The sequence below is a fragment of the Caballeronia sp. HLA56 genome, from assembly GCF_054655155.1.
In genome coordinates this window covers 1,309,168-1,366,258 of record NZ_BAAHOB010000001.1, presented here as the reverse complement: position 1 = coordinate 1,366,258, position 57,091 = coordinate 1,309,168, and the positions used below count along the sequence as shown (strand labels likewise).

The window sequence follows — 57,091 nt, the reverse complement described above, 5'->3', positions numbered from 1 at the left end:
CTCGTCGAGTTCGCGGGGCGTTATCCGGCGTTGCGTATCGTCGTGGATCACGGCGCGAAGCCGCCCATCCGCGATGGCGAAGCGGGCTGGCAACCGTGGGCTGATGGCATCGCGCAACTCGCTGCCTTGCCGCAGCGCCTCTATTGCAAGCTCTCGGGGCTCGCGACAGAAGCGTCGCCTAGCTGGACCGCCGACACGCTCGCGCCTTACGTCGCGCATCTCATCGACCAATTCGGACACGAGCGCCTCATGTGGGGCAGCGATTGGCCGGTACTGAACTTAAACGGTTGCTACACTGATTGGCACGCCGCCGCGAGGCGCTTGGTCTCGCATCTCGAAAAAGCCGAGGAAGACGCGATTTTCGGCGGAAACGCCCGTGCGTTCTATCGCCTCTGAAGCCGCTGATATACCCGGCATGTCTTAAAATCAACTTCCACTGGAGCAGTAGATGGTACAAAGACTGGCAGGCAAGACGGCGCTGATCACCGCGGCGGGACAAGGAATCGGGCTCGCGACGGCCGAGCTTTTCGCGGCGGAAGGCGCGCGCGTGATCGCAACCGACATTCGTATCGAAGGGCTCGAAGGCAAGCCGGTCGAAGCCCACAAGCTCGACGTGCTCGACCCCCAAGCCATCGAGGCGCTCGCGAAGGAAGTCGGCGCCATCGACGTGCTCTTCAACTGCGCGGGCTATGTGCATCCCGGTTCGATTCTCGAAGCGAGCGAAGCGGACTGGGACCTCGCCTTCAATCTGAACGCGAAGGCCATGTATCGGACGATCCGCGCGTTCCTGCCGAAGATGCTGGAAAAGGGCGGCGGCTCGATCGTCAATATGTCGTCGGCGGCGTCGAGCGTGAAGGGCGTGCCGAATCGCTTCGTGTATGGTGCGTCGAAGGCGGCGGTCATCGGGCTCACGAAATCCGTCGCGGCGGATTTCGTCACGCGCGGCATCCGCTGCAACGCGATTTGTCCGGGCACGGTGGAGTCGCCGTCGCTGAAGGACCGCATCGCCGAGCAAGCCAAGGCGCAGGGCGCGACGATCGACCAGATTCAGGCGGCTTTCGTTTCGCGTCAACCAATGGGCCGCGTCGGCCGCACGGAAGAAATCGCGGCGCTCGCGCTGTATCTCGCCTCGGACGAGTCGTCGTTCACGACGGGTCAGGCTCACGTCATCGATGGCGGCTGGTCCAACTAAGACCGGCCGCTGCGTTTTCAACCTTTGAATTTCGAAACACGAGGATCTATTCAGATGAAGCTGCTTCGTTACGGCCCCAAGGGTCAGGAAAAACCGGGTTTGCTGGATGCCGAAGGCAAGATTCGCGATCTGTCGAAGGTCGTGGACGACATCTCCGGCGCTACGCTGACCGATGCGGGCCTGGCCAAGCTGCGCGCGACCGACCCGGCGTCGCTGCCGGTGGTGGATGGCAATCCGCGTATCGGGCCGTGTGTCGGACGTGTGGGCAAGTTCGTGTGTATTGGCCTCAACTACGCGGATCACGCCGCCGAATCGAATCTGCCCGTGCCGACCGAGCCGGTCATTTTCGGCAAGTGGACGAGTGCCATTTGCGGCCCGAACGACGACGTGGAAATTCCGCGCAATTCGAAGAAGACCGACTGGGAAGTCGAACTCGGCGTGGTGATCGGCAAGGAAGCCAAGTATGTCGATGAAGCCAACGCGCTCGACTACGTGGCGGGTTACTGCGTGATCAACGACGTCTCCGAGCGCGAATGGCAGCTCGAACACGGCACGCAATGGGACAAGGGCAAGGGCTTCGACACGTTCGGCCCGCTCGGCCCGTGGCTCGTGACGAAGGACGAAGTCGCCGATCCGCAGAAGCTCGATCTCTGGCTCGAAGTGGACGGTCACCGTTACCAGAACGGCAACACGAAGACCATGGTCTTCACCGTCGCGCAACTGGTCGCGTATCTGTCGAAGACGATGAGCCTGCAGCCCGGCGATGTCATCTCGACCGGCACGCCGCCGGGCGTCGGCATGGGCGTGAAGCCCAGCGCGGTGTACCTGAAGTCCGGGCAGACCATTCGCCTTGGTATCGAAGGTCTCGGCGAGCAGCAGCAGAAGACGGTCGACGCGTAATAGCTTCGCACCGTGAAAGCAAAAAACCTCGCTGCGGCGAGGTTTTTCGTCTTCAGGACGGAAGGTTGAGGTTCAGGCGTTATAGAGCGCTTCGGCCGCGCTTTCGCTGATGCGCGTGATCGTGCCTTGCGCCACCGCGACGAGCGTTTCGGCATTGCCGTCGGTGACGAAGACATCGCACTGGCAGGTTGCCTGCGTCATGCCGGCATGCACCACGCGCGCCCGCGCCATCAGCGTGCCGGAAACCGCCGGGCGCAGATAGTTGATTTTGTATTCGCCGGTGACGACCTTCGGACCGAGCCTCAGCGCGCCCGCGAAAGTCAGCGCGTTGTCCACGAGATAACTCACCACCCCGCCGTGCACGAAACCGTGTTGTTGCCTCAGCTCATCGCGGATCTGCAGACACAGCGTGAGACTCGCTGCATCGACCTGCATCAGTTTCGTTCCGAGCAAGGCGCTAAACGGTTGCGCATTCAGCGCACCGCGCGCGATATCGACTAATTCGGCCATTCGGACACTCCTTGGGGTGGGTTCGGCGCCGTCCTGCAAAGACAATAGGTAGGGTTTCTTCGCACTGCAAGGACGTTCGACAAAAATCGTGCGAACGCAGCATGCGCGCGCCCGCCGTTTCGGCAAGCGCGCCGATCATCCCGCTCGCGCATAGCGGCATCGACGCAAAACAATTCAAGCTGGCGCGCTTCATTGCCGTAAACCCGGACTTCCGCCGTAGTCATACGGCTCATTCGTTAGTTCGGGTTCTTGAGAAATGTTTGCAAAGATCAAGGTTTCATCCGGTTTGCTCGCCGTGCTGGTGGTGTTTTGCCTATTCCAACTGGTCACCGAAGGGCTTGGCTTCTGGTCGCTTTCGCGCACGCATGACGATGTGGGCAACCTGTCCGATATCGCGCTCAAGCAAGTCAACGCGGTCAACAAGACCACGCAGCATCTGATGGATGCGCGCATCAACCTGTCTCGCGCCGGCACGCGCATGGTGCGCGGCGGCACGGAGCCGGTCGAGATCGTGCAGCACGCGCGCGAGCAGATCGCGCAGGCGGACAAGTCGTTCGCGGCCTTCCTCGACGCGCCGAAGACCGGCGATGAGAACAAGGCGCGCATGGCCGCGCTTCAGGCCAAATACGCGGAGTATTCGAAGGCGCTCGGCGAACTCGTCCAGTATCTGGATGCGGGCAACATTCAGGCGTTCCTCGATCAGCCGACACAGGGCTTTCAGGATCGCTATCTCGCCGAACAGCAGAACTTCGTCAACTTCGGCAATGCGGCGAGCAGTGCGTATCTCGAATCGATCGATACGCGCTACGCCTGGTTCCGCGCGGTCGGCATCGCCATTTTCGTGGCGCTGGTCGCGGGTGTCGCGGCGGTGCATTTTGCGCTGCGCCGTGGCGTGATCGCGCCGCTGGAAGAAGCGGGACGCCATTTCGAGCGCATTGCGCAAGGCCGCCTCGACGAACGTATCGCGGAACGCGGCAGCAATGAAATCGGCAGGCTCTTCGCGGGACTCGCGACGATGCAGGCAAGCGTCGCCACGACGGTAAAGACCGTGCGCGAGACGTCCGATTCGATCAACTTGGGCGCCGATGAAATCGCGAGCGGCAACGCCGATCTGTCCGCGCGCACGGAGAATCAGGCGGCATCGCTCGAGGAAACGGCGTCGAGCATGGAAGAATTGACGGCGACGGTGCGTCAGAACGCCGAGCACGCGCGAGAGGCCAACACGCTGGCGGGCGTGGCGCTCGAAGCGACTTCGCGCGGTTCGGGCGTGGTGGATGACGTCGTGGAGAAGATGCGCGGCATCGCTAAAAGCTCGGACAAGATCGCGGAAATCATCTCGGTCATCGACGGCATCGCGTTTCAGACCAACATCCTCGCGCTGAACGCGGCCGTCGAAGCGGCGCGCGCCGGTGAGCAAGGGCGCGGGTTTGCAGTCGTCGCGGGCGAAGTGCGCGGCCTCGCGCAACGCTCGGCGCAATCGGCGAAGGAAATCAAGGAACTGATCGGCGAATCGGTCGCGCAGGTCAGCGACGGCTCGACGCTGGTCGAACGCGCGGGCACGGCGATGCGCGAGGTATCGACCTCGATTTCACGCGTCACGCAGATGATGGCGGAGATCAGCGCGTCGTCGCTGGAGCAGAGCGTGGGAATCGAGCAGGTGAACCAGGCCGTGACGCAAATGGACGAGATGACTCAGCAGAACGCCGCGCTCGTGGAGCAGGCCGCGGCTGCCGCGCAGTCGCTCCATGAACAGACGCGGCAGTTGAAGGATGCGGTTTCGGTGTTTCAGGTGGCTTGACGAGTGGATGACTTCGGCGTCTGTCGGGCGCCTAAATTTTCACGGCCCTGACGCTTTCGCTCGTCGAATGCGCAGGGCGGCTATCGATTGCAGCCGTAAGCAATGCCGTGATGCGATGGCGATCCAACCGCTCAATCCGGCAACGCCGCGTATGCCGTCGCCAAATGATACGGCGTGGTCGAAGGCATCTCCGACCTTGTGATCGCACCGTCAGCGGAGCGGCACTCGATCCACCCGCGCGCATGTAGGAACCGCGCGCCGAAGCGTTCGATCTGTTCGTCGACGGCTTCGCCGCGCGTTGCCAGCGCGCGTAGATATTCGGTTTGCGCCCAGATGCGCTCCGTGCCGTCGATCACGCGTCCCGCTTCGTCCAGCGCGGCGCTCACGCCGCCAGTCGACTTGTCGACGCCATGTTCCCGCGCGAAGTCGAACGCCCGTTCGAGCCGCGCGTTCAGTCCCGCCGCCTCGAATGCGGGATGGCCGCTGCCAATTGCCAGGAAATACCACTCGAATTGATGTCCCGGCTCTAGGCGATTGCCCGGCGCGCCAATCGGCAATTCGGCGATACTGCCGGTCGCCTCGTGCACGAACGTGCGCGCGACCGATTGCGCCAGCACAGCGAGCCGCTCGTCGAAAGCGATGTTGCCCGTGGCATCGCGCGCGGCGAGCCACGCTTCGCTCAAATGCATGAGCGGATTTTGCAGCGGACCTTCGAGCATCGCGCCGAAGTCTTCGCTGTACGCGGCGTTCAGCAAGCCGCCATCGCTACCCGCGAACTTCGTTTCGATAAGCCGCGCGGTTTCATCGAGCAAGGCGAATGCGTCCGCCGATCCGCTCTTTTGCGCGAAATGCGCGCACGCATAAACCACGAACGCGTGCGTATAAAGGTCCTTCTGGCGCTCGTGGGGCGCGCCGTTTGCATCGACGCTATAGAACCATCCGCCGTTTTGCTTGTCCTGAAAATAGTGTCGCAACGAATCGAACAGCACCGACGCGTGCGCGAGATCGCCCGCATCCGTGAAAGCGAACAACTGACGGGCGCATGCCATCGCGCGATAACGCTTAGGTGGCAACGGCGCGTGATCGTCGGGCGTAACGGCTTCGAATGGCAGGTGAAGCGCTGTGTTGAAGCCGGGACCGCGCCAAATGGGCAGCACGATGCTCGTGTAGTGTTCGCGCAATGAAGTGCCGTTTGAGTGCTGTTGCTGCATAAGACAAGTTCCAGCCTGATGGTTCGGAAGAGATGAGCCCTTTGAAAACGGCTCGGCACAGCCGGATAAGCATAGCAAAAGCGCTCCGGCAGGAGACCGGCCACGACGACAGGAGGTCAAAGATGTTGGGCAACGTAGAACTCGTTTCACGACTCATCATGGCTGCGGCGCTCGGCAGCGTGATCGGTTTCGAGCGCGAACGGCTTTCATGGGCGGCGGGCTTGCGCACGCACATGCTGGTGTGCGTTGGCTCCGCGCTCATCATGATCGTGTCTGCCTACGGTTTCGAAGAGGCGCTCAAGGCGGACCACGTCGTGCTCGATCCATCGCGGATCGCGGCGCAGGTCGTGTCCGGCATCGGCTTTCTCGGCGCGGGATCCATTCTGCTGCGCGGCGAGATCGTGCGCGGGCTGACCACCGCCGCGAGCTTGTGGTCGGTCGCGGCGATCGGGCTGGCGGTAGGCGGCGGGCTGTACACGGCATCGATCGCGGCGACGGCCATCATCCTCGTCATTCTGGCGGGACTCAAACCGCTGGAGCGGCGCTTCATCAGCGTCAAGCAGCAGCGGCAATTGACGATGCTGGTCGATCGCGGCTCGCTGTCCTTTCACGGCCTGCACGAAGCGCTCGGGCCAGGCAGCGTGCGCGTGAAGCAGTTCGTCGTGCAGCAAAGCGACGAATCGCCGGAACTCGATGAAGTGCAGGTCGTGCTTTCGCGGCTTTCGACGCAGGAATATCGGTCGATTTGCGAGCGGCTCAAGCATCTGAGCGTGGTGCGGGAATTCCACGAAGAGGATGGAAGCTGACGGCATCGCCCGCGCGACGCAAGACATGCACGAACACGATGTGGGATAAGCCGCCGCGCCGTGCGACAATGCCGCCTCTCGAAAATCATTGCCGAACCGCATGTGCGCGTTTCGCGCCGGTTGTCCCGGTCACCGCCTTTCGACCTATGCCAGATCCTGCTGTTAAGCGTCACCGCCATACCTTCGATACACCCGCCGACGCCGTCGCTCCTCTCACGCGACCGCGCCGTGGCCGCGCCGCCGAGGCGTCATCGGCCGACAGCGCCGACACCGAAAAGAAACTCGCGCGCGCCGTGCGTTCGGCGCAGCGTCTTGCCCAGTTGAGCGCGACGCAGCGCTGCGCGGGCGAGACGCTCGATCTCTTCGCCGAAGACGCCGAGCGCGCCAACCTTCAGGCGCTGAACACCGACATTCGCCAGGGCACGTTCGAAGGCTTCGAACTGCCGGACGTGTTTTTGGCGGCGGTGCAATCGAATGGCGCATCGGCCGTGAACAAGCGGACGGCGCCGCGTTCGGAAGCCGCGCCGCATCCGGCATCGGTTCAGGACGAGCTTCTCGTCGTGGCCGAAGGCGATGAAACCGACGCTGCGCCGCCAACTCACGCGCCAGGCGAACTTGCTGCATCGATCGACTCGCATTCCGCGGATATCGTCGCAGGTTCATTGAGCGCCGCGCTCGTTGATGCACGCATTGCGCACGAGGACGCGTCCTTCGACCCGGTGCTGGATCGCGCACGCGTGACGGCGTTCACCGACACCATCGACGCGTTACGCGCCGTGATCTCGGAGCAGCGCGGATCGACTGCCGCGCACGCCCGCCGCATGAAGACGCTGCTGACGATCATCGTGTGCGTCACGCTGCTGACGGTGGCGACCGGCGTCGTGCAAACGGTCGTGCTGATGCGCATGGGTCGCGACACCACGTTGCAGCAGGAGCGCATGGAGCAACTCATGCTCCATCAGCAGGCGACACTTGTTTCTCTCTTCGACACGGATTCCGAAACCGCCGCCATTAACGGCGCTGCGAATCGAGAGACGGCGCGTGCGCTCCACGCGCAACGTCACACGCGCTGATTTCCGCCAAAAACTGTTACTTTGACGCGACATTCTGTCTCAAGACGGATTGTCGCGTAATTTTTTCCGCCACTCTTTGCGTGCTTGCTGGAAGGCCGTCTCCGAGCTGTCCCTATTTTTCTGCAAAACGGTGATCCGATTAAATGTAGAAAAACTACCAGATTGTTCGGCTGTAAATGTTGCATTGCACTAGGAATGGCTAAGTGCAAACCCTATAATCGGTCCTAAGGGAAAACCCTCTTATCACCAACCGGAGTTTGACATGAGCTACCTCTTCGCCTTGCTGCAAAAATTCGCTTCGCTGTTCGAATCGCCGCACCTGCCGATGGACAGCGACTACTCGTATCAAGCGCGTTTCCGTGAATCTGAGCGTCAACGCAAGTCACGCGGTACCGCTTTCGGCGTTCGTCTGTAATGCGTAACTAATGGCGGTGCGGGACAACCACAAATAGCAATGCGAGACGGCCTGACGCCGTAGACCCCGCCCGCCGATTAGTCTTAAGTTTGTAGTTTTTCTAGCGGATTCCCGCTGACTTTCCGCCTTTAAGATCGCCCGACCGAGCAATTCGGCCGTACGATCATCCTTCTTCCCCGCATCTGCATCGCAAACGCGCGAACACTTGTTCTTGCGCGACACGCGCAATTCGCCGAATCTTGTCCATTCGACGCCAAAAAATCCTTGCGTCACAAGGGCTTACCCGCGCCCGTCCAGAATCCTCCTTATTCCATTGTCGTATTTCGACATGCAGTTGTCGCAAATAGTCGGCTAGCGATACTTTTTTCTGGCAACTATGTATGCACAGCGCGGACGCACGTCCGCCACGCTATGGAGATTTCGATGAATTCCCCAAAGGTAGTAGTCGAAGGGCTATGCAAGGTGTTCGGCAACAGCCCCAAGCAGGCGATCGACATGCTCGCCGGCGGCGCGACGAAAGAAGAAGTCTTTGCGCGCACCGGGCAGATCGTCGGCGTACATAACGTTTCCTTCGACGTCAAGGAAGGCGAGATCTTCGTGCTCATGGGCCTTTCCGGTTCCGGCAAATCGACGTTGATCCGTTTGATCAACCGTCTCGTCGATCCCACCGCCGGCAAGGTGCTGATCGATGGCCGCGACGTGGCGGCCGTGCCGCGCTCGGAACTCACGGCGCTGCGCCGCAAGGACATGAGCATGGTGTTTCAGTCCTTCGCGTTGATGCCGCAGCGCACCGTGCTTTCGAACGCCGCGTTCGGTCTGGAAGTCGCGGGCGTCGGCAAGAAGGAACGCGAGAAGCGCGCGATGACCGTGCTCGAACAAGTCGGCCTTGCATCGTTCGCGCAGAAGTTGCCAGCGCAACTATCGGGCGGGATGCAGCAGCGCGTGGGGCTCGCGCGGGCGCTGGCGGTGAATCCCTCGCTGATGATCATGGACGAAGCGTTCTCCGCGCTCGATCCGCTCAAACGCAAGGAAATGCAGAACGTCCTGCTCGACTTGCAACGTGAGCAGCAGCGCACGATTCTCTTCGTCTCGCACGATCTCGAAGAAGCCATGCGTATCGGCACGCGCATCGCGATCATGGAAGGCGGCCGCGTGGTGCAGATCGGCACGCCGCAGGAAATCATCCAGAACCCCGCCGACGACTACGTGCAAGCGTTCTTCGACGGCATCGATACCAGCCGCTATCTGACCGCCGGCGACCTCATGCAGACCGATGTCGTGCCGCTCATGAAGCATTCGCCGCAGATCGACGCATCGAGCGTGGCGGAGACGCTCAACGGCAGCGCGGACTATGCGTTCGTGCTCGACGGCGAGCGGCGCATTCGCGGTTTCGTCGGGCGCGATTCGAACGGCAATCCGGTGCCGCAGATCAATCACATCGAGTGTATCGAGCGCAACATGACGCTCGATGACGTCGTGCATCGCGTGGTCGCGAGTCCCGCGCCGCTGCCGGTGGTCGACGCCGAGGGTTTCTATTGCGGTTCGGTCAACAAGTCGAACGTCCTGAAGGTCTTAACCCGCCATCGAGGTTCCCATGTCTGAAATCATTCCGCTCGGTAGCTGGGTCGATCACGGCGTCCATTACCTGCTCGACCACGACGCCAAGACGTTCGATTCAATCGGCAAGGTCATCGAGAGCTTCGCCGCTTTCATCGAACACAGCCTGCAGGCCGTCCCGATGTGGGCGCTCATGGCCATCTTCGTCGGCATCGGCTTGTGGCGCGTGGGCTGGCGCTTTGCCGCCTTCACGTTGCTCTCGCTCTTGCTGATCTACGCGACCGGCTTCTGGGATCAGATGGTCATCACGCTTGGTCTCACACTCTCGTCGACCTTCATCAGCCTGTTGCTCGGAATTCCGCTCGGTATCTGGACGGCGAAGAGCAAGGTCGTGGAGATGGCCGTTCGTCCCGTGCTCGACTTGATGCAGACGATGCCCGCCTTCGTGTATCTGATTCCCGCCGCGATGCTGTTCGGCCTCGGCCGCGTGCCCGGCATTCTTTCGACCGTGATCTTCGCGATGCCGCCCGCCGTGCGTCTTACGTCGCTCGGTATCAAGCACGTGAACCGCGAGATCGTGGAAGCGGGTCAGGCGTTCGGCTGCACGCCGTGGCAACTGCTCTACAAGGTGCAGATTCCCAACGCGCTGCCTTCGATCATGACCGGCGTGAACCAGACGATCATGATGGCGCTGTCGATGGTCATCATCGCGTCGATGGTGGGTGCGGGCGGTCTCGGCAACGACGTGCTCGCGAGCATTCAGCGTCTGGATATCGGCCTCGGCTTCGAGAGCGGCTTGTCCGTCGTGTTGCTGGCGATCATTCTGGACCGTATCACCGAGAGCTTCGGCCGTTCGCCCGGCATGGCGCGCGCCCCGCTTCTTTCGGGCATTCGCAGCGTCATGAAGGTGCGCCGCGCACCGGCCGCGCAACAAGGCTGATGCGCTCATGAAACGCGACGCGCTCGTTCCGGCTGCCTCGGAATCGCCGTTGTCCAACCTCGCGCACTTCGGCTTCCTCACGCTGCCGAATTTCTCGATGATCGCGTTCACGAGCGCGGTCGAAGTGCTGCGCATGGCCAACTACGTCGGCCGCGCGCAGCACTACACGTGGTCGGTCATCACACCGGATGGCGAGCCTGCTCGAGCAAGCAATGGCATCACCGTGAAGCCAACCACGACGCTCGACGAAGCCGGCATGCCCGATGTGCTCATCGTCTGCGCGGGCTGGCACGTGACGGATCACGTGGACGATACGATCATCGAGCTATTGCAGCGCGTGCACGAAGCGGGCGTTCCGCTCGGCGGCATTTGCACCGGGCCTTATGCGTTGCTCGCGGCCAAGCTGCTCGACGGCTATCGCTGCACCGTGCACTGGGAAGACATGTCGCCGCTCAACAAGCGCTTCCCGCATGTGCGTTTTGCCGATGAGCTCTTCGTGATCGACCGCGACCGCATGACTTGCACGGGTGGCACGGCGCCGCTCGATCTCATGCTCAATCTCGTGAGCTTGCGGCTTGGCCAGGCGCATGCGGCGCAAGTGTCGGAGCAGTTCATCGTCGAACGCATTCGCTCTTCGACGGACTATCAGCACATTCCCGTCGATGCGCGCGTCGGCTTTTCGCGTGCCGAACTCGTCGAAGTGGTGCGCCTGATGGAAGCGAATATCGAAGAGCCGCTTTCGCTCGAAGAACTCGCGCGGCTCGTGCATCTGTCGCAACGACACTTGCAACGCATGTTCAAGATGTTCCTCAATGTATCGCCGACGCATTACTACTTGACGCTTCGCTTGCGGCGCGCACGCGAGTTGTTGCGCAACACGGATGCATCGATTGCGCGCGTCACCAGCATCTGCGGATTCCATTCGCCTTGTCATTTCAGCAAGGCGTATCGCGCGCAATTCGGGCACGCGCCGAGTGTGGAGCGGCGTCTGTCTGCTTGACCTAATCGACATCGTTCTGGCTTCGCGCGTTCTTCATGGACCGCGCGTGAGCCTCTCATCGTCAATTGAAAACAGCAACGGGAGATAAGGCATGAATCGTTCGTGGATCGCATCGTTTGCTTTCGCGGTAACTTGCGCTGCGAATGCGGCAGAACCCGCTGCATGTAAGAACGTGCGTTTCGCCGATGTCGGATGGACCGACATTGCCGCGACCACCGGGCTTGCATCGACGGTCCTGCAGGGACTTGGTTATAGCCCGACGAAAACGATCGCATCGGTGCCGATCACCTTCGCTGGCGTGAAGAGCAAGCAGATCGACGTGTTCCTCGGCTACTGGTCGCCGACCATGGATCCGATGATCGATTCGTTCAAGAAAGCGAATCAGGTGAAGGTGCTGCCGACGCCGAATCTCATCGGTGCAAAGTACACGCTGGCGGTGCCGGAATACGCGTACAACGGCGGCATCAAGACGTTCAGCGATATCGCGAAGAACTACGACAAGCTCGACGGCAAGATCTATGGTATCGAGCCGGGCAACGACGGTAACGCGCTCATCAAGAAGATGATCGACAGCAATCAGTACGGGCTCGGAAAGTTCAAGCTGGTTGAATCGAGCGAGGCGGGGATGCTTGTCGAAGTGAATCGCGCCATTCGCGACAAGAAGCCGATAGTGTTTCTGGGCTGGGAACCGCATCCCATGAACGTCCAGATGAAGATCGATTATCTGTCGGGCGGCGACGATGTCTTTGGCCCCAACTACGGCGAAGCGCGCGTGCTGACCGTGACGCCGACCGATTACGACACACGTTGCCCGAATGTCGCGAAGCTCGTATCGAATCTGCGGTTCACGACGGACATTGAGAATCACGTCATGCTGCCGATCGTGAACAAAACCGACGCCAACAAGGCCGCGCGCGAGTGGTTGAAGCAGAATCCCGCGGTGCTCGATAAATGGCTCGCAGGTGTCAAAACGTTCGATGGCAAGGACGGGTTGCCGGCGGTGAAGGCTTATGTCGCCGGCAACTGAAGGTCAGGTGCGATAGTCCGTCTTGCCGCCCTCGATCATGCGCAAGGCGGCTTGCCATTGCAGCGCGATGATCCCTTCCGACTCGTCCCTGCGATACTGCGCGGCAGTCGTTTCGCAAACCTTCTGCGAAGGCAGATTCAGCTCGCCGCCGCCCGCGAGCGCACGCAGTTGAATCTCGCAGGCGCGTTCGAGGAAATACATCTCTTGAAACGCCGAGGGAATCGACGAGCCGCAAGTGAGCAGCCCGTGATTGCGCAAGATCATCGCGTTATGCAGGCCGAGATCGTTGACGAGCCGGTCACGTTCCGCGAGATCGAGCGCAATGCCTTCATAGTCATGGTAAGCAATGTGCCCGTAATACTTGAGCGCATGCTGGCTGATCGGCAGAAGCCCCTGTTTTTGCGCCGATACCGCCGCGCCCGCCGCCGTATGCGTATGCACGACGCACACGACATCGTGACGCGCCATATGAATGGCCGAGTGAATGGTGAAGCCCGCCGGATTGACGAGAAACCGCTCCGGATAATCCTGCGCCGCCGGATCCACCGCGCGTCCTTCGCTATCGATCAAAACGAGGTCCGACGCGCGCATCTCGTCGAAGAGCACGCCGTATTTGTTGATGAGGAAGTGATGCTCCGGCCCCGGCACGCGCGCACTGATGTGCGTGAAGATCATGTCAGTCCAGCGAAAATGCGCAATCACGCGGTAGAGCGCCGCCAGATCGCAACGCAGCGCCCATTCTTCCTTCGAATAACCGTGGTTCTCCATGCCGTTCCTCCTTGGGTTGTAAGCCGCGGATAACGTGGATAGATCGTGTTAGATCGCCTGTGCGCGGCCCGGGAAAGTCTCGTCGTAGTCCAGCGTCTGATTCTCTTCTTCGGCGTTGCCAGAGCCGCCTTGTTCACGATACATCATCGGCGGAAGACCGTATTGCTTGCGGAATTCGCGGCCGAGATGCGAGGCATCGGAAAAGCCGCAACTCGATGCAATATCCGCTACCGTCTTGTCCGAACTCGTGAGCAGCCACGCCGCCGTGCGCAAACGCACTTGCTTTGCGTAGGCTTGCGGCGCCTTGCCGGTTTCCGCCTTGAACAGACGTTCGAGTTGACGCGTGGAAAGGTCCAGCTTGTGCGCGAGTTCGTCGAGCGTGAGCGAGCGTCCCACGTGCTGTTCCATCAGCAGAATGGCGCGCTTGACCTTGGGATGCGTCGCCGGCGCAAGTCCCGGCGGATGCGGCTGAGGCGCGTTGCCCTTCTGCATGTCGTCGACGAGGAGAATGCGCAATGCCTTTTGCACCGTCGCGGTCTCGAAGTGACGCAGCAGGATGGCCGCCGCGACATCGATGGATGCGCGTCCGCCCGAACACGTAATGCGCCGCCTGTCGATCACGAAGAGCCGGTCCGCCACGAGCGCCTGCTCATCCACGTGCGGAAAGCGTTCGACGAAGTCCCAGTAGTGAAACCAGCTCACGCAGATTCGATGCCCTTCCAGCACGCCCGCACGCATCAGCGAGAACACGCCCGTGCACATGCCGACGATGGTTGCATCGAGTGCGGCGGCGCGGCGGATGAACTGCAAGGTGGCATCGCTTGCGGAGGGCCCCGAGTGCAAGAGACCGCCGACCACGACGACGTAATCGAAGTGCTCGGCCTGATCGAAAGTCTCCCACGGCGTGATCTGGATGCCGCAGCTTGCGCGCACGGGTGCGAGCGTCTCGCCGATCACGCTCCACGAACAGCGCACGGGGCGGCTGAAATCGCCTTCATCGGCGGAAAGGCGCAAGAGATCGACGAAACCGGAGAACGCGGTCAGCGTGAAGTTCGGCAACAGCACGATGCCGAAGCGAATACGCGATTTGGATTGACCGTCGATGGAAAGCGGCGGAAGCGATTCTGCGGGGTTCATGCGCGTGAAGTGCGGCGGCCTGGAAGTATGCCGCGAGCATATCACTCGTGCGTGGAGCACGGGCGCATGGTCAGAAATGAGAAGGGCCGCAATACGGCGGCCCTGAAGGAAGACTAGTTGCCCAGCACGGCGATGGCCCAGGCGAACGCCGAGCCGACGAGCGCGCCGGTGGTTCGGCCGAGCAGGCTTGCGACGGTGTAGTCGGCCCAGCGCTGTTCGACTTCGGCCTTCAATACGCCGAAGTAACGCAAGGCGGGATCGACGCAACACGCGATCATCAACGCGGCCCAGGTGGGCGCTTCGCGCGTGAGAACGTGTTCGGGAGAAATGATGTCGATGGCCTGAAGCAAGCCGACCACCGCGGCGCCGACAATGAAAGCAAGAGTCCAGGATTTGAAGAACTGATCGGGAAGAGCAGAGCTTTGCATGGATACAGAAGACGAAGGAACAACAGAGAAACGAGCGACGCGTCAAGCCTTGAAGGGTGGCCGCTCACGGACTTAGGGAATATACCGAGACGTCCTCTTTCGGCCCGTAGGATCAGTCTCAAAAATCCCGCGATCTGCAACGAAGCTGCGCAAAAACGCGCCAACCTCGAAATGCTCTGCTACCGCGCGCGTTCGCGTGGCGGACTCATGCGGCGACTTTCGATCAAACGTCATGAACCTTGGTAAATCCGTCATTGGGGCGAGCGTTCCCGCGCGCTGACGCCGCCATCCCATTTCGATGCCGCTTTTGTTCTATCGGACGGATTTGCGGTTTGGTGCAATGAGCACAGTCGCGAAAGGTGGGCAAGCGGCCCATGATCCAACCAGGAATGCACATGAACGTCAGCGTTTTCGATCTGTTCAAGATCGGCATCGGTCCTTCCAGCTCGCATACCGTCGGGCCGATGATCGCGGCGTGCCGCTTCGCCTCGCACATCGAGGACGCGAATCTGCTTGGCTTCGTCACGCGGGTGCGCGCTGAACTGTTCGGCTCGCTCGGCGCCACCGGCAAGGGCCACGGCACCGACAAGGCCGTGCTGCTCGGCCTGGAAGGCAATCTGCCCGATCTGATCGATCCCGACCTGATCGCGCCGCGCCTCAAAGAAATTCGCGAGACGAAGCGCCTGATGTTGCTCGGCAAGCATGCGGTCGCGTTCGAAGAGCGCGAACACATCGGCTTTTATCGCAAGCTGATGCCGGGCGCGCCGGGATCGAGCATCGTGCATCCGAACGGCATGCGCTTTCAGGCGTTCGACGAGAACGGCCAGCTGCTCGTCGAGAAAGAATACTTCTCGGTCGGCGGCGGTTTCGTCGTGAATCGCGAAGGCGATCGCGTCAACGGACTGCGCGCGGGCGGCAGCGTGCCGTATCCGTTTCGCACCGGCGACGATCTCATGCGCGTGTGCAAGGAGACAGGTCTGTCTATCGCCGACGTCACGTTGCAAAACGAGTGCGCGAATCGCAGCGAACAGGAAGTGCGCGAGGGCATGCTCGCCGTGTGGCGCGTGATGGCAGCATGCGTCGAGCGCGGCTGCAAGGAGCGCGGCGAGTTGCCGGGACCGATGCACGTCAAGCGTCGCGCGGCGGATCTTTCGTCGCAACTGCGCTTTCGTTCCGAAGAGTCGTTGCGCGATCCGCTTTCGATGCTCGACTGGGTCAACCTCTATGCAATGGCCGTCAACGAAGAGAACGCGGGGGGCGGCCGCGTCGTCACCGCGCCGACCAATGGCGCAGCGGGCGTGATCCCCGCCGTGCTGCACTACTACGTGAAGTTCATGCACGGCTCGAACGACGATGGCATCGTGCGCTTCCTTCTTACGGCAGCCGCCATCGGCATCATCTACAAGGAAACGGCTTCGATCTCGGGTGCCGAAGTGGGCTGCCAGGGCGAAGTGGGCGTGGCCTGCTCGATGGCCGCCGCCGCGCTGGCATCGGTCATGGGCGGCACGCCCGCGCAAGTCGAGAACGCCGCCGAAATCGGCATGGAACATAACCTTGGCATGACCTGCGACCCGGTGGGCGGCCTCGTGCAGATTCCCTGCATCGAGCGCAACGCCATGGGCGCGATCAAGGCCATCAACGCCGCGCGCATGGCGATGAAGGGCGACGGCCAGCATTACGTCTCGCTCGATTCGGTCATCAAGACCATGCGCGAAACCGGCGCCGATATGAAAACGAAATACAAGGAGACGTCGCGCGGCGGACTGGCCGTCAACGTCATCGAATGCTGAATTCAGTACGTCACGAAGGAAAGGAAACACCATGACCCGCTATTCGATCTTCAGCCTCTTGCGCAACGGCATGTCGTATCACGAGAACTGGGAGCGCCAGTGGCGAAGCCCCGAGCCCAAGCGCGAATACGACGTGGTGATCGTCGGCGGCGGCGGGCATGGTCTTGCGACGGCGTATTACCTGGCGAAGGAACACGGCATCACGAATGTCGCGATCCTGGAGAAGGGATGGATAGGCGGCGGCAATACCGCACGCAACACGACGATCGTGCGCTCGAACTATCTGTGGGACGAATCTGCGGCTTTATACGAAAAGGCAATGAAGCTGTGGGAAGGCCTTTCGCAAGACCTCAACTACAACGTCATGTTCAGCCAGCGCGGCGTGATGAATCTCGCGCATACGCTGCAGGACGTGCGCGATACCGAACGCCGCGTGAACGCCAACCGTCTCAATGGCGTCGATGCCGAGTTCCTCACGCCCGCGCAGATCAAGGAAATCGAACCGACTATCAATCTCAATAGCCGCTATCCGGTGTTGGGTGCGTCGATTCAACGGCGCGGCGGCGTCGCGCGTCACGATGCCGTGGCGTGGGGGTTCGCGCGGGGCGCGGATCAGGCGGGCGTGGACATCATCCAGAACTGTCAGGTCACGGGAATTCGGCGCGACGGCAGCCAAGTCACGGGCGTCGATACCACCAAGGGTTTCATCAAGGCGAAGAAGGTCGCGGTGGTCGCGGCGGGCAATACGACATCGCTTGCGGATATGGCCGGCGTGCGTCTGCCGCTCGAAAGCCATCCGCTGCAGGCGCTCGTGTCCGAGCCCATCAAGCCGGTAGTCAACACGGTCGTCATGTCGAACGCGGTGCACGCTTACATCAGCCAGTCCGACAAGGGCGATCTCGTGATCGGCGCGGGCGTCGATCAATACACGGGCTTCGGGCAGCGCGGCAGTTTTCAGATTATCGAAGGCACGCTAGAGGCTATCGTCGAAATGTTCCCGGTGTTCTCGCGCGTGCGCATGAATCGCCAGTGGGGCGGCATTGTCGATGTCTCGCCGGATGCTTGCCCGATCATCAGCAAGACGGATGTGAAGGGCCTCTATTTCAATTGCGGCTGGGGCACGGGCGGCTTCAAGGCGACGCCGGGCTCGGGCTGGGCGTACGCGCACACCATCGCGAAAGACGAGCCGCATGCGCTGAATGCGCCGTTCTCGCTGGAGCGCTTCTATACGGGTCATCTGATCGACGAACACGGCGCGGCTGCCGTGGCGCACTAATCGCACTTTAGGGAGTTAGGAACATGTTGCTGATCGAATGCCCCTGGTGCGGCCCGCGCGCCGAAAGCGAATTTTCCTGCGGCGGCGAAGCGGATATCGCGCGCCCGCTCGAAACGGACAAGCTCACCGACAAGGAATGGGGCGATTACCTCTTCATGCGCAAGAACTCGCGCGGCAAGCATCGCGAACAATGGATGCATGCGCAAGGCTGCCGTCGCTGGTTCAAGGCGCAGCGCGATACGGTTTCATACGAGATTCAGGGCTACGAGACGTTCGACCGTCCGCTTGCCGTGATGGACACGAATAACGGAGGCACGTCGAAATGAGCCAGAAAGACCGACTCGGCGCGGGTGGACGCATCAACCGCGCGATTGCGTTGACGTTCACCTTCAACGGCAAGACGTACCAGGGTTTTCAAGGCGATACGCTCGCCTCCGCGCTGCTCGCCAACGGCCAGCATTTCGTTGCGCGTAGCTGGAAGTATCACCGGCCCCGCGGCATCGTCACGGCAGGTGTGGAAGAGCCGAATGCCGTCGTGCAGTTGGAAACCGGCGCGTACACGGTGCCCAATGCGCGTGCCACCGAAATCGAGCTGTATCAGGGACTCGTCGCGACGAGTGTGAATGCGAAGCCGAGCATCGAGAACGATCGCATGGCCGTGAATCAGAAGATCGCGCGCTTCATTCCAGCGGGCTTCTACTACAAGACCTTCATGTGGCCGCGCAAATTCTGGCCGAAGTACGAAGAAGTGATTCGCGATGCAGCGGGTCTCGGCAAGGCGCCCGAGCAACGCGACGCGGATCGTTACGACAAGTGCTTCGCGCATTGCGACGTGCTCGTGGTCGGCGGCGGTCCTTCGGGACTCGCGGCGGCGCATGCGGCGGGTTTGTCGGGCGCGCGCGTGATTCTCGTCGACGATCAAAGCGAACTCGGCGGCTCGTTGCTCTCGTGCCGCGCGGAGATCGATGGCAAGCCCGCGCTGCAATGGGTGCAGAAGATCGAAGCCGAACTGCGCAAAATGCCCGACGTGAAGGTACTTTCGCGCAGCACGGCGTTCGGCTATCAGGATCACAACCTCGTGACCATCACGCAGCGTCTGACCGAGCATCTGCCGGTGTCGTTGCGCAAGGGCACGCGGGAACTGCTGTGGAAGGTGCGCGCCAAGCGCGTGATTCTCGCGACGGGCGCGCACGAGCGGCCTATCGTGTTCGGCAACAACGATTTGCCGGGCGTGATGATGGCTTCCGCCATATCGACGTATCTGCATCGCTATGCGGTGTTGCCGGGACGTCGCGCGGTCGTGTTCACCAACAACGATGACGCGTATCAGTGCGCGCTCGATCTGAAGGCGGCCGGCGCGGACGTCACGGTCGTCGATCCGCGCCCGGCGGAAACGAAAGGCGCGTTGCCTGCTGCCGCGCGTCGCTATGGCGTGCGCGTCATCAACGATGCGGTCATCACGGCGGCGCACGGCAAGCTGCGCGTGTCGTCAGTGGAAGTCGCGGCTTATGCGAAGGGGCAAGTCGGCGCGAAGCAGTCCGACCTGCAATGCGACCTCGTGGCGATGTCGGGCGGCTGGAGTCCCGTGTTGCATCTCTTCGCGCAATCGGGCGGCAAGGCGCACTGGCACGAGGATAAAGCCTGCTTCGTCCCCGGCAAGGCCATGCAACTGGAAAGCAGCGTGGGCGCGTGCGCGGGCGAGTTCTCGCTGGCGCGCGGCATCCGCTTCGCACTCGATGCGGGCGCCGACGCAGCGCGCGCGGCAGGGCTTATCGTCGCGCGGCCGAATCCGGTGCAAGTGGCCGAGATCACGGAAGCGCCGTTGTTGCCGTTGTGGCTCGTCGGTGGACGCGAACTCGCGACGCGCGGCCCCAAGCAGTTCATCGACTTCCAGAACGACGTCTCCGCTGCCGACATCTTTCTCGCGGCGCGTGAAGGCTTCGAATCGGTCGAGCACGTGAAGCGTTATACGGCGATGGGCTTCGGCACCGATCAAGGCAAGCTCGGCAACATCAACGGCATGGCGATTCTTGCGCAAGCTCTGAACAAGACGATTCCCGAGACCGGCACGACGACCTTCCGCCCGAACTACACGCCGGTTTCCTTCGGCACGTTCGCGGGCCGCGAACTGGGCGAGTTTCTCGATCCGGTGCGCAAGACGGCGGTTCACGAATGGCACGTTCAGAACGGCGCCGCGTTCGAGGATGTCGGCAACTGGAAGCGTCCCTGGTACTACCCGAAGGCGGGCGAGGATATGTACGCGGCAGTCGCGCGCGAATCGCTCGCAGTGCGCGAAAGCGTCGGCATTCTCGATGCATCGACGCTCGGCAAGATCGACATTCAAGGCCCGGATGCGGCTCAGTTGCTGAACTGGGTCTATACGAATCCGTGGAGCAAGCTCGAAGTCGGCAAGTGCCGCTACGGTCTCATGCTCGACGAAAACGGCATGATCTTCGACGACGGCGTGACCGTGCGCCTGGCCGACCAGCATTACATGATGACGACCACCACCGGCGGCGCGGCGCGCGTACTCACGTGGCTCGAACGCTGGCTGCAAACCGAATGGCCCGACATGCGCGTGCGGCTTGCCTCCGTGACGGATCACTGGGCCACGTTCGCGGTCGTGGGACCGAACAGCCGCAAGGTGCTGCAGAAGGTGTGTCACGACATCGACTTCGCGAACGCCGCGTTCCCGTTCATGAGCTATCGCGAGGGCACGGTGGCGGGTGCATCGGCGCGCGTGATGCGCATCAGCTTCTCGGGCGAACTCGCGTATGAAGTGAACGTGCCGGCCAATGTCGGACGCGCGGTGTGGGAAGCCATCATGGAAGCGGGCGCGGAATTCGACATCACGCCCTACGGCACCGAAACCATGCACGTGTTGCGCGCGGAGAAGGGCTACATCATCGTGGGCCAGGATACGGACGGCTCGATGACGCCTTACGACCTCGGCATGGGCGGGCTAGTCGCGAAGTCGAAGGACTTCATCGGCAAGCGTTCGCTCACGCGTTCGGACACCGCCAAGCCGGGACGCAAGCAGTTCGTCGGTCTGCTCTCGGACGATCCTTCGTTTGTCATCCCGGAAGGCTCGCAGATCGTCGCGGGTCCGTTCCAGGGCGACTCGGCGCCAATGCTCGGTCATGTCACATCGAGCTATTTCAGCCCTATTTTGAAGCGCTCGATTGCGCTTGCCGTGGTGAAGGGCGGTCTCGACAAGATCGGCGAGGCGGTCACCATTCCGCTTTCGAGCGGCAAGCAGATCAACGCAAAAATCACCAGTTCGGTGTTCTACGACAGCGAAGGAGCACGTCAGCATGTGGAATGAAACCAGAGGTTCCTCGACGGTCGTCGATCGCGTCACGGTTGGACAAGGGGTGTGGCAGGAGTCACCGCTCGTCGGCGCGGATGCGTTGCTGAAGGCGCATCAGGCGGGCTCGCCGAAAGCGTTTCGTCTTTCCGAGCGGCCGTTTCTCCAACTCGTCAACGTGCGTGGCGATACGCGCGATGCGGCCTTCGTGCAGGCCGTGCAAAGCGTGATTGGCTGCGCGCCGCCCGACAAACCGAACACCACCGCGCGCGGCAATGGCTACGACATGCTGTGGCTCGGCCCCGATGAATGGCTCGTGCGCTCACTGACCGCGCACGATGCCGCACGCCCCGCGCCGCTCGAAGCGAAGTTGCGCGACGCGTTCAAGGGCGCGTTCGCGGCAGCGGTGGATATCGGCAGCGGCTATACGGTGCTCGAAATCGATGGGCCGCGCACGCGCGATGTCCTTTCACGCGGATGCCCGCTCGACCTGCATCCGAAAGTATTCGGCGAAGGCCAGTGCGCGCAGAGTCATTACTTCAAGGCTTCGCTCACGCTCGTGCCGTTGGGCGGTGACCGCTTCGAACTGATCATCCGCCGCAGCTTCGCGGACTACTTCGTGAAGATCATGCTCGATGCCGCCGAGCCCTTGCTCGCATGAAGCCGTTCGAAACGCTTGCCATGGGCGGACAGGGCTGGCGCGTCGTCGTCGATGAACTGATGGTGACGACGCGCGTCGGCTTGTACGAGCATGAGCATCGTGCGCCGCAGCCGGTTGCTATCGATGCAAGCCTGCGCTATCGAAGCACGCCGCATGAATCGACGGATGGTCTTATCGATTACGAAGCGTGGTGCGATCGCGTGAGTGCGTTTCTCGAAACGAAGCCGCATACGCGTTTGCTCGAAACGCTCGCGATGGAAATCGCCGCCTTCTCCTTCGATGAATGGCCCGCGCTCGACGGTCTCACGCTCGCGTTGCATAAGCCCAAGATTCGCGAAGGCACGCGCCGTCTTGCGTTGGAACTCGACTGGCGTCGTGCCGATTTCGACGCGTGGCGCGCACAGAACGCAGCCGCGCTTCAAGCTTCCTGACCTTCACGACGATGACTTCATCGCGCGACACGGCGGCGTTGCTTTCCGAGCGCGCGGTCAAGGAGCGCGATGCGAACGCGGCGCTCGCGCTTCTCGAACGCAGCATTGCGTTGAAGCATCGGCGGATTGCGTTGATTCGCTATCTGCATGCGCAGTATCTCGACGCGCCGCTCGATGCGCGTCACCACGAGTACGTGAAGGCCATCGCTGCAAAGCTCAGCGTGGATGCGCTCATGCGTATTGCCGCGGCGGCGCGCGCACGCTATGACGCATGACGCGTACGTTCCATCCCGATGACGCGAATCTTCTATGTTGCGGATTTATGTCGGCGTCTACTGAAAACGCTTTGACTTCTGTACGCCACGTCCACGCGGTTAGCGCCGCATCGAGAGAGGGATGACATGTCCACCGCCACGCAATCGCGCGCGAGCGCTGCTGCACGGCTAGAACGCCTGCCGTTCTCCGGGTATCACCGCACCATTTTCATCATCATTGCCGTTGCGTTTTTCTTCGATTCGGTGGACCTCGGCACGATGACCTTCGTGCTCGGTTCGATCAAGACGGAGTTCGGTTTGTCGACCGCGACTGCGGGCCTCGTTGCAAGCGCAAGCTTCTTCGGCATGGTGCTCGGCGCGGCCGTCGCGGGCTTGCTTGCGGACCGCTTCGGACGCCGGCCCGTGTTCCAGTGGAGCATGGTGCTGTGGGGACTGGCGTCGTACCTGTGCTCGACGGCGCATTCCGTCGATGCGTTGATCTTCTATCGCGTGCTGCTTGGTATCGGCATGGGAATGGAGTTTCCTATCGCGCAGACGTTGCTCTCCGAGTTCGTGCCGACGGCTTCACGCGGCAGACTGATTGCGTTGATGGATGGCTTCTGGCCGCTGGGATTCATCGCGTCGGGCGTGGTGTCGTACTTCGTGTTGCCGCAGTTTGGCTGGCGCACCGAGTTTGCGTTGCTTGCGATACCCGCGGTGTTCGTGCTGATCGTGCGGCGCGTGGTGCCCGAGTCGCCGCGATGGCTCGAACATCACGGACGTATCGAAGAAGCGGATCGCGTGCTCGATGAAGTCGAGGCGAAGGTCATGAGGGCTAGCGGCTTGCGTGCGTTGCCTGCGCCTTCGATGCTGGCGGAACCGCCTGTCAGGAAGGGATCTGGAGCGTTTCGTGAGATCTGGAGTGCGGCATACAGGCGTCGCACGATCATGGTTTGGGCGCTTTGGTTCTTTGCGTTGCTTGGCTTCTATGGATTGACGTCGTGGCTCGGCGCGTTGATGCAACAGGCCGGTTTTGCCGTCACGAAGTCCGTGCTTTATACGGTGCTGATCTCGCTTGGCGGCGTGCCGGGTTTCTTGTGTGCGGCGTGGCTCGTGGAACGGTGGGGACGCAAGCCGACTTGCATTGCATCACTTTTGGGTAGCGGGTTGATGGCGTACTTGTATGGCCAGACCGCGTTGCATGCCGAAACGCCGACGCTCCTGATCTGCGCGGGACTTGCCATGCAGTTCTTCCTCTTCGCGATGTGGGCCGTGCTTTATACCTATACGCCAGAGTTGTATGGGACCGGCGCGCGCGCGACGGGGTCGGGGTTTGCATCGGCGATCGGGCGTGTCGGGTCGTTGATCGGGCCTTATGTCGTTGGCGTCGTGTTGCCGGTCTTCGGACAGGGCGGAGTCTTTTCGCTGGGCGCCGCCTGTTTTGTGGTGGCGGCGTCGGCGGTTTGGATTCTTGGGATCGAGACGCGCGGGCTCGCGCTGGAGACGCTGGTTTCGGAGGCGGAGGTGGTGGAAGGGAGCGGGGTGCTGGTTTCGGCTCGGGAGTGAGGGATCGCGGCGTGGCCCACACCGATGATCCCGAAGGCCGATGGTACGATGTAAAAAAACGAACATCTCACTTCAAAACGAAAATCGGCGAGAGACGGGACAAAGCCAGCGTATGACACGTTTATTCTTGCCCGGACCCAAGCGGCAACCAGTCCCGCGCCATGTTGTTCGATCGACCTCGCGCGCGGGATTTCCCCGATGAACAAGCATCCCGCGCAGCCTGACATGCAGGCAATCACGCCGCCCGATCGCGCGACGCTCCTTCGCGAAATCGACCGGACCGCGTGCTGGGATATCGTGGTGATCGGCGGCGGCGCGAGCGGTCTAGGCACGGCTGTCGATGCCGCGTCGCGCGGCTATCGCACCTTGCTGCTCGAAGCGCGGGACTTCGCGAAGGGCACGTCGAGTAAGGCGACCAAGCTCGTGCACGGCGGCGTGCGTTATCTCGCGCAAGGCAACATCCCGCTCGTGCGCGAGGCTTTGCATGAACGAGGGCTGCTTGCACGCAATGCGCCGCATCTGGTGAACGCGCTGGGTTTCGTCGTGCCCGCTTACCGCTTAACCGACAAGCTGTTCTACGGCGCCGGCTTGAAGGTCTACGACTGGCTTGCGGGCGCGTTGAATCTCGCGCCGAGTCGTGGTCTCGGTCTGCGCGAAACGCACGACAAGGCGCCCATGCTCGCCGGCAATCTGCAGGGCCGCGCGCTCCGTGGCGGCACGCTCTACTATGACGGCCAGTTCGACGACGCGCGCCTCGCCATTGCACTCGCGCGCACGGTTTTCGATCTCGGCGGCATCGCGCTCAACAATGCGGCAGTGCGCGGTATCGAGGTGGATCGCGCGGACAGGACGCATCGGATTGCCTTCGAAGACACCGAAACGGGCGATGCCTTCTCAGTGCGCGCCCGCTGCGTGGTCAACGCAACCGGCGTCTGGGTGGATGCCATTCGCGCAATGGACGATCCCCGCGCGCGTCCCATCGTGGCGCCGAGTCAGGGCGTGCATCTCACGTTGCCCGGCCGCTTCCTCAAAAGCGATAACGCCATTCTCGTGCCGAAGACGAAAGACGGCCGTGTGCTGTTCGTGGTGCCGTGGCATGGGCAGACTATCGTCGGCACGACGGATACACCGCAGAGCGACGTGCCGCTCGAACCGCGTGCAAGCGACGCGGAGATCGACTTCATCCTGAGTTCGGCGGCAGATTATCTCTCGCTCAAACCGACGCGCGACGATGTCTTGAGCGTGTGGGCCGGCCTGCGTCCGCTCGTGAAGGGCGATAGCGGCGCGTCGACGGCGGCGCTGTCGCGCGAGCATACGATCGAATCGAGTTCCACCGGAATGATCACGGTGACGGGCGGCAAGTGGACGACGTATCGACTGATGGCGGAACAAGTGGTCGATCTGGCCATTGCAAACGGTCTGTTGGCGGCTGCGCCATGCCGCACGCGCTCGTTGCCCTTGCATGGCGCAACGGGCGTGCAAAGCGGGTACTACGGTTCGGATGCGGGGATCATCGAACGATTGCCGGGCGCGGACACGTTGCTCGTCGAAGCAGGCGGCCTGACCGAAGCGCAAACGCGTTTCGCGGTGCGCGCGGAGCTGGCGCGTTCGGTCGAAGACGTGCTTGCGCGCCGTAATCGCGCGCTCTTTCTGGATGCCGCCGCAGCACGTGCGGCGGCGCCCGAAGTGGCGCGCATCATGGCTCAAGAACTCGGCCGCGACGCTGCCTGGGAGTCCGCGCAAGTCGCCAGTTTCGAAGCCTTCGCCCGAAACTGGACCTTGCGTTGATGCGCTGAAGTAAGCGTCAGAACGCGTGCCGCATGCCGATCATCGCGATGAACTGCGACGGCCCGGACGACGGCGTGGTGTTCTGCGAATCGCCGACCACCGCGACTGCATCCGAAATTCTCACACGGCCCGCGCCATTCGCGATCAAAGACTGACCGCTTGCGTGCTGATAAGCCTGCAACGCGTAGAACGTGGTGCGCGCGGACAAAGCATAAGTCTGCGACAGCGAAATCTGTTGATAACGCGCCGGGTCATTCACGCCGTTCGACTTGCTGGCCCGCGTGTAGCTGTAGCCCGCCGCTGCGGCGAAAGCAGGCGTGAAACGATACGACGCAATCGCGCCGTACGAGTTGAACACGGCTTCGTCCGAGAACAATGAGTGCGCGCCCGGTGCGTATTGCACGTTCGAATAGTTCAGACCCACCATCAGGTCCTTGAGCGTGTAGCGCGCGGCAGCGGCGATCATCTGCACGCCGCCCGACGTGGCGTAGCCGTTGTTGACCGGCGAATTGTTGGCGAAGCTGCCGATGGCGCTGCTCGTCGCGACGTCTTTAAGGTGCACATAACCCGCTGCGATCGAGACGGGCTTGAAGTCGTAGCGCAACGCCGCGCTGAGGTTGGAGCCGCTCGCAATGCTGCCGGCTTCGCCGCCGAGTCCGGCTTGTGCGGCGAGCGTCAGACCCGCGATGTTCGGCGAGACATACGAGACCGAGTTATTGAAGCGCAGCGTGGTGTCGAGCGCATCGACATCGCCGGGATGTGCGCCGGTCGCGCCCGTGAGCGCGCTGGTCGGGCCGAGCGCGCCGACGAGATTGAAGTAGGGCGTGTATTGCCGCCCGAGCGTCAGCGTGCCGTAACGGTCGTTGGAGAGACCGGCATAGGCTTGTCGATTGAACATGCCCGCGGAGCTTGCCGCTGCGCCGTTCAGGGAATTGAAGCCGCTCTCCAGACGAAACACGGCTTTTGTGCCGCCGCCGAGATCTTCCGCGCCCAGCAGGCCAAACTTGCTCGCCTGCAAACTGCCTTGCGACATATACACGTTCGACGAGCCGCGCTGATTGCTGGCATAGGCGAAGGCGTTATCGACTACGCCGTACAACGTGACGCTGCTCTGCGCTGCCGCCGATGCGGACACGACCGCCGCTGCGAGCGGCAGACACGCGATGGCAAGCGCGCGCGTGGGTTGAAGCTTTGAGACTTGCATTGCTACTTCGGTCCTTCAGTTTAAAAGTGTTGATCAAATGTTGATGTTCAAGGTCAGATGTAGCCAACCCTGTTCGGTGCGCTCACTGATCACCGTGCCATTCGTGCATGAAGCACGGCGCGCGTCGGAAGCGGGCACGCTGATGCGCACTTCGTTCTGCGAGCGCGGCATGTTACCTGCTCGTTCGACGGCGATTCGCAACGTTTCGTGGTCGCTGTGTATTCGCACGCGCCAGCGGCCTTGTTCGCCGCGACGCCCTTCGCTTTAGCCGTCACATTTATTTCCATTCGGTACGGCGACGGGAACGCTTCGGAATACGAATGGGCTGCGATCGTAATAATTGAGATGAAGACGAGGCACTAGGGAAAACCATGCGTCGGATGCAAAGGTCGCCGCCGGTTATCGAGCCGAAGAGTTCGGCTCGGAGGAGGTTTCTCTGGAAATGCTCAGATGCGCGAGGTGGCGGAGTCGCTCGTCACGTCACTTTTCGCACGCTCGACCAGTTCCTTCTGCAACCAGCCGCTGTGGCGCGCGCGCTTGCCGTTCGCCACGAAGTACGGCGTCTCGACGCGTGGCAAGGCTTCGCGCCCGCGAATGCGATCCGCGATCTTTTCCGCGAGCATGATGGTCGGCGCGTTGAGATTGCCCGTCGTGATCTGCGGCATGATCGACGCATCCACTACGCGCAAGCCTTCCATGCCGTGCACGCGTCCTTCGGCATCGACCACGGCCATATCGTCGTAACCCATCTTGCACGAGCACGACGGGTGATATGCGGTCTCCGCTTTCGCGCGGATGAAGGCATCCAGATCCCGGTCGCTCATGCGCTTTGCGCCGGGATTCAACTCGCGTCCGCGATACTTGCTGAGCGCCGGCTGCTGCATGATTTCGCGCGTGATGCGAAGCGCATCGCGGAACTCGCGCCAGTCGAGCGGATCGGCCATGTAGTTGAAGAGGATGCCCGGATGCGCGTGCGGGTCGCGTGACGTGAGCTTGACGCGTCCACGGCTGGGCGACCGCATCGACCCGACATGCGCCTGAAACCCATGCATCTCGATGGCATTCGAACCGTTGTAATTGATCGCCACCGGCAGAAAGTGATACTGGATGTTCGGCCACGGATCGTCATCGCGCGTGCGGATGAAACCGCCCGCCTCAAACTGATTGCTAGCGCCTATGCCCGTGCCCTTCAGAAGCCATTCGAGCCCGATAGCAGGCTGATTACGCAGTTGCAGCGCGGGATAAAGCGAGACCGGCTCCTTGCATTCGTATTGCATGTACATCTCGAGGTGATCCTGCAGATTCTCACCGACTCCCGGCAGATCGTGCACCACGGGAATCTCGAGTTCCCTGAGCCAGCTCGAACGCCCGACACCGGAACGCTGCAGCAATTGCGGCGAAGCAATGGCGCCGCTGCATATGAGCACTTCACGCCGCGCATGCGCGCGCACGCGTTGTGCGCCATGCAGATAAGCCACGCCAGTCGCGCGCTTGCCCGAGAACAACACACGGTCAGTAGTTGCATGGGTAACTATCGTGAGATTGCCGCGATGCTTGGCGTGATCCAGATAACCACGCGCCGTGCTCGCGCGCCTTCCGTTCGGCGTGACGGTACGATCCATCGGTCCAAAGCCTTCTTGCCGATAGCCGTTGAGATCGTCCGTACGCGGATAACCCGCCTGCACGCCTGCTTCGACCATCGCCGCGAAGAGTGGATTGTTGCCGGGTTTGCTGGTCGTGACATGAACGGGACCGTCGCCACCGTGATACTCGTTCGCACCGATATCGCGTGTCTCCGCTTTGCGGAAATACGGCAGACAGTCGAGATAGCTCCACTTTGCAAGACCCGGCCGCGTGGCCCAGTTGTCGTAGTCGAGCGCATTGCCGCGTATGTAGCACATGCCGTTGATGAGCGACGATCCGCCGAGTCCCTTGCCGCGTCCGCATTCCATGCGACGATCGTTCATATGCGGTTCGGGCTCGGTTTCATACGCCCAGTTGTAGCGCCGCCCTTGCAGCGGATAAGCAAGCGCCGCCGGCATCTGCGTGCGAAAGTCCAAGCGATAATCCGGGCCGCCCGCTTCGAGCAGCAGCACCGTCACGTCCTCGTCTTCGGTGAGACGCGAGGCAAGCACGTTGCCCGCCGATCCCGCGCCCACGATGATGTAGTCGTATTCCATCGCGCTCATCGAAAGCTCCTTAAAACACGGGCTGATAAGGCCCGAGCTCGACCTGCACGGACTTGATGCGCGTGTAGGCATTGAGCGTCACGATGCCGTTTTCGCGCCCCACGCCCGATTGCTTGTAGCCGCCCACGGGCATTTCCGCGGGCGATTCGCCCCATGTGTTGATCCAGCAGATACCCGCTTGCAACCGATGAATCACGCGATGCGCACGCGATATGTTCTCCGTGACCACGCCCGCCGCAAGTCCGTATTCGGTATCGTTTGCGCGCGCGATGACTTCGTCTTCGTCGTCGAAGGCAAGAATGCTCATCACCGGTCCGAAGATTTCCTCGCGCACGATACGCATGTCGTCGCGGCAATCGGCAAACACGGTCGGTGCGACATACTGGCCGCGCGCGAATGCACCATCGCTCATGCGCGCGCCGCCGGCGATGAGTCGCGCGCCTTCGCGCTTGCCGCTTTCGATAAAGCCGAGCACTTTATGCAGTTGCGCCGCGCTTGCAAGCGGGCCGAAGTTGGTGAGCGGATCATCCGGCGCGCCAATGCGAATGCGCTTTACGCGCTCCAGCACCAGCGCTTCGAAGCGTTCGATCACGCCGCGCTCGACGAACACGCGCGTTCCGTTCGTGCATACCTGTCCCGAGCTAAAGAAGTTCGCGCTCATGGCAATGTCGGCGGCGCGTTCGAGATTGGCGTCGTGAAATACGATGAGCGGCGACTTGCCACCCAGTTCCATCGTCACTTCCTTGAGCGTCGAGCCGCCCGCATGCGCCATGACCTTCTTGCCGGTTTGCACCCCGCCCGTGAACGATATCTTCTCGATACCCGCATGTTCCGCGAGCATGGCGCCCACGCGGCCATCGCCTTGAACCACGTTGAAGACTCCGGCGGGCACGCCCGCTTCGGTATAAATCTCCGCGAGCTTCAGCGCGGTGAGTGGCGTGATCTCGCTTGGCTTGAAGATCATCGCGTTGCCGGCCGCGAGCGCGGGCGCAGACTTCCAGCAAGCTATCTGTATCGGATAATTCCATGCGCCGATGCCCGCGCACACGCCAAGCGGCTCGCGTCGCGTATAGACGAACGACGATTCGCGCAGCGGTATCTGCGTGCCTTCGATGGCCGTCGCGAGTCCCGCGTAATACTCGATCACATCCGCGCCGGTGACGATATCCACGGCGCGCGTCTCCGCAATCGGCTTGCCGGTGTCGCGCGTTTCGAGCGCGGCGAGTTCGTCGTTGCGCGCGCGTAGCAGGTCGACGGTGCGTCGCAAGATGCGGGAGCGCTGCATCGCGGTCATGGCGGCCCATTCGCGTTGCCCTTCGTGTGCTGCGCGCACGGCGCGATCGACATCCGCTTGCGACGCCTGCTGGACGTGCGCGATGGATTCACCGGTGGCGGGATCGAGCGTGACGAAGGTTTCGCCGCTCGTGGCATCGACGTATGCGCCGCCGATGTAAAGGCGTTGCTCTTCCATGTCGTGCTCCTTTGAGGATGGAGGGTTTTAGCCGCGCGCTTCGAGCACCAGGTCGATGTAGTCGTAAGCGAGGCGCAACGCCGACTTCGTATCGAACGGTTCGCCTGCAAGCGCGCCGCGCAGCCAGAGACCGTCGATAAGCGCGGCAAGACCGCTGGCCGCACGGCGCGCGGCAGGCTTCGTCAAGGCGCGCGAGAAGTCCGCGCATAGATTCGAATAGAGTCGCCGCGTGTTGACACGCTGCAAACGCCGCAACTCGGGCTTGTGCATGCTCTCGGACCAGAACGCGAGCCATGTCTTCATGGCGGGGCCGTTCACCTGTTCGACATCGAAATTCGCGGCGACCACTGCGCGCAACTTCGCACGCGGCTCGGCTTTCGCGGCCTTGCGGCGACGCGACGTGGCCTGCCAGAGATTGCGCAGCACATGACGCATGGTGGCTTCGAGCAGCCCGTCCTTGTCGCCGAAATAGTGACTGACGATTCCCGTCGATGTGCTCGCGCGCTGCGCCACCGAGGCGAGCGTCGCACCGCCGAGGCCCGCTTCGTCGATGGTCTGCAAGGTCGCGTCGATGAGTTGCGCGCGACGAAACTCGCGCATTCCGAGTTTGGGCATGGTCGCTTTGGCTGTCAGTTCGATTCGATGTTAGGCGGTTTTATATTGAACGGTCAATCAATAAAAACCGCCGAAGAGCGTCATGTCGGTTTGAGTCAAACCCGCGTCGCATTGGAGATCGGTCGTGCGCGACTAGCGGCGCTACGCTCGACGAACGGGCGCGATGAACCGTGACGGTGCATCGCGCGAGCCGTCCACGAGACATGGAGACGATCAATGAGCAGCAATCGCGGCGTCGTATATCTGGGGCAGGGCAAGGTGGAAGTGCAGTCCATCGACTATCCGAAGATGGTCGATCCACGCGGGCGCGACATCGGCCACGGCGTCATTCTTCGCGTAGTCAGTACCAATATCTGCGGCTCGGATCAGCATATGGTGCGCGGCCGCACGACGGCGGAAGTCGGCCTCGTGCTCGGGCACGAGATCACGGGCGAAGTGATCGAAATCGGCCGCGATGTGGAGACGCTTGCCATTGGCGATCTCGTTTCGGTGCCGTTCAACGTGGCATGCGGGCGCTGCCCGACCTGCAAGGCGCAACATACGGGCGTATGTTTGAACGTGAACCCGTCGCGTGCTGGCGGCGCGTATGGTTATGTCGATATGGGCGGCTGGATAGGCGGCCAGGCGGAATACGTGATGGTTCCGTATGCCGATTTCAATCTGCTGAAGTTTCCGGACAAGGCACAGGCCATGTCGAAGATACGCGACCTCACGTGTCTCTCCGACATCTTGCCGACGGGTTATCACGGCGCGGTGATGGCGGGCGTGAAGCCGGGTGCGACGGTTTATATCGCGGGCGCGGGACCGGTTGGAATGGCGGCGGCGGCATCGGCGCGCATCTTGGGCGCGGCGTGCACCATCGTCGGCGACATGAACGAAGAGCGCTTGGCGCACGCGCGCAAGATGGGTTTCGAGACCATCGATCTCTCGAAGGACGCGACGCTCGGCGAGCAGATCGAGCAGATTCTCGGTAAGCCGGAAGTGGATTGCGCGGTCGATTGCGTGGGCTTCGAGGCACACGGTCACGGCAGCGGCAGCGGCGAGGAAGCACCGGCCACCGTGCTCAATTCGCTGATGGAGATCACGAAGGCAGCGGGCGCGATCGGCATTCCCGGCCTCTATGTCACCGATGACCCCGGCGCCGCCGATGCCGCCGCGCGCAAGGGCAGTCTCAGCATTCGCTTCGGCCTTGGCTGGGCGAAGTCGCATTCGTTCCACACGGGACAGACGCCCGTGATGAAGTACAACCGCAATCTGATGCAGGCCATCTTGTGGGATCGTTTGCCGATTGCGGATATCGTCAACGTGTCCGTGATTTCGCTCGATGAAGCGCCCGAAGGCTACAGAAAGTTCGATGGCGGCGCGCCGAGGAAGTTCGTGCTCGATCCGCACGGATTGTTGAAAGCGGCGTAATCGGCCTGGAATGAAGAGAGCCGTTGGCTGTTGCAAGCCAACGGCTCTTTTTGTTCGAACCGGTATCAGGCAACCAGCGCCGAAGGTGCAACCGCCGCGAGTGAAGGCGCTTGCTTGCGGCGTTCGCGCGTGGGCGCGGTTCCGAAGGCATCGCGATAACTCTTCGAGAAGTGGCACGCCGACTGGAAGCCGCAAGCCATGGTGATATGCATGATCGACATATCGGTTTGCAGCAGCAGTTCGCGCGCGCGCCGCAGACGCAGCGTGAGATAGTAGTGCGTCGGCGTCATGCCGAGATGCTCGCGAAAGAGCCGCTGCAATTGCCGTTGCGACATGCCGGCAAGACGCGCCAGTTCCTCGCGCGACAGCGGCTCCTCGATGTTGTTCTCCATGAGCGAGATCACTTCGAAGAGCGACTTGTTGGCCGATCCGAGTCGTGCCACGAGCGGCATGCGCTGCTGCGCGCTCGTATCGCGTACATGTTCGACGATGAATTGCTCGGCGATCTGCGTCACGCGCGCCGTACCCACGCGGGATGCGATGAGATTGAGCATCATGTCGAGCGGCGCGACGCCGCCGGTACACGTGACGCGATCGCGGTCGATCACGAACAGTTCCTTCAGGAAGCGCGTGTCGGGAAACTCTTCCTTGAGCGCCGACATGTTCTCCCAGTGGATGGCGCACGCATAGCCCGCGAGTAAGCCCGCACGAGCCAGTGCATAAGTGCCGGTGCAGAGGCTGCCGAGCACGCTGCCCATGCGGGCGAAGCGGCGCAGCGCGGCGAGATGTGCGGGCGTGGTCGCGCGCTGCACATCGATGCCGCCGACCACGAACACGATATCGGGTTGTCCCACGCATTCCACCGGACCTGTGTCGACGGACAAGCCGTTGCTCGCGGTGACGGGACCGCCATCGGGACTCACGATCGACCAGCGATACAACGGCTGCCCCGTCAGATAGTTCGCCATGCGCAGGACTTCGATCGCGTTGGTGAAAGCGATCATGGTGAAGTTGGGAAGCGGCATGAAAGCGAAGTGCGACAGCGACGCCGTGCGATCGGGGGACATGTGAGGAATGATTCCTTCGAATCTATTGTTTGACGCCGTCAGATGCGGCGCTTTGCCACTTTTTGCATTTTGGTTTCGTTTGCAACTACCATGCCATCAGGCTAAACCCTGAGCCTCACGAGGCATCGTGCATCCTTCATATAGACGCGATTTCCTCGCCGACCCTCCACGAGCAAGGGCGCGCACCTTCGAAGCGCACGGGCGTTCCGCGACAGTGCAGCGGCGCACCGAATAAATCGCTACACCGAAATCCATCGCGCCACTTGTCGAAAAAAGACGCGCATGTCGGAAAAGGCCAAGAACACGTCTAAATTCGTAAATTGACCGGCAGGACGAAAGTCAAGAATAGATGCAACGATTACGGCCGCGACGGCAAACGGAAAAGCATCCGAAGAGCCACCCGCACCGCCGTCGAACGACCGTCACACTTGACCCACGGACCTGCCAATGTCGAACTCGAATCCCTTCTTCGAAGCCCCGCTTGCATCCAGCGACGCTTCGGTGCGCGGCGCGATCCTGAAAGAATTGGAGCGCCAGCAATCGCAAATCGAACTGATCGCGTCGGAAAACATCGTGTCGCGCGCCGTACTGGAAGCGCAAGGCTCGGTGCTCACGAACAAGTACGCGGAAGGGTATCCGGGCAAGCGCTATTACGGCGGCTGTGAATTCGTGGATGAAGTCGAGGCGCTCGCCATCGATCGCATCAAGCAGCTCTTCAACGCGAAGTTCGCCAACGTGCAGCCGCATTCGGGCGCGCAGGCCAACGGCGCCGTGATGCTTGCGCTCGCCAAACCCGGCGACACCATTCTCGGCATGTCGCTCGATGCGGGCGGTCACCTCACGCATGGCGCGAAGCCCGCGCTTTCGGGCAAGTGGTTCAACGCGGTGCAATACGGTGTGAACCGCGACACCATGCTGATCGATTACGAGCAGATCGAGGAACTCGCGAAGCAACACAAGCCGTCATTGCTGATCGCGGGATTCTCAGCGTATCCGCGCAAGCTGGACTTCGCGCGTCTGCGCAAGATCGCCGATAGCGTCGATGCGAAGCTCATGGTCGATATGGCGCATATCGCGGGCATCATCGCGGCGGGGCGTCACGATAACCCCGTGGATCATGCGCACGTGGTCACGTCCACCACGCACAAGACCTTACGCGGTCCGCGCGGCGGTTTCATCCTCACGAACGACGAAGACATCGCCAAGAAGATCAACTCGGCCGTGTTCCCCGGCCTGCAAGGCGGCCCGCTGATGCATGTGATAGCAGGCAAGGCGGTGGCCTTCGGCGAAGCGCTGCGGCCGGACTTCAAGACGTATATCGACAACGTGCTCGCAAATGCGCAAGCGCTCGGCGAAGTGCTCAAGGAAGGCGGCGTCGATCTCGTCACCGGCGGCACGGACAACCATCTGCTGCTCGTCGATTTGCGCCCGAAAGGCCTCAAGGGCAATCAGGTCGAGCATGCGCTGGAACGCGCGGGCATCACCTGCAACAAGAACGGCATTCCCTTCGATACCGAAAAGCCGACCGTCACCTCGGGCATTCGCTTAGGCACGCCGGCAGGCACGACGCGCGGCTTCGGCGTCAACGAGTTCCGCGAAACCGGCCGCCTGATTCTCGAAGTCTTCGAATCGCTGCGCGAGCATCCGGAAGGCAATCCGCAAACCGAACAACGCGTGCGCCGCGAGATCTTCGCGCTGTGCGAACGCTTCCCCATCTACTAAGCACACGGAGTTATCAACGATGAGCACTCTGCACGACAACAGCATCATCATCGACGGCCTGAACATCTCCAAGTTCGAGCGCTCCGTGTTCGAGGACATGCGCAAAGGTAACGTCACCGCGGTGAACTGCACGGTTTCGGTCTGGGAAGACTTCCAGAAGACGATCGACAACATCGCCGAGATGAAGCAACAGATTCGCGAGTACAGCGAGATTCTCACGCTCGTGCGCACGACCGACGACATTCTGCGCGCGAAGAAGGAAAACAAGACAGGCATCATCTTCGGCTTCCAGAACTCGTATGCGTTCGAGGACAACCTCGGCTATATCGAAGTTTTCAAGGAGCTCGGCGTGAACGTGGTGCAACTCTGCTACAACACGCAGAACCTGGTCGGCACGGGCTGCTATGAACCGGACGGCGGACTCTCGGGTTATGGCAAGGAAGTGATCCACGAGATGAATCGCGTCGGCATCATGGTCGATCTTTCCCACGTGGGCGCGAAGACTTCTTCCGATGCCATCGCCTGCTCGAAGAAGCCTGTCACGTACTCGCACTGCTGTCCCTCGGGACTCAAGGACCATCCGCGCAACAAGACCGACGATCAGCTGAGAGAGATCGCGGACGCCAACGGCTTCGTCGGCGTGACCATGTTCTCGCCGTTCCTGAAGAAAGGCCCGGACGCGACCGTCGACGATTATCTCGAAGCCATCGACTACGTGATCAACGTGATCGGCGAAGACAAGGTGGGCATCGGCACGGACTTCACGCAAGGCTACAGCACCGAGTTCTTCGACTGGATCACGCACGACAAGGGCCGTTATCGCCGTCTGACGAACTTCGGCAAGGTCGTGAATCCGGAAGGCATTCGCACGATCGGCGAGTTCCCGAACCTCACGGCCGCGATGGAAAAAGCGGGCTGGGGCGAGACGCGTATCAAGAAGGTGATGGGCGAGAACTGGATGCGCTTCTTCGGCGAAGTCTGGAACGTCTGACTCCAACAAGAACAGGGAACCCGCGATGCAACCGCAACTGCCTATCGACGTCGATCAAGAAACGGGCGTCTGGACTACCGACGCGCTGCCCATGCTGTATGTGCCGCGCCACTTCTTCACCAACAACCACGTGGCCGTGGAAGAAGCGCTCGGCCGCGAAGCTTACGCCGCGATTCTCTACAAGGCGGGCTACAAGTCCGCTTATCACTGGTGCGACAAGGAGGCGGACAAGCACGGCATAGCGGGCATGGCGGTGTTCGAGCATTACTTGAAGCGCCTGTCGCAACGCGGCTGGGGTCTCTTCGATATCGTCGAATCCGACCCGCAGAGCGCCATGGCGCGTGTGCATCTGCGTCACTCGTCCTTCGTGCTCGCGCAACCGGGCAAGCACGGCAAGCTCTGCTACATGTTCGCCGGATGGTTCGCCGGCGCGCTGGACTGGGTCAACGACACCGCACCCGACAGCACGAAGAAGGGGCCGCGTTCGCACTCGGTGGAAACGCAATGCGCCGCGGAAGGCTGCGAGCATTGTGTGTTCGAAGTGTCGCCGCTCGCATCGAAATAAAGGCTTCAAAGCAAAACCTTTCCGAGGTCGCCCGCAATGCGTTACCCGAACCTTTTCAAGCCACTCACGCTGAACAAGCTGACCTTGCGTAACCGTATCGTCAGTACCGCGCATGCCGAGGTCTATGCCGAGCCAGGCGGTCTGCCCGGCGACCGGTATATCCGCTATTACGAAGAGAAGGCGAAGGGCGGCGTGGCGCTAGCCGTTTGCGGAGGTTCGAGCCCGGTGTCGATCGACAGCCCGCAAGGCTGGTGGAAGTCGGTGAACCTGTCGACCGACAAGGTCATCGACCCGCTCTCGCGGCTGGCTGAAGCGATGCATCGGCATGGCGCGAAGATCATGATCCAGGCAACGCACATGGGCCGGCGTTCGGCGTGGCACGGAGAGAGCTGGCCGCATCTGATGTCGCCTTCGGGCGTGCGGGAGCCGGTGCATCGCGGCAACGCGAAGATCATCGAAGTGGAAGAGATCAAGCGCATCATTCAGGATTTCGCGGCGGCCGCGAAGCGCGTGAAGGATGCGGGCATGGATGGCGTCGAGATCTCGGCGGCGCATCAGCACCTGATCGATCAGTTCTGGAGTCCGCGCACCAACTTTCGCACGGACGAATGGGGCGGTTCGCTCGAAAACCGTCTGCGCTTCGGTAAGGAAGTGCTGCAGGCCGTGCGCGAAGCCGTGGGCGCCGACTTCGCAATTGGCTTGCGCATGTGCGGCGACGAATTCCATGAAGACGGTCTCGATCACGAACAATTGAAAGAGATCGCTCAAGCGATGGCTGAAACGGGCCTCATCGATTACATCGGCGTGATCGGTTCGGGCGCGGATACGCATAACACGCTCGCCAACTGCATGCCGCCGATGGCGCTGCCACCCGAGCCTTTCGTGCATCTCGCGGCGGGCATCAAGTCGGTCGTGAAGCTGCCGATCATGCATGCGCAAAGCATTCGCGATGCGGGTCAGGCGGAACGTCTGCTCGCCAACGGCATGGTCGATCTGGTCGGCATGACGCGTGCGCAGATTGCGGACCCGCATATGGTGATCAAGATTCGCGATGGCCGCGAGGACGAGATCAAGCAGTGCGTCGGCGCGAACTACTGCATCGACCGGCAGTACAACGGACTCGATGTGTTGTGCGTGCAGAACGCGGCGACATCGCGTGAAGCGACCATGCCGCATGTCATCGAAAAGACGCGCGGGCCGAAGCGCAAAGTCGTGGTGGTCGGCGCAGGGCCCGCGGGACTCGAAGCGGCGCGCGTGGCGAAGTCGCGCGGTCACGATGTCGTGCTGTTCGAGAAGAACGATTACGTCGGCGGCCAGATCATGCTTGCCGCGAAGGCGCCGCAGCGCGAGCAGATGGCGGGCATCGTGCGCTGGTTCGACATGGAAACGAAGCGGCTCGGCGTGGATCGTCGTCTCGGTGTCGCCGCCGACGACAAGGCCATCATGGCCGAGAAGCCGGACATCGTCGTGCTCGCGACGGGCGGCTCGTCGTTCACGGATCAAGTGCCTTCATGGGGCGTCGAACGAGGTCTCGCGGTGAGCGCCTGGGACATTCTCTCGGGCAAGGTCGAGCCGGGCAAGAACGTGCTCGTTTATGACGGCGTGAGCACGCATGCGGGCGCGGGCGTCGCGGACTTCATCTCGAGCCGTGGCGGCAATGTCGAGATCGTGACGCCGGACGTGAAGGTCGCCGATGACGTCGGCGGCACCACGTTCCCCATCTTTTATAGAAGGCTCTACGCGCAAGGCGTGATCCATACGCCGAACTACTGGCTCGACAAGGTGTACGAGGAAGACGGGAAGAAGATTGCCGTGATCCGCAACGAGTACACGGAAGAACAGGAAGAGCGCGCGGTGGATCAGGTCGTGATCGAGAACGGCAGCACGCCCAACGATTCCCTGTACTGGAAGCTGAAGCCCGAATCGCTCAATCGCGGGCAGGTGGATGTGCACAAGCTCTTTGCATCGGAAGCGCAGCCGTGTCTTTCGGAAGAGCTTGGAAACGGGCGTTTTCTCTTGTTCCGCGTCGGCGACTGCATCTCCATGCACAACATCCACGGCGCGATCTACGACGCGCTGCGTCTTTGCAAAGACTTCTGACGAGGGCTTTAGACGATGAACCCCGTGTTTGTCATCACCGTCTTGCTGTGGGTATCGGTGGCGGGTCTCGCCTTCGCCGTGATGAAGCGCGCGGCCTATTGGCGAGAAGGACGCGCCACGACTGCCGGTGCTTATGGCTGGGCTAACCTGCTGACCATCCCGAAGCGTTACTTCGTGGATTTGCATCATGTGGTGGCGCGTGATCCGTATATCGCGAAGACGCACGTTGCAACCGCTGGCGGCGCCATTCTCGCGATGGCGCTCGTATTCCTCAACTACGGCCTCGCCATCTATTCGCCGTGGCTCGACGAGCTGATCTTCCTCGCGGCTATCGTCATGCTGGTGGGCGCGGTGTTCGTGTACCGTCGCAGACACGGCGCGAAGGAAGTGCCCGCGCGTTTGTCACGCGGACCGTGGGACAGCCTGCCATTGCTGCTCGGTTCTTTCGCGCTTGGTCTTGCATTGTTCATGCTGTTGCCGGCTTCGTGGATGTCGGGTGCACTCGCGATCATCGTTGCATTGCTGATCGCGGCGGGCGCATACACGATGACCTTCGGCGCGGCGCAAGGCGGCCCGATGAAGCATGCGATGGCGGGCTTGCTGCATCTCGCGTTTCATCCGCGTCAGGAGCGCTTTGCAGCGAAGAACGAGCATGATTTCGTGCCGCCCACCGCGCTCAAAGTGCCCGTACTCGATGCGCAGGAATATGGCGTGAGCAAGCCCATCGAGTTTCGCTGGAACCAGTTGCTGAGTTTCGATGCCTGCGTGCAATGCGGCAAATGCGAAGCGGCGTGCCCCGCGTTCGCATCGGGACAACCGCTCAATCCGAAGAAGCTGATTCAGGATCTCGTCGTCGGCATGGTCGGCGGTTCGGATGCGCTCTACGCCGGCAGCCCGACGCCCGGCATTCCGGTCGGCAGGCATTCGGGCGCACCGGGCAAGCCGCTCATCTCCACGATGATCGAAGCCGATACCATCTGGTCCTGCACCACGTGCCGCGCCTGCGTGCAAGAATGCCCGATGCTGATCGAACACGTCGATGCCATCGTCGATATGCGCCGCAATCAGACGCTCGTGGAAGGCAACGTCCCGGGGAAAGGTCCGATCACGCTTGCGAATCTGCGTGAAACGGGCAGCGCGAACGGGTTTGACATCGGCGCGCGTTACGACTGGTCGGTGGATCTGCAAGTGCAGGTCGCGCAGCCGGGTCGTCCTGTCGATGTCTTGTTGATCGCGGGCGAAGGCGCGTTCGACATGCGTTATCAACGCACGCTGCGTGCGTTGGCGAAGGTGCTGAACAAGGCAGGCGTGGATTACGCGGTGCTCGGCGGCATTGAAACGGACACCGGCGATACGGCGCGTCGTCTCGGCGACGAAGCCACCTTTCAAGCATGCGCGAAGAAGCTCATAGGCACACTTTCGCAGTATTCGTTCCGGCGCATCGTGACGGCGGACCCGCACGTGCTGCATAGCTTGCGCAACGAGTATCGCGCGCTTGGCGGCTTCTATGAAGTGCAGCATCACACGGCGTTGATGGCAGAACTCGTCGCGAACGGCAAGCTCTCACCGAAGGCCGCGACCGTGCTCGCCGACAAGAAGATCACGTATCACGATCCGTGCTATCTCGGCCGCTATAACGGCGAGACCGAAGCGCCGCGCAAGCTGCTGAAGTCCATCGGCGTCAAGGTGGTGGAAATGGAGCGTAACGGCATGCGCGGACGGTGCTGCGGCGGTGGCGGCGGCGCGCCACTGACCGACATTCCCGGCAAGCAGCGCATTCCCGATATCCGCATTGCCGATGCCCGCACGATAGGCGCGGAAGTGGTCGCCGTGGGTTGCCCGAATTGCACCGCGATGCTCGAAGGCGTGGTCGGCGCGCGTCCCGAAGTGCTCGACGTGGCGGAGCTGGTCGCCGCGGCGCTGGAGTAACACGATGAACGACAACATCAAACGAATCGATCCGCGCAGGCCGTTTATCGTCACGAGCGCGGGGCTCAAGCGCATCACGCTCGGCGAGATCGGCAGCGGCGCGCTGCTTGACTTCGTCGCAACACACCATGATGCAGCGAAGCCGCGCCGCACGTCGAAAGCGTCGCGTCGCGCGGTGCTGGTGGCGGCGCATACGGATCGCGGCGCGCTCGACGATCACGGCCGTCAGGCACTGGCCGCCGCCGCGTTGCTCGCGGACGATGAAACGGAAGTCGTGTTGATCGCGTTCGGCGCGTTCAGTGACGATGCGGCGTCGCTCGGCGCGGATCGTTATATCGAGCTGCCCGGCTTCGATCGCCGCCATTTCGCACCGGATGAAGAACTGCGCGCGCTCGCTGCCTGCGTCGCGGCCTTCACGCCCGTGCATGTCTTCATGCCCGACAACGCAACCGGCGACGGCGATCTCGGCCGGCGTTACGCGGCGCGCGCCGGTGCGAGTATCGCCACACACGTGGTGGAACTCGACCTTCAGCACGTCGCTGCGTATGCACATGCTGGCCGCGCGGTGGCATTGCGTGCGCTACCCGATCTGATCTTGCTCGCACCGAATGCGGTCGATGCCAAGCTGCCTTACGTCGGCGCAGGCGCGCGCGTGAATAGCGAAGACGTCGTGCCCGCGACGATGCCGAGCGCGTATGTCGATCTTGGCATCGAGGAAATGGACGCGGCCCAAGTCGCGCTCGAAGAAGCGGACTTCATCATCTCGGCGGGCAACGGCGTGACGGACGTGCCCGCCTTCGAAGCGTTGGCAAGCACCTTGGGCGCGGCTATCGGCGCGAGCCGGGTGGCTGTCGACGACGGCAAGTTCTCGCGCGACAAGCAGATCGGCGCCACGGGCAAGACGGTGGAAGCTAGCGTGTATATCGCGTTCGGCATCTCGGGCGCGGTGCAGCACCTGCAAGGCATCAAGGATTGCCGGCATGTCATCGCGGTCAATCTCGATGCGAGCGCGCCCATTGCCAAGCGTGCGAATTTGACCATCGTCGCGGATACGCAAGAGACCATCAAGGCGCTGACGGACGCGGCGTCGGCCGCGCGTGCATCGCGGACCAATGGCAGCCCGATCCTGCAGACGGCGACGCTTGCCGAAGGAGCGTACGCATGAAAATAGCCGTTCTCGTTTCTACTGGCCGGCATCCTATCAGCGGCACGGCGCGTTATAGCCGCAACGACGCGGCCGCGCTCGCCCTCGGTATCGACATTGCAAAGGAACACGGCGCGCAACTCGATGTGCTGCATGCAGGCGACCCCGCCAATCCTGCGCTTGCCGAATATCTCGCACTGGGCGCACCGCGCGTCGAAGTGCTCAACACACCGGGCGATGCCTGCGCGGCACTCGCGCAACGTCTCGCGGGTTATCGACTCGTCTTGACCGGCACGCGTGCCGAAGGCGCGTTCGATAGCGGCACGTTGCCGTATCGGCTTGCCGATGCGTTGAACGTCGCGCTAGTCGGCTCGGCTGTCGATATCGACGTGACGAACGAAGGCGTCGAAGTGCGCCAGTTCATGCCCAAGGGCTTGCGTCGTCGTGTGCGCGTGCAGTTGCCCGCGCTCATCGCCGTGCATCCGCTCGCCAACGCGACACCGCGCTACGCGTATGCGCGTATGCGCGAAGGACGCGTCGCACCGGTTGCAGCGGCCGCGCCTGTCGATTCGGAAGCGAGCGCATGGAGCGTCGGCCCCGTGAGCGCGAAGCCCAAGCGCCTCGCCGCGCCCGAAAAGCGCACCGGCCATGCCCGCATGCTTTCCGCGACCACGACCGAAAGCCGTGGCGGAAGCGTCGTAATTGAAGGGAGTTCCGTCGAAAAAGCACAAGTGATCCTGGCGTATTTGCGCGAGCATCAACTGGTGGATTATTAAGTTCAAAGCGCAGCAAGCCCGCATTTCAGGGGTGTTGGCGGGGCACCAGACGTGACGCACAACGGAGCACACGATGAAAGTTTCGGCAGACGTTCGCGCAATGATCGAACGCCGCAAAAAGGGCCACACGCTCGAAGCGCCGTTCTACGGGAGCGACGAGATTCACGCGCTCGACCTGGACGCGATTTTCCGGCAGCACTGGATTCAGGTTGCGATCGAGCCGGACGTGCCGGAGCCGGGCGACTATACGACCGTCGATATCGGCCACGATTCGATCCTGATCGTGCGCGACGACGACATGCAGATTCGCGCGTTCCACAACGTCTGCCGTCATCGCGGCGCGCGTCTTTGCAATCAGGAGAAAGGCTCGCTCGGCAATATCGTGTGCCCGTATCACAGCTGGACCTATAACCTCGACGGCGACCTCATGTTCGCCGAACACATGGGCGACCAGTTCGACCGCTGCAAACATAGCCTCAAGAAGGTTCATGTGCAGAACCTCGCAGGCCTGATCTTCATCTGTCTCGCCGATGAACCGCCCGCCGATTTCTCCGTGCTGCGCGAGTCGATGGAGCCGTATCTTTTGCCGCACGGTCTCGCCGATTGCAAGATCGCGGCGAGCATCGACATCGTGGAAAAGGGCAACTGGAAGCTCACGATGGAGAACAACCGCGAGTGCTATCACTGCGTGGCGAACCATCCCGAGTTGACCATTTCGCTCTATGAATACGGCTTCGGCTATCAACGCACCCCTGCGAACGAGGACGGCATGGCCGCGTTCGAACGCACGGTGAGCGAACGCACGAAGCAATGGGAAGCGATGAACCTGCCTTCCGCCGAGATCGAACGTCTGGCGGATCTCGTCACCGGTTTTCGCACGCAACGTCTGCCACTCGACCGCGATGGCGAATCGCAGACGCTCGACGCGAAGGTGGCATCGAAGAAGCTGCTTGGCGGCTTCGAGCGCGCGGACCTGGGCGGCTTGTCGTTCTGGACGCAACCGAATTCGTGGCATCACTTCATGAGCGATCACATCGTCACGTTCAGCGTGATTCCGCTGTCCGCGGGCGAAACGCTCGTGCGCACCAAGTGGCTCGTGCATAAGGACGCGCGCGAAGGTATCGATTACGACGTCGACAATCTCACCGCCGTGTGGCGCGCAACGAACGAACAGGACCGCACGTTGGTCGAGTATTCGCAGCTGGGTGCAACGAGCAGCGCTTACGAGCCGGGCCCGTATTCGCCGTTCACCGAAGGGCTCGTGGAAAAGTTCTGCGAGTGGTATATCGGCCGCCTCGACAACTATGCGAACACGCCCGACAAGGACGTGGTCACGCATGGCGAGAAAGTCGTTTCCTTCATGCGCTAAGCGCGTTCGAGAGGCAAAACATGATGCGCGATCAGGCCACGTTCGAGCCGACTGCAAGCCGTGTCACCCAGCCGCGCTTCTGGGGGACGCTGCCCGCGCGCTGGAATAGCGATACCGACGACACACTCGTCTGCTGTCACGTCCGGCAGGAAACGCACGACGTGAAGAGTTTTTTCTTCAAGGCGCCGAGCGAACGCAGCTTCGTGTTCGAACCGGGGCAGTTCATTACACTGGAACTCGATATCGACGGCGAGCAGATCAATCGCTGCTATACGATTTCCTCTTCGCCCACGCGGCCGCACACCATTTCGATCACGGTCAAGCGTGTACCGGGCGGAAAAGTTTCGAACTGGCTGCATGACAACGTGATTGCGGGATCGCGCGTGCGTGTGCTCGGGCCTTCGGGCGAGTTCACCTGTGCGCGGCATCCGGCGCGCAAGTTCCTGTTTCTTTCGGCGGGGTCGGGTATCACGCCGCTCATGTCAATGAGCCGCGCGCATCACGAACTCGGCGAGGACGCGGATATCGTTTTCGTGCACAGCGCGCGCACACCCGACGACATCATCTTCTCGCGCGAGCTGGATCTCATTGCATCGAATCAGACGAACTTTCGCACGGCCTTCGTTTGCGAGCGCGTGGGCACGCGCACGAACTGGGCCGGTGTGACGGGCTTTCTCAGCTTGCCGCTACTGAAGCTGATTGCACCGGACTATCTAGAACGCGAGATCTTCACGTGCGGTCCCGCGCCTTATATGAAGGCGGTCCGCGATCTTCTCGATGAAGGCGGTTTCGATCGCAAGCATTATCACGAAGAGAGCTTTTCGTTCGAGACCATTGCGGAGGTCGCATCGCAGTTGACGACCGCGCACGTTGCCGACGCCATCGCCACACAGACCGATTTCGTCGAAGCGCGTGAAGAGGCAGTCGGCTTTGCGCCTCGACCAGCGGCGCCTGTCGATACGACATACAAAGTCAGCTTCGCCAAGATCCGGCGCGACATCGAATGCGGTAGCAACGAGAACGTGCTCGATGCCGCGAAGAAAGCCGGGGTGCGTTTACCCTCATCGTGCACGCAAGGCATGTGCGGCACATGCAAGGTCAAGCTCGTATCGGGCGAAGTGAGCATGAAGCACGCAGGCGGCATTCGTCAGCGCGAAATAGATCAGGGCATGGTGCTGTTGTGCTGCAGCAAGCCTTTGAGCGACCTCGTGGTGGATAAATAAAACTCGGCGTCGCTTCTGGACAACTGAGTGTCGGAAAAGTGCGTTACTAGCCAATTCTGGCTGGTGATTCTGGACGCTACGGCGTGGGGCCGCAAAGGGGAAATCAAATGAAAGCGATGAGAAGACTGTTCGTGCTGAGCGCCATGGCTGCGGCACTGGCCACGAGCATGGGCGCAAACGCCGAAGATAAACCGACCATCAAGATTGGCTACGTCGAAGGCTGGGACGACAGCGTGGCGACGTCGAACGTGGCGGCGCGCATCATCGAAAAGAAGCTGGGCTATCAGGTGCAACTCGTGCCGGTGGCGGCAGGCGTGATGTGGCAGGGCGTGGCGCGCGGCGATCTGGATGCGACGCTGTCCGCGTGGCTGCCGGTGACGCACGGTGCGTATTGGAACAACTTCAAGACGAAGGTCGTCGACCTCGGACCGAACTTCAATGATGCGAAGATTGGTCTGATCGTTCCTGAAAACGTCGATGCCAACAGCCTGACCGACCTCGAAGCGAAGAAGGCCGAATTCGATTCGCGCATCGTCGGTATCGATGCGGGCGCGGGCGTGATGCAAAAGACGAGCGAAGCCATCAAGGCTTATAACCTCGACTACAGGCTCATGCCGAGTTCGGGCAGCGCGATGACCGCTGAACTTGCGCGTTCGGAAGCGGCGAAGAAGCCGATCATCGTGACCGGCTGGAAGCCGCACTGGATGTTCGCGAAGTACAAGCTGAAATTCCTCGAAGATCCGAAGAAGGTCTTCGGCGAAGCGGAACACGTCGATAGCGTGGTGAATCCGGAACTCGAAAAGAAGGCTCCGCCGGTCGTGGCCTTCCTGAAGAAATTCCAGTGGAAGCCGGGTGAAATCGACAGCGTGATGCTCGCGACGCAAAACGGTGAGAAGCCGCAAGCCGCCGCCGATGCATGGATCGGCGCGCATGGCGATCGCGTGGACAGCTGGGTGAAGTAAGTCTCAGCGCCTGGATCAAGAAGGGGTGCCGCGAATCCGCGGCACCCCTTTTTTGTGCTTACCGTAGAACGACAGTGCGTTCGCCGTTGATGAACACGCGCCGTTCCGTGAACGCCTTGATGGCGCGCGCAAGCGTGATGCATTCGACATCGCGTCCCGTTGCAAGCAGGCGCTCGGGGCTATAGGAGTGATCCACGCGCTCCACTTCCTGTTCGATGATCGGGCCTTCGTCGAGATCGTCGGTGACGAAGTGCGCAGTGGCGCCAATCAGTTTTACGCCGCGCGTATGCGCCTGGTGATAGGGCTTCGCGCCCTTGAAGCCAGGCAAGAACGAATGGTGGATGTTGATCGCGCGGCCCTTGAGTTTGCGGCTCGTATCGCCGGAAAGAATCTGCATGTAGCGCGCGAGAATCATCAGTTCCGCACCGGATGTCTCGAAGAGATCGAGCAGACGCGCTTCCTGCTGCGCCTTGGTATCGGCCGCGATCGGCAGATGATGAAAGCGCAGACCGTGTTGTTCTGCAAGCGGCGCCAGGTCCGGATGATTCGACGCAATGCCGACAATATCCATCTTCAGTTCGCCCATGCGCCAGCGGAACAGCAGGTCCGCGAGGCAGTGTTCGAGCTTCGACACCATGATGAGCACCTTGGGCCGCGCGTTGAGATCGTGCATCGACCAGTTCATCGAGAAGCGTTGGGCGATGGGTTCAAACTCGCGCTGCAGCATCGGCAGATCGAGCGTGTCGTCTCGGCTTGCGCCATGAAACACGCAGCGCACGAAGAAGCGTTCGCTCAGGTCGTCGTCGAACACGGTGAGTTCGTCGATATAACCATGATGGCGTTCGAGAAAGCCGACGATGGCGGCGACTTGCCCCGCCGCGCTCGGACACGCAACGGTCAGCACCAGTTGATTGGGACGGGTTTCAGCGGACATGCACGCTCCACATTCGATAAAGGTCGCCACGCCGCTCGTGCGGCGAACGTTATCGCTAGTAGAGCAAATGCGCGGGCACGACGGATAGAAGCGAAGCGCCGTCGCGCTGGTATGCAAGCGTCAGGCGATCACGTCGCATTCATCGAGCAGCCAGTTGCTGAACGCGCGCACGACGGCAGACGGCTCGCGTTGCGTGACGAGCACGTAGCCGCGATCGGTGACGAGCGGAGTATCGTCTAGCGCGATGAGATGACCTTTGGCGATGAGGTCATCGACGAGCGGCGCCCAGCCAAGCGCAACGCCCTGGCCCATCACGGCCGCATGCGTGACGAGCGCGTAACTGTTGAACGTGAAGCCGCCTTGCGCCGGCGGCGCGCTCAGCCCATGCGCCTCGAACCAGCCGGCCCATGAAAGCCAGCGTTCGGGCAACGTAGCCTGCAGATGCAAGAGCGGCAAGTCGAGCAGATCGGCCGCCCTCGACGGCTTGTTGCGTGCCACGAGCGCCGGGCTGCATACCGGCACGACGCTTTCAGGAAAGAGCCGGATGGCGTGCGGCGAACTCCACTGCGCGCGCGAACTGCCGAATGCGATCACCACGTCCGCCGGTTCGCCGTCGGCATCCGATACATTTTGCGAGGTGACGATCTTCACATCGACATCGGGCATCAGCGCCTTGAATTGCGGCAGGCGCGGCATGAGCCAGTAAGTCGCGAAGCCGAAATCGGTCAACAGCGTGAGCGTGCGCTGAGCGTTACGCGCGCGAATCTCGCCGGTAGCCGTGCGGATGATATCGAGGCCTTGACGGACCGCTTCGAAGAGACGCGCGCCGTCTTCAGTCAAGGTGACGCCCCGGTGCCCGCGCTCGAAAAGCGGCACGCCGAGCGCTTCTTCGAGTTGCACCACGCGCTGGCTCACGGCGGGCTGTGTCGAGCCGAGTTCACGCGCGGCGGCAGTGAAGCTCGCGAGACGCGCGGCGGACTCGAACATCGAGAGCGCCTGCATGGGCGGTAGACGGTCCTGGCGCGGCATAAATCTCCCTTATGGGCGCATAACGATTTGCTCTCTTCACAGCGGCCATTTGAACGGCAATAGTCACATGAAGCGAACCCGCATCGCCATGCGCGTGTCCGCTGTCGATTCTATTCGAGGTATGCATTCATGCTTGAGACAAAACAAAATATCCTTATTCTCATGGCCGATCAGCTCACGCCGTTCGCGCTTGCGGCATACGGCAACGGAGTGACGAAGACGCCGTGCATCGACGCGCTCGCGCGTGAAGGCGTGGTGTTCGAATCGGCCTACTGCGCGAGTCCGCTCTGCGCGCCGTCACGCTTTTCGTTGCTCGCGGGTAAGCTGCCTTCGCAAATCGGCGCTTATGACAACGCGGCCGAGTTCCCTTCGGAGACGCTCACGTTCGCGCACTACTTGCGCGCCGAGGGATATCGCACGATTCTTTCCGGCAAGATGCATTTCTGCGGCGCGGACCAGTTGCACGGGTTCGAAGAGCGGCTGACGACCGACATCTATCCCGCCGATTTCGGCTGGACGCCCGACTGGGAGAATTTCGAGGCGCGTCCCTCGTGGTATCACAACATGAGTTCCGTGATCGACGCAGGTCCGTGCGTGCGCACGAATCAACTCGACTTCGACGACGAAGTGACCTTCACCACGCGTCAGAAGCTGTTCGATATCGCGCGCGAGCGCAATGCGGGCAGAGACGTACGACCGTTCATGATGGTCGCGTCGCTGACGCATCCGCATGACCCGTATGCCATTCCGAAAAGATATTGGGACCTGTATGGCGATGACGACATCGACATGCCTTCGTATCGCGATTCGCTCGAAGCCAGCGATCCGCATTCGCAGCGCCTGCGTCATGTCTGCGAGACGGATCGCACGCCGCCAACCGAGAGACAGATTCGCAATGCTCGCCGTGCGTATTACGGCGCGGTGTCGTACGTGGACGATCAATTCGCATCGATACTCGAAGCGCTGGAACAGGCGGGTCTCGCAAATGACACAACCATCGTCGTGACGTCGGATCACGGCGAGATGCTCGGCGAGCGCGGCCTCTGGTACAAGATGACGTTTTTCGAGGGCGGCTGCCGTGTGCCCTTGATCGTGCATGCGCCGAAGCGTTTCGATGCGCATCGCGTGAGCGCTTCGGTATCGCATCTCGATGTGTTGCCCACGCTCGTCGAACTTGCGCGCGGCGATGCGCCTTCAGCGTGGCCGGATAGCATCGATGGGCAAAGCCTCGTGCCGCATCTCGCGGGCGCGGACGGCCATGACGAAGCCATCGGCGAGTTCCTCGCGGAAGGGGCAATCGCGCCTATCGTGATGATCCGGCGGGGGCGCTACAAGTTCATCCATACGAGTGTCGATCCCGATCAACTCTACGATGTCGCCGCCGATCCCCTCGAACGCAATAACCTCGCGAGCGATGCGCGGCACGCGTCGCAGGTCACCGCGTTCCGCGATGAGATCGCGCGACGCTGGGAACTGGAAGCGCTGCATCGCGATGTGCTCAAGAGTCAGCGCCGCCGCCATTTCCATTTCGCCGCGACCACGCAAGGTGCGATCCAGTCGTGGGACTGGCAGCCGCATGTCGATGCGAGCCAGCGCTACATGCGCAATCACATCGACCTCGATACGCTCGAAGCCATGGCGCGCTTCCCAGCGGTCGAGCGCTAGTCCCGCGCTAGTCACCCGCAACTCCAACGACAGGAACGCCCCATGAAAAAGCCCTTGTTTCATGCGCTCATTGTTGCCGCGCTCGTCGCCGTGGTCTCGCCCACATTCGCCGCCGATCCCTCGACCTGCACGCAGGTGCGCATGGCAGGTCCGGGATGGACAGACATCGACGCCACCAACGCGATGAGCGGCGTCATTCTGAAAGCGCTCGGCTACAGGCAGAACGTGGCGAACCTGTCTGTGCCGATCACGTATCAAGGCCTCAAGAACGGCCAGATCGACGTGTTCCTTGGCAACTGGATGCCGGCGCAGGCGCCGCTCGTGAAGCCGTTCATCGACGACAAATCGGTGCAGGTGTTGCGCGCCAATCTATCCAACGCGAAGTTCACGTTGGCCGTGCCCGACTATGTCGCCGCAGCCGGCGTGCATTCGTTCGCCGATCTCGCGAAGAACGCCGACAAGTTCGATGACCGCGTCTACGGTATCGAGCCGGGCGCGCCCGCGAATCAGAACATCAAACGCATGATCGACGACAAAGCCTTTGGGCTGGGCGGATGGAAGCTCGTGGAATCGAGCGAGACGGGCATGCTCACGCAAGTGGATCGCGCGGTGCGGGACAAGAAGTGGATCGTGTTTCTGGGCTGGGAGCCGCATCTCATGAACACCAAGTTCAAGCTCGCCTACCTCGATGGCGGGGATCGATACTTCGGCCCGAACTTCGGCGGCGCGACGGTCAACACGGTGGCTCGTAACGGCTACGAGCAGCAATGCCCGAACGTCGGCCGCCTGTTCAAGCAGATGGCGTTCAACGTAGATCTGGAAAACGGCGTGATAACCGACGTGCTGGAGAAGAAGACGCGCGTCGATACAGCCGCCACGGACGCATTGAAACGGCATCCGGAACTGCTGAAGACGTGGCTCGATGGTGTGACGACTGCGAGCGGCGGGAACGGCCTGGAAGCCGTTCAGACCGCGCTCGGGGTGAAGTGATCGAAAACGATCAGTTGAGTTGCAAGCTGACGCGTTCCTGCTGCGACATCAGCATGGCGCGCATGGGCGACTGGATGGCGAGGAAGTGGACCATCAGGCTGGAAGGCTGCTGAAAATACCACGGCGTATTGATGCCGATGCAGTCCAGTCCGTCCTCGAGCGCCCAGTCGAGACGTTCGCGCAAGAGGTTTGCAATGATCGTCTGATCGCCGCCGTTCGCATACGTGCTCGACTTGTCGGGCGCGGCGCTCACGGCGCGATAGATCTCTTCGACGAACTCGACATTGTGGTCCGTGCGTTTGAAACCGAGCACGCCTGCATTGATGATCCAAGGACCGATGTCGTGCGCGGCGAGAAGATCGCGATTCGCGAAGAGCGGTTCTAGCGGCTTGGATTGATCGACGAAAAGAATGTCGGCATCGACCCACATGACCCATTCGTGATGCGGCAGATATTTGCGCAGGAACCACGGCTTGAGCCAGGTGCCCGTCGTGCCTGGTTCCACCTCGGCGGGCGTATCGCGATAGACGTAGAGCGTGTAGCCGTGACGCTCGCAATAACGCTTGAAGTTCAATTCGGCGATTGCGCCGTACTCGCGCACGTTAGCCGTGTAGTAGGTCACGAGCGCGATGGGCTGGCCGGGGTTGTAGACGCTGAAGGGTTCGGCGGGCACATTCGCATGGGCTGAAAAATCGAGCAGGCGCGCGCCTTTTTGCTGGCAATCGTTGATGTGCTCGGCGAGCGCGTTGCGAAAGCTCGGATGAATGTAGCCGTACATCTTCTCTTCGTCCATCACGATGGTCCACAGATTCGGATACGTAGCCCAGACAGGCGTGAAGCGTGGATTGCAGAACATGGCGCACGTGACACCACCGCGCTCGCCCATCGGTTCGATGACGTCGAGCGGGGCGAGCAAGGTTTCTTCGTCATCGGTTGCGCCGCCGATCTTGCATTCGCCGATGCAACGAACGATGAAGTTGCGAATGTCCTTCGTGTTACGCCAGACCTGCACGGCGGCCTGATGACTGCCCGTGTTGCCGTTGAGCGAAGGAAGCAGATGCTGCCTTCCTTCGGCCATGGGTTCGACGGGATACATGTTCAGCACGAGGCAGTCTTCGCTGAAGCAGACGAGCAAAGCCATTTCAGGCATCTGCCGCAAGTGATGCAGCACGAGTTCGTACTTGAGAAGCGTTCGTTGGGCTTTGCCCTGCATACCCGCCATGGAAACAGCGGTGTGCTCATAGCCCATGCGAGAGCTGTAGTGCTTGTGATTGGCAAGAACGTGAGGGGCGTCGACGTGGAAGATGCTCAGGCAGCGAGTGGTCATGTTCGATCAGTGGTTGATGCAGATGTTGCGATGTAGCGCTTTTTTACAGATTCAGAAGTATGGGTAGGAGCAGAGGAATCCGATATCGGGCATGTCCGAAATAGAAGGGCTGCAAATGAGCGCGAGTCGCAACTGGACATGTTTGCGTCGCACCGGGTCGAGCCGTGGCTTATATGTGGCCTTACTTTTACGACGTTGGCGCACGCACGCCGATGCATCGAAATGCAGCGTTTCAGCGGCAGTCTTTAGCACTTTCAGCAGGACACGACGAACGATCAGCAACCTTCAACGACACGACAATCCACAAGAAGAGGAGCAGCAGATGAGAAGAGGACATGCCGCACGAAGCGTTTCGAGACTCGCCCGCGGCCGTCGTGCCAGTCTTGCGGGACTCGCGCTCGCGGCGAGCGCGGCAGGCGCGCCGGCCCTATCGCACGCGCAGAGCAGCGTGACGCTCTACGGCATTCTCGATGCAGGCATCACCTATGTGAACAACACCGGTGGCTCGCATGTCGTGAAGTTCGACGATGGCGTGTCCTACGGCAACCGCATCGGCTTTCGTGGCGTGGAAGATTTGGGCGGCGGACTGCAGGCGATCTTCGCGCTGGAATCGGGCTTCCGCCTCGGGACCGGGCGCTATGCATTCGGCGGCGCGGAGTTTGGACGGCAAGCCTATGTGGGCCTCAAGAACCCGTGGGGGCAAATCTCGTTCGGTAATCAGCTCGATATGACCGAGGAGATGGTCTACCTCTACAACATCTCGGCATGGGGAAGCGGCTATGCCATCCACCAGGGCGACTTCGATCGGATGAACGGCGACCGCTTGCCGAACTCGGTCAAGTTCCTCTCGAACAATATCGCGGGCTTCACCTTCGGCGGCATGTATTCGTTCGGCAATAACGCGGGCGACTTTCATCGCAACAGCGCGTGGAGCGTGGGCGCGCACTATGCGGCCAACACCTTTAACGTGGGCGCGGCCTATACGCAACTGAACAACCCGTTCGGCATTTACGCGTTCGATCCCTACGCGATGATCGGCGCGCGCACGTTCTTGGGCCAGCCGACGGTATCGGTCGATCCGGCCACGGGCGCAGTCACGGACCTCTATAGCACGAATTCGTTTCCCGTCGATAAACAAGGCGCCTTTGCAGTCGGCGGCGCGTGGACGCTCGGCGACCTGATGCTCTCGGGCAACTTCACGTACACGACCATCAAGGGCCTCGGCGTGACCTCGCATATGCAAGTCTACGAAGGCGGCGCGTCGTATTCGTTCAGGCCGGATCTCGCGCTTTACGGCGGTTATCAGCACACGCGCTTCGAAGGCAATCACTGGAACCAGGGTTCGCTCGGACTGCACTATCTGCTTTCGAAGCGTACCGACGTCTATGTTTCCGGCGATTATCTGCGTGCGTCGGGTCCGATCGATGCCGTAATCGGTTATAGCTTCACGCCGTCGACTTCGAATACGCAGTCGGATGTGCGCATCGGCATGCGGCATTCGTTCTAGGCGAGACGAAGATCATGCGGCGGCAGGCACGGCGCGCAACGCGCTGCGGTCCTGCCGCGGACTTGCATTGAAGCGCGCGCGATACGTCCGCGAAAAGTGCGACGGCGATTCGAACCCGCACGCGACACACACGGCAAGTATCGACATATCGGTTTGCTGCAGTAGTTCGCGTGCGCGCGTGAGACGCAGCCCGAGATAAAAATGCGTCGGCGTGTCCTTTAGCGCGGTGCAGAACAGGCGTTCGAGCTGACGTCGCGTGACGCTGATGGATTGCGCGAGCTCATCGGGCGAGAGCGGCTCTTCCATATGCTGCTCCATCACGCCGATCACCTGGATCAGCTTGCGATTGTGAATGCCATAGCGCGCCGCGATCTTCATGCGCTGATGGTCCGAGCGCTGCCTGATGCGCCCCAGCACGAACTGCTCCGACACTTGCGCCGCGAGTTCCGCGCCATTATCGCGCGCGATCAGATCCAGCATGAGGTCGATGGACGCAGTGCCGCCCGCGCACGTAATGCGCCGCGTATCGATCTCGAACAACTCCTGGCTCGTTTCTATCGCGGGATAGCGCTCGGCGAAGGCCGCCGCCGCTTCCCAGTGCAACGTCGCGCGCTTGTCCGCGAGCAGGCCGGCTTCGGCGAGTATGAAGCTGCCCGTATCGATGCCGCCAAGCGTCGCGCCCGCGCGATCCAGCCGCTTCAACCACTCGCCGATGCCGCGTGTATAGCGCGCGAGCGGCTCGAATCCCGATACGACGAACACGGTATCCGCATGTGTCACGCTGTCGAACGCGCTTTCCGCATTCAGCGAGATGCCGTTGCTCGCGGCCACCGGCCCGCCATCGGGCGACAGGATATGCCAGCGATACAACTCGCCGCTGAAGCGATTCGCAACCCGCAAGGGCTCGATCGCCGACATGAAGCCAATGGACGAGAACTCGGGCAGCAGCAGGAAGTGGAAGTCTTGGGGAACGGGCATCGAATGGCGTGTGGCGCTTTGGACGAACGCTCCACGCTAGCAAGCACAAAAAGCCCGCGCAATCCGGCGTGGCCCGTATTCGCAGGCCTTTCTTCTAGCACGTCGCATGCGGTCAAGTCGCGGTCGCAAGCGGTCGTTCGTTCGCCTTTATGCGGCGTTACTTTTGATGCACGCCGGCACGACGAACCGGCATCCAATGAACCCTCACCGGAACAGCACGCCATGAGACATCGCCTGGTTTCGAAACTGCTCCTGACCGGCGTCTGTGCCGCGACCGCACTGACTCACGGCGCCTTCGCGCTTGCCGCCGATGATGCGAGCTGCCGCAACGTGCGCTTCGTGGATATCGGCTGGACCGACATCACGTCGACGACCGCGCTCGCTTCCGTCGTCTTCGAAGGGCTCGGTTATGCGCCGAAGACCACGGTCGCCTCCGTGCCCATTTCGCTCGCGGGTCTGAAGAGCAAGCAGATCGACGTGTCGCTCGGCTACTGGTGGCCGGTGCAGGAAAAGGCGGTCGAGCCGTTCCTCGAATCGAAGAGCATTCAGAAGCTCGATCCGCCGAATCTCTCTGGCGCGAAGGCCACGCTTGCCGTGCCGAGCTATGCGTATGACGCGGGCATCAAGTCGTTCGCGGATATCGCCAAGCATCGCGATGAGCTCGACGGCAAGATCTACGGCATCGAACCGGGCAGCAGCGCAAACGCCAAGATTCAGAAGATGATCGACACGAATCAGTTCGGGCTCGGCGGATTCAAGCTCGTGCAATCGAGCGAGGCGGGCATGCTGGTGACGGTGGAACGCGCCATTCGCGACAAGAAGCCGGTCGTGTTTCTTGGCTGGGAGCCTCATCCCATGAACATTCAGATGAAGATCAACTATCTCGCTGGCGGCGATGAAGTCTTCGGCCCCAACTATGGCGAAGCGCGCGTCTACACGCTCACGAATACCGACTTCCTCACACGCTGCCCGAACGCCGGCAAGTTCGTATCGAACCTCAAGTTCAATACCGATCTCGAAAACCGTCTCATGGAACCGGTGATGAACAAGGAACGCCCCGCCGAAGCGGCAAAGGCGTATCTCAAGAAGAATCCGCAGGTGCTCGATTCATGGCTTGCGGGCGTGAAGACCGTCGATGGCAAGGATGGTCTGCCAGCGGTGAAGCAATACCTCGGACTTTGAACTGAATAAGGACAAGCGCCACCATGAACCATGACGTGATCGTGACCTGCGCGGTAACGGGAGCAGGCGACACAACGGCCAGACATCCGGCAATACCCGTCACGCCCAGGCAGATTGCCGAAGCGGCTATCGAGGCCGCGCGTGCGGGCGCGACCGTGGCGCATTGCCATGTGCGCGATCCGCAAACCGGGCGCGGCAGCCGCGACCCGGCGCTGTATCGCGAAGTGGTGGATCGCATTCGTTCATCGGATGTCGATGTCATCATCAACTTGACGGCGGGCATGGGCGGCGATCTGGAAATCGGCGCGGGCGAAGAGCCGATGCGCTTCGGCAAGGGCACCGATCTCGTCGGCGGTCTCACGCGTCTTGCGCATGTCGAGGAACTGCTTCCGGAAATCTGCACGCTCGATTGCGGCACCCTCAATTTCGGCGATGGCGACTACATCTACGTCTCGACGCCCGCGCAACTCCGAGCCGGGGCAAAACGCATCCAGCAGCTTGGCGTGAAGCCGGAACTCGAGATTTTCGATACCGGTCATCTCTGGTTCGCGAATCAGTTGCTGAAGGAAGGCCTGCTCGATGCGCCGCCGCTTTTTCAGCTTTGCATGGGCATTCCTTGGGGCGCGCCGCCCGACACGGGCACCATGAAGGCCATGGTCGATAACTTGCCGCCTGGCGCGCATTGGGCGGGCTTCGGTATCGGCCGCATGCAGATGCCGATGGTCGCGCAAGCCATGCTACTCGGCGGTCATGTGCGCGTGGGTCTCGAAGACAATCTGTGGCTCGATCGCGGCGTGCATGCGAGCAACGGTTCGCTCGTGCAGCGCGCGGTGGAGATCATCGAACGTCTTGGCGGACGCGCGCTCACGCCGGCGGAAGGGCGTCGCAAGCTCGGTTTGCCGGC

General features: G+C 61.6%; 51 protein-coding genes (2 of these 51 running past the window's edge). 36 read left to right on the top strand and 15 right to left on the bottom strand.

The features are described 5' to 3' along the window. The 3 genes in view from ACYQ47_RS06230 to ACYQ47_RS06220 are tightly spaced (at most 54 nt apart) and all read left to right on the top strand, a layout consistent with a single transcriptional unit that may run on beyond the window. Positions 1-396: the 3' end of an amidohydrolase family protein gene (locus ACYQ47_RS06230; RefSeq protein ID WP_459904768.1), read on the top strand. The gene continues 438 nt to the left of window position 1, outside the view; the window shows 396 of its 834 coding nt (coding positions 439-834); its start codon lies off the left edge, out of view; its stop codon occupies positions 394-396. A gap of 52 nt (positions 397-448) precedes the next feature. Next, entirely contained in the window at positions 449-1,192 is a 744-nt protein-coding gene (locus ACYQ47_RS06225) for an SDR family oxidoreductase (RefSeq protein WP_244829007.1), read from the top strand. A 54-nt stretch (positions 1,193-1,246) separates the two neighbouring features. Continuing rightward, positions 1,247-2,092 carry an ureidoglycolate lyase gene (locus ACYQ47_RS06220; protein ID WP_244829008.1) on the top strand — a complete coding sequence of 282 codons (846 nt, stop codon included), beginning with the start codon at positions 1,247-1,249 and terminating at the stop codon, positions 2,090-2,092. Between the two features lie 72 nt (positions 2,093-2,164). Here ACYQ47_RS06220 and ACYQ47_RS06215 read toward each other — a convergent pair whose 3' ends face one another. Continuing rightward, positions 2,165-2,602, bottom strand: coding sequence for a PaaI family thioesterase (locus tag ACYQ47_RS06215; RefSeq protein WP_250466388.1), 438 nt, complete (start codon positions 2,600-2,602; stop codon positions 2,165-2,167). 256 nt (positions 2,603-2,858) lie between these two features. Here ACYQ47_RS06215 and ACYQ47_RS06210 point away from each other — a divergent pair, with 256 nt between their 5' ends. Further along, a complete protein-coding gene (locus tag ACYQ47_RS06210; protein WP_459904765.1) occupies positions 2,859-4,400 on the top strand; it encodes a methyl-accepting chemotaxis protein in 1,542 nt (513 codons plus the stop codon). Positions 4,401-4,531: 131 nt separating this feature from the next. Here ACYQ47_RS06210 and ACYQ47_RS06205 read toward each other — a convergent pair whose 3' ends face one another. Beyond that, positions 4,532-5,611, bottom strand: a complete 1,080-nt coding sequence (locus tag ACYQ47_RS06205) for an AGE family epimerase/isomerase (RefSeq protein WP_459904763.1) — start codon at positions 5,609-5,611, stop codon at positions 4,532-4,534. A gap of 122 nt (positions 5,612-5,733) precedes the next feature. Here ACYQ47_RS06205 and ACYQ47_RS06200 point away from each other — a divergent pair, with 122 nt between their 5' ends. The 7 genes from ACYQ47_RS06200 to ACYQ47_RS06170 all read left to right on the top strand — a co-directional run bounded on the left by ACYQ47_RS06200 (position 5,734) and on the right by ACYQ47_RS06170 (position 12,429). Continuing rightward, a complete protein-coding gene (locus ACYQ47_RS06200) occupies positions 5,734-6,417 on the top strand; it encodes an MgtC/SapB family protein (RefSeq protein WP_244829012.1) in 684 nt (227 codons plus the stop codon). Between the two features lie 146 nt (positions 6,418-6,563). Next, entirely contained in the window at positions 6,564-7,490 is a 927-nt protein-coding gene (locus ACYQ47_RS06195; protein WP_459904762.1) for a hypothetical protein, read from the top strand. Positions 7,491-7,752: 262 nt separating this feature from the next. Next, positions 7,753-7,905: a hypothetical protein gene (locus ACYQ47_RS06190; RefSeq protein ID WP_250466395.1), complete on the top strand. Its 153-nt coding sequence runs from the start codon at positions 7,753-7,755 to the stop codon at positions 7,903-7,905. Positions 7,906-8,328: 423 nt separating this feature from the next. Next, on the top strand, positions 8,329-9,507 hold the full coding sequence (locus tag ACYQ47_RS06185; protein WP_250466396.1) for a quaternary amine ABC transporter ATP-binding protein: 1,179 nt from the start codon (positions 8,329-8,331) through the stop codon (positions 9,505-9,507). Then, entirely contained in the window at positions 9,500-10,402 is a 903-nt protein-coding gene (choW, locus tag ACYQ47_RS06180) for a choline ABC transporter permease subunit (RefSeq protein WP_244829016.1), read from the top strand. Before ACYQ47_RS06185 ends, choW begins: the two co-directional genes overlap by 8 nt. 7 nt (positions 10,403-10,409) lie before the next feature. Further along, positions 10,410-11,402 (top strand): GlxA family transcriptional regulator, encoded by a 993-nt coding sequence (locus ACYQ47_RS06175; RefSeq protein WP_250509764.1) that lies wholly within the window; start codon positions 10,410-10,412, stop codon positions 11,400-11,402. Positions 11,403-11,493: 91 nt separating this feature from the next. After that, a complete protein-coding gene (locus ACYQ47_RS06170) occupies positions 11,494-12,429 on the top strand; it encodes a choline ABC transporter substrate-binding protein (RefSeq protein ID WP_250509765.1) in 936 nt (311 codons plus the stop codon). 3 nt (positions 12,430-12,432) lie between these two features. Here ACYQ47_RS06170 and ACYQ47_RS06165 read toward each other — a convergent pair whose 3' ends face one another. From ACYQ47_RS06165 to ACYQ47_RS06155, 3 genes are all read right to left on the bottom strand, one after another. Next, entirely contained in the window at positions 12,433-13,197 is a 765-nt protein-coding gene (locus ACYQ47_RS06165) for a class II aldolase/adducin family protein (protein ID WP_459904761.1), read from the bottom strand. 48 nt (positions 13,198-13,245) lie between these two features. Beyond that, positions 13,246-14,334, bottom strand: coding sequence for a GlxA family transcriptional regulator (locus ACYQ47_RS06160; protein ID WP_244829020.1), 1,089 nt, complete (start codon positions 14,332-14,334; stop codon positions 13,246-13,248). A 113-nt stretch (positions 14,335-14,447) separates the two neighbouring features. After that, the gene (locus ACYQ47_RS06155; RefSeq protein ID WP_250466403.1) at positions 14,448-14,762 is read right to left on the bottom strand and encodes a hypothetical protein; all 315 of its coding nucleotides are present in this window, start codon (positions 14,760-14,762) and stop codon (positions 14,448-14,450) included. Between the two features lie 395 nt (positions 14,763-15,157). Here ACYQ47_RS06155 and ACYQ47_RS06150 point away from each other — a divergent pair, with 395 nt between their 5' ends. The 9 genes from ACYQ47_RS06150 to ACYQ47_RS06110 all read left to right on the top strand — a co-directional run bounded on the left by ACYQ47_RS06150 (position 15,158) and on the right by ACYQ47_RS06110 (position 25,835). Beyond that, the gene (locus ACYQ47_RS06150) at positions 15,158-16,552 is read left to right on the top strand and encodes an L-serine ammonia-lyase (RefSeq protein ID WP_459904760.1); all 1,395 of its coding nucleotides are present in this window, start codon (positions 15,158-15,160) and stop codon (positions 16,550-16,552) included. Positions 16,553-16,583: 31 nt separating this feature from the next. Beyond that, positions 16,584-17,828, top strand: a complete 1,245-nt coding sequence (locus ACYQ47_RS06145) for a sarcosine oxidase subunit beta family protein (RefSeq protein ID WP_244829023.1) — start codon at positions 16,584-16,586, stop codon at positions 17,826-17,828. Positions 17,829-17,851: 23 nt separating this feature from the next. Continuing rightward, positions 17,852-18,154 carry a sarcosine oxidase subunit delta gene (locus ACYQ47_RS06140; RefSeq protein ID WP_244829024.1) on the top strand — a complete coding sequence of 101 codons (303 nt, stop codon included), beginning with the start codon at positions 17,852-17,854 and terminating at the stop codon, positions 18,152-18,154. Further along, positions 18,151-21,153 carry a sarcosine oxidase subunit alpha family protein gene (locus ACYQ47_RS06135; RefSeq protein ID WP_459904759.1) on the top strand — a complete coding sequence of 1,001 codons (3,003 nt, stop codon included), beginning with the start codon at positions 18,151-18,153 and terminating at the stop codon, positions 21,151-21,153. The genes ACYQ47_RS06140 and ACYQ47_RS06135 overlap by 4 nt, the downstream gene beginning before the upstream one ends. After that, positions 21,143-21,796: a sarcosine oxidase subunit gamma gene (locus ACYQ47_RS06130; protein WP_250466411.1), complete on the top strand. Its 654-nt coding sequence runs from the start codon at positions 21,143-21,145 to the stop codon at positions 21,794-21,796. The genes ACYQ47_RS06135 and ACYQ47_RS06130 overlap by 11 nt, the downstream gene beginning before the upstream one ends. Further along, the gene (locus tag ACYQ47_RS06125) at positions 21,793-22,227 is read left to right on the top strand and encodes a dihydroneopterin aldolase (protein WP_459904758.1); all 435 of its coding nucleotides are present in this window, start codon (positions 21,793-21,795) and stop codon (positions 22,225-22,227) included. The genes ACYQ47_RS06130 and ACYQ47_RS06125 overlap by 4 nt, the downstream gene beginning before the upstream one ends. 11 nt (positions 22,228-22,238) lie before the next feature. Continuing rightward, a complete protein-coding gene (locus ACYQ47_RS06120; protein ID WP_459904757.1) occupies positions 22,239-22,502 on the top strand; it encodes a hypothetical protein in 264 nt (87 codons plus the stop codon). Positions 22,503-22,628: 126 nt separating this feature from the next. Continuing rightward, positions 22,629-24,047 carry an MFS transporter gene (locus ACYQ47_RS06115; protein ID WP_244829029.1) on the top strand — a complete coding sequence of 473 codons (1,419 nt, stop codon included), beginning with the start codon at positions 22,629-22,631 and terminating at the stop codon, positions 24,045-24,047. Between the two features lie 198 nt (positions 24,048-24,245). Continuing rightward, entirely contained in the window at positions 24,246-25,835 is a 1,590-nt protein-coding gene (locus tag ACYQ47_RS06110) for a glycerol-3-phosphate dehydrogenase/oxidase (protein WP_459904756.1), read from the top strand. A 16-nt stretch (positions 25,836-25,851) separates the two neighbouring features. On the opposite strand, the gene ACYQ47_RS06105 is transcribed toward ACYQ47_RS06110, so the two are convergent. The 5 genes from ACYQ47_RS06105 to betI form a co-directional block, all read right to left on the bottom strand. After that, positions 25,852-27,039, bottom strand: coding sequence for a porin (locus ACYQ47_RS06105; protein ID WP_459904755.1), 1,188 nt, complete (start codon positions 27,037-27,039; stop codon positions 25,852-25,854). Positions 27,040-27,072: 33 nt separating this feature from the next. Next, complete coding sequence (locus tag ACYQ47_RS06100) at positions 27,073-27,210, bottom strand: hypothetical protein (protein WP_244829032.1); 138 nt, start codon at positions 27,208-27,210, stop codon at positions 27,073-27,075. Between the two features lie 275 nt (positions 27,211-27,485). Continuing rightward, positions 27,486-29,228 carry a choline dehydrogenase gene (betA, locus tag ACYQ47_RS06095; protein ID WP_459904754.1) on the bottom strand — a complete coding sequence of 581 codons (1,743 nt, stop codon included), beginning with the start codon at positions 29,226-29,228 and terminating at the stop codon, positions 27,486-27,488. Between the two features lie 10 nt (positions 29,229-29,238). Further along, positions 29,239-30,699 (bottom strand): betaine-aldehyde dehydrogenase, encoded by a 1,461-nt coding sequence (gene betB / locus ACYQ47_RS06090; RefSeq protein ID WP_459904753.1) that lies wholly within the window; start codon positions 30,697-30,699, stop codon positions 29,239-29,241. Positions 30,700-30,726: 27 nt separating this feature from the next. Then, positions 30,727-31,314, bottom strand: a complete 588-nt coding sequence (gene betI / locus ACYQ47_RS06085) for a transcriptional regulator BetI (protein ID WP_459904752.1) — start codon at positions 31,312-31,314, stop codon at positions 30,727-30,729. Between the two features lie 216 nt (positions 31,315-31,530). On the opposite strand from betI, the gene fdhA reads away from it, so the two are divergent. Further along, the gene (fdhA, locus tag ACYQ47_RS06080) at positions 31,531-32,727 is read left to right on the top strand and encodes a formaldehyde dehydrogenase, glutathione-independent (protein ID WP_244829036.1); all 1,197 of its coding nucleotides are present in this window, start codon (positions 31,531-31,533) and stop codon (positions 32,725-32,727) included. Positions 32,728-32,792: 65 nt separating this feature from the next. On the opposite strand, the gene ACYQ47_RS06075 is transcribed toward fdhA, so the two are convergent. Continuing rightward, positions 32,793-33,794, bottom strand: a complete 1,002-nt coding sequence (locus ACYQ47_RS06075; protein WP_244829037.1) for a GlxA family transcriptional regulator — start codon at positions 33,792-33,794, stop codon at positions 32,793-32,795. Positions 33,795-34,241: 447 nt separating this feature from the next. On the opposite strand from ACYQ47_RS06075, the gene ACYQ47_RS06070 reads away from it, so the two are divergent. From ACYQ47_RS06070 to ACYQ47_RS06025, 10 genes are all read left to right on the top strand, one after another. Further along, complete coding sequence (locus ACYQ47_RS06070; protein WP_459904751.1) at positions 34,242-35,516, top strand: serine hydroxymethyltransferase; 1,275 nt, start codon at positions 34,242-34,244, stop codon at positions 35,514-35,516. 19 nt (positions 35,517-35,535) lie between these two features. Continuing rightward, positions 35,536-36,507, top strand: a complete 972-nt coding sequence (locus tag ACYQ47_RS06065) for a dipeptidase (RefSeq protein ID WP_244829039.1) — start codon at positions 35,536-35,538, stop codon at positions 36,505-36,507. 25 nt (positions 36,508-36,532) lie between these two features. Continuing rightward, positions 36,533-37,072 carry a DUF5943 domain-containing protein gene (locus ACYQ47_RS06060; RefSeq protein ID WP_250509779.1) on the top strand — a complete coding sequence of 180 codons (540 nt, stop codon included), beginning with the start codon at positions 36,533-36,535 and terminating at the stop codon, positions 37,070-37,072. A 36-nt stretch (positions 37,073-37,108) separates the two neighbouring features. Next, entirely contained in the window at positions 37,109-39,172 is a 2,064-nt protein-coding gene (locus tag ACYQ47_RS06055) for an oxidoreductase (protein ID WP_459904750.1), read from the top strand. Between the two features lie 15 nt (positions 39,173-39,187). Then, positions 39,188-41,101 (top strand): (Fe-S)-binding protein, encoded by a 1,914-nt coding sequence (locus tag ACYQ47_RS06050; RefSeq protein ID WP_459904749.1) that lies wholly within the window; start codon positions 39,188-39,190, stop codon positions 41,099-41,101. Between the two features lie 4 nt (positions 41,102-41,105). Next, positions 41,106-42,266 (top strand): electron transfer flavoprotein subunit alpha/FixB family protein, encoded by a 1,161-nt coding sequence (locus tag ACYQ47_RS06045; protein WP_459904748.1) that lies wholly within the window; start codon positions 41,106-41,108, stop codon positions 42,264-42,266. Then, positions 42,263-43,021, top strand: a complete 759-nt coding sequence (locus ACYQ47_RS06040) for an adenine nucleotide alpha hydrolase family protein (RefSeq protein ID WP_459904746.1) — start codon at positions 42,263-42,265, stop codon at positions 43,019-43,021. Before ACYQ47_RS06045 ends, ACYQ47_RS06040 begins: the two co-directional genes overlap by 4 nt. Positions 43,022-43,094: 73 nt before the next feature. After that, the gene (locus ACYQ47_RS06035; protein ID WP_459904745.1) at positions 43,095-44,390 is read left to right on the top strand and encodes an aromatic ring-hydroxylating oxygenase subunit alpha; all 1,296 of its coding nucleotides are present in this window, start codon (positions 43,095-43,097) and stop codon (positions 44,388-44,390) included. Between the two features lie 23 nt (positions 44,391-44,413). Next, positions 44,414-45,613, top strand: coding sequence for an FAD-binding oxidoreductase (locus ACYQ47_RS06030; protein WP_244829739.1), 1,200 nt, complete (start codon positions 44,414-44,416; stop codon positions 45,611-45,613). Between the two features lie 107 nt (positions 45,614-45,720). Continuing rightward, positions 45,721-46,575, top strand: a complete 855-nt coding sequence (locus ACYQ47_RS06025) for a glycine betaine ABC transporter substrate-binding protein (protein WP_244829046.1) — start codon at positions 45,721-45,723, stop codon at positions 46,573-46,575. Between the two features lie 58 nt (positions 46,576-46,633). Here ACYQ47_RS06025 and purU read toward each other — a convergent pair whose 3' ends face one another. Continuing rightward, the gene (gene purU / locus ACYQ47_RS06020; protein WP_250466433.1) at positions 46,634-47,509 is read right to left on the bottom strand and encodes a formyltetrahydrofolate deformylase; all 876 of its coding nucleotides are present in this window, start codon (positions 47,507-47,509) and stop codon (positions 46,634-46,636) included. A gap of 120 nt (positions 47,510-47,629) precedes the next feature. Beyond that, positions 47,630-48,538, bottom strand: a complete 909-nt coding sequence (locus tag ACYQ47_RS06015) for a choline sulfate utilization transcriptional regulator (protein WP_250466434.1) — start codon at positions 48,536-48,538, stop codon at positions 47,630-47,632. Positions 48,539-48,667: 129 nt separating this feature from the next. Here ACYQ47_RS06015 and betC point away from each other — a divergent pair, with 129 nt between their 5' ends. Both betC and ACYQ47_RS06005 read left to right on the top strand, forming a co-directional pair. Then, the gene (gene betC / locus ACYQ47_RS06010; RefSeq protein WP_459904744.1) at positions 48,668-50,203 is read left to right on the top strand and encodes a choline-sulfatase; all 1,536 of its coding nucleotides are present in this window, start codon (positions 48,668-48,670) and stop codon (positions 50,201-50,203) included. Positions 50,204-50,245: 42 nt separating this feature from the next. Continuing rightward, positions 50,246-51,193 carry a choline ABC transporter substrate-binding protein gene (locus ACYQ47_RS06005; protein WP_250466436.1) on the top strand — a complete coding sequence of 316 codons (948 nt, stop codon included), beginning with the start codon at positions 50,246-50,248 and terminating at the stop codon, positions 51,191-51,193. 10 nt (positions 51,194-51,203) lie between these two features. Here the strand turns inward: ACYQ47_RS06005 and ACYQ47_RS06000 are convergent, their stop codons facing one another. Beyond that, positions 51,204-52,520 carry a glycosyltransferase family protein gene (locus ACYQ47_RS06000; RefSeq protein WP_250493052.1) on the bottom strand — a complete coding sequence of 439 codons (1,317 nt, stop codon included), beginning with the start codon at positions 52,518-52,520 and terminating at the stop codon, positions 51,204-51,206. A gap of 322 nt (positions 52,521-52,842) precedes the next feature. Here ACYQ47_RS06000 and ACYQ47_RS05995 point away from each other — a divergent pair, with 322 nt between their 5' ends. Continuing rightward, positions 52,843-54,027: a porin gene (locus ACYQ47_RS05995; RefSeq protein WP_244829052.1), complete on the top strand. Its 1,185-nt coding sequence runs from the start codon at positions 52,843-52,845 to the stop codon at positions 54,025-54,027. A 12-nt stretch (positions 54,028-54,039) separates the two neighbouring features. Here ACYQ47_RS05995 and ACYQ47_RS05990 read toward each other — a convergent pair whose 3' ends face one another. Beyond that, a complete protein-coding gene (locus tag ACYQ47_RS05990) occupies positions 54,040-55,005 on the bottom strand; it encodes a GlxA family transcriptional regulator (RefSeq protein WP_459904741.1) in 966 nt (321 codons plus the stop codon). A 222-nt stretch (positions 55,006-55,227) separates the two neighbouring features. Here ACYQ47_RS05990 and ACYQ47_RS05985 point away from each other — a divergent pair, with 222 nt between their 5' ends. Both ACYQ47_RS05985 and ACYQ47_RS05980 read left to right on the top strand, forming a co-directional pair. Next, positions 55,228-56,187: a choline ABC transporter substrate-binding protein gene (locus tag ACYQ47_RS05985; RefSeq protein WP_244829054.1), complete on the top strand. Its 960-nt coding sequence runs from the start codon at positions 55,228-55,230 to the stop codon at positions 56,185-56,187. 23 nt (positions 56,188-56,210) lie between these two features. After that, positions 56,211-57,091, top strand: partial view of a beta-keto acid cleavage family enzyme gene (locus ACYQ47_RS05980; RefSeq protein WP_244829055.1) — the 5' portion only. It continues 49 nt past the right edge of the window; only the first 881 of its 930 coding nucleotides appear in the window; its start codon is at positions 56,211-56,213; its stop codon lies off the right edge, out of view.

Coding starts and splice junctions, on each gene's coding strand:
- ACYQ47_RS06060 (WP_250509779.1), top strand. CDS start 36,533: ATGCAACCGCAACTGCCTATCGACGTCGATCAAGAAACGGGCGTCTGG.
- ACYQ47_RS06110 (WP_459904756.1), top strand. CDS start 24,246: ATGAACAAGCATCCCGCGCAGCCTGACATGCAGGCAATCACGCCGCCC.
- ACYQ47_RS05985 (WP_244829054.1), top strand. CDS start 55,228: ATGAGACATCGCCTGGTTTCGAAACTGCTCCTGACCGGCGTCTGTGCC.
- ACYQ47_RS06070 (WP_459904751.1), top strand. CDS start 34,242: ATGTCGAACTCGAATCCCTTCTTCGAAGCCCCGCTTGCATCCAGCGAC.
- ACYQ47_RS06025 (WP_244829046.1), top strand. CDS start 45,721: ATGAAAGCGATGAGAAGACTGTTCGTGCTGAGCGCCATGGCTGCGGCA.
- ACYQ47_RS06130 (WP_250466411.1), top strand. CDS start 21,143: ATGTGGAATGAAACCAGAGGTTCCTCGACGGTCGTCGATCGCGTCACG.
- ACYQ47_RS06015 (WP_250466434.1), bottom strand. CDS start 48,538: ATGCCGCGCCAGGACCGTCTACCGCCCATGCAGGCGCTCTCGATGTTC.
- ACYQ47_RS05990 (WP_459904741.1), bottom strand. CDS start 55,005: ATGCCCGTTCCCCAAGACTTCCACTTCCTGCTGCTGCCCGAGTTCTCG.
- ACYQ47_RS06225 (WP_244829007.1), top strand. CDS start 449: ATGGTACAAAGACTGGCAGGCAAGACGGCGCTGATCACCGCGGCGGGA.
- ACYQ47_RS06170 (WP_250509765.1), top strand. CDS start 11,494: ATGAATCGTTCGTGGATCGCATCGTTTGCTTTCGCGGTAACTTGCGCT.
- ACYQ47_RS06140 (WP_244829024.1), top strand. CDS start 17,852: ATGTTGCTGATCGAATGCCCCTGGTGCGGCCCGCGCGCCGAAAGCGAA.
- ACYQ47_RS06145 (WP_244829023.1), top strand. CDS start 16,584: ATGACCCGCTATTCGATCTTCAGCCTCTTGCGCAACGGCATGTCGTAT.
- betA (WP_459904754.1), bottom strand. CDS start 29,228: ATGAGCGCGATGGAATACGACTACATCATCGTGGGCGCGGGATCGGCG.
- fdhA (WP_244829036.1), top strand. CDS start 31,531: ATGAGCAGCAATCGCGGCGTCGTATATCTGGGGCAGGGCAAGGTGGAA.
- purU (WP_250466433.1), bottom strand. CDS start 47,509: ATGTCCGCTGAAACCCGTCCCAATCAACTGGTGCTGACCGTTGCGTGT.
- ACYQ47_RS06040 (WP_459904746.1), top strand. CDS start 42,263: ATGAAAATAGCCGTTCTCGTTTCTACTGGCCGGCATCCTATCAGCGGC.
- ACYQ47_RS06165 (WP_459904761.1), bottom strand. CDS start 13,197: ATGGAGAACCACGGTTATTCGAAGGAAGAATGGGCGCTGCGTTGCGAT.
- choW (WP_244829016.1), top strand. CDS start 9,500: ATGTCTGAAATCATTCCGCTCGGTAGCTGGGTCGATCACGGCGTCCAT.
- ACYQ47_RS06160 (WP_244829020.1), bottom strand. CDS start 14,334: ATGAACCCCGCAGAATCGCTTCCGCCGCTTTCCATCGACGGTCAATCC.
- ACYQ47_RS06055 (WP_459904750.1), top strand. CDS start 37,109: ATGCGTTACCCGAACCTTTTCAAGCCACTCACGCTGAACAAGCTGACC.
- ACYQ47_RS06190 (WP_250466395.1), top strand. CDS start 7,753: ATGAGCTACCTCTTCGCCTTGCTGCAAAAATTCGCTTCGCTGTTCGAA.
- ACYQ47_RS06220 (WP_244829008.1), top strand. CDS start 1,247: ATGAAGCTGCTTCGTTACGGCCCCAAGGGTCAGGAAAAACCGGGTTTG.
- ACYQ47_RS06215 (WP_250466388.1), bottom strand. CDS start 2,602: ATGGCCGAATTAGTCGATATCGCGCGCGGTGCGCTGAATGCGCAACCG.
- betB (WP_459904753.1), bottom strand. CDS start 30,699: ATGGAAGAGCAACGCCTTTACATCGGCGGCGCATACGTCGATGCCACG.
- betC (WP_459904744.1), top strand. CDS start 48,668: ATGCTTGAGACAAAACAAAATATCCTTATTCTCATGGCCGATCAGCTC.
- ACYQ47_RS06000 (WP_250493052.1), bottom strand. CDS start 52,520: ATGACCACTCGCTGCCTGAGCATCTTCCACGTCGACGCCCCTCACGTT.
- ACYQ47_RS06075 (WP_244829037.1), bottom strand. CDS start 33,794: ATGTCCCCCGATCGCACGGCGTCGCTGTCGCACTTCGCTTTCATGCCG.
- ACYQ47_RS06045 (WP_459904748.1), top strand. CDS start 41,106: ATGAACGACAACATCAAACGAATCGATCCGCGCAGGCCGTTTATCGTC.
- ACYQ47_RS06200 (WP_244829012.1), top strand. CDS start 5,734: ATGTTGGGCAACGTAGAACTCGTTTCACGACTCATCATGGCTGCGGCG.
- ACYQ47_RS06195 (WP_459904762.1), top strand. CDS start 6,564: ATGCCAGATCCTGCTGTTAAGCGTCACCGCCATACCTTCGATACACCC.
- ACYQ47_RS06155 (WP_250466403.1), bottom strand. CDS start 14,762: ATGCAAAGCTCTGCTCTTCCCGATCAGTTCTTCAAATCCTGGACTCTT.
- ACYQ47_RS06205 (WP_459904763.1), bottom strand. CDS start 5,611: ATGCAGCAACAGCACTCAAACGGCACTTCATTGCGCGAACACTACACG.
- ACYQ47_RS06005 (WP_250466436.1), top strand. CDS start 50,246: ATGAAAAAGCCCTTGTTTCATGCGCTCATTGTTGCCGCGCTCGTCGCC.
- ACYQ47_RS06175 (WP_250509764.1), top strand. CDS start 10,410: ATGAAACGCGACGCGCTCGTTCCGGCTGCCTCGGAATCGCCGTTGTCC.
- ACYQ47_RS06065 (WP_244829039.1), top strand. CDS start 35,536: ATGAGCACTCTGCACGACAACAGCATCATCATCGACGGCCTGAACATC.
- ACYQ47_RS06135 (WP_459904759.1), top strand. CDS start 18,151: ATGAGCCAGAAAGACCGACTCGGCGCGGGTGGACGCATCAACCGCGCG.
- ACYQ47_RS06150 (WP_459904760.1), top strand. CDS start 15,158: ATGAACGTCAGCGTTTTCGATCTGTTCAAGATCGGCATCGGTCCTTCC.
- ACYQ47_RS06210 (WP_459904765.1), top strand. CDS start 2,859: ATGTTTGCAAAGATCAAGGTTTCATCCGGTTTGCTCGCCGTGCTGGTG.
- ACYQ47_RS06035 (WP_459904745.1), top strand. CDS start 43,095: ATGAAAGTTTCGGCAGACGTTCGCGCAATGATCGAACGCCGCAAAAAG.
- ACYQ47_RS05995 (WP_244829052.1), top strand. CDS start 52,843: ATGAGAAGAGGACATGCCGCACGAAGCGTTTCGAGACTCGCCCGCGGC.
- ACYQ47_RS06125 (WP_459904758.1), top strand. CDS start 21,793: ATGAAGCCGTTCGAAACGCTTGCCATGGGCGGACAGGGCTGGCGCGTC.
- ACYQ47_RS06030 (WP_244829739.1), top strand. CDS start 44,414: ATGCGCGATCAGGCCACGTTCGAGCCGACTGCAAGCCGTGTCACCCAG.
- ACYQ47_RS06105 (WP_459904755.1), bottom strand. CDS start 27,039: ATGCAAGTCTCAAAGCTTCAACCCACGCGCGCGCTTGCCATCGCGTGT.
- ACYQ47_RS06120 (WP_459904757.1), top strand. CDS start 22,239: ATGACTTCATCGCGCGACACGGCGGCGTTGCTTTCCGAGCGCGCGGTC.
- betI (WP_459904752.1), bottom strand. CDS start 31,314: ATGCCCAAACTCGGAATGCGCGAGTTTCGTCGCGCGCAACTCATCGAC.
- ACYQ47_RS06100 (WP_244829032.1), bottom strand. CDS start 27,210: ATGCCGCGCTCGCAGAACGAAGTGCGCATCAGCGTGCCCGCTTCCGAC.
- ACYQ47_RS06050 (WP_459904749.1), top strand. CDS start 39,188: ATGAACCCCGTGTTTGTCATCACCGTCTTGCTGTGGGTATCGGTGGCG.
- ACYQ47_RS06185 (WP_250466396.1), top strand. CDS start 8,329: ATGAATTCCCCAAAGGTAGTAGTCGAAGGGCTATGCAAGGTGTTCGGC.
- ACYQ47_RS06115 (WP_244829029.1), top strand. CDS start 22,629: ATGTCCACCGCCACGCAATCGCGCGCGAGCGCTGCTGCACGGCTAGAA.